Origin of the sequence: Glycomyces sp. L485 (assembly GCF_022548875.1) — a bacterium.
Classification (GTDB): Bacteria; Actinomycetota; Actinomycetes; order Mycobacteriales; family Micromonosporaceae; genus Glycomyces.
Window position 1 is genome coordinate 1 of record NZ_JAKZEW010000037.1, and the last position, 42,074, is coordinate 42,074.

A 42,074-nucleotide genomic window follows, 5' to 3' on the forward strand; every position below is an offset into this window, starting at 1 on the left:
CCGGACAGGCACCAGCACCGGCCTCGCAGACCGCGACCGGGACCGAGACCGGGACCGGGACCGCGACCGGGTCCGGGAGCGAGCCCGAGCGCGACACCGGACCCGAGCGAGACTCCGCAAGGGACTCCGAACCGGGCTCCGGACCGGGCGGACGCTCCCGCCCCGAAGACGAGCACGCCCCCACACCAGCAACACCGCCAGCAGCAGCGGCCGCACCGGCGGCACCGGCTGCGGTGATGCATCTGGTTCACCCGGTGACGAATAAACCGCTGATCCCGGTGCGCTCGAACGTGATCGAAGATCCCATCCCGTTCTTAACCTGCCCGCCGCGGGACGCCGCGGCGGGGAAGGCGCCTCATACAGCCACCAGCTCGAAACCGGAAACGGCTTCGAGCAATTCCCCGTGCTCAGAGCCAGAACAGCAAACCCGAGCGGCCCGAGACTCCGTGCTCGACCGTCCCGAAACTCCGCACCTGGCCGTCCCGAACCGACACCCCCGCACAACCCCCAAAGCAGGCGCGATAGCTACGAACCGACACCACCACAGCCCCGCCGCAGCCGCCGAACCGGCCCCTAGAGTCCCGCTCCCGCTCCTGCTCCCCACGACCGGCCTCCGTGGCCGACGACCCGCCCCCGACCTCCACTCAGCTCTTTCGTCGCTGATCGATTGAAGCCCAAGCGAGAGGCACCGTGGAGCCGAAGACACCGCCTACCCGACTCCTGCCTCGTCATCGCCGCCGCTCTTGGCGCAGAGCAACCATCCGCCTGACACCGCTGCCGCCAACGCCCCCGCGGCCATTGCCGGGCTCCCCAGGTGTATGCACCCTCGGATCTCGTCTCTGAGACGCACTCTGACGAACAACCAGCGGGACTACCAGCCTTCTCTCCCTCACAGGAGAACCACTAGGCGATCCAGACATCCCAGCTGAGGCGGGCGAGGAGGCCGGTGACGACGAGGACCAGGACGATGCGGACGAACTTCGAGCCTTTGGCCATCGCGGTGTGGGCGCCGAACCAGGCGCCGGCGGTGGTGGCGAGGCCCATGGCGACGCCTACCTGCCACCACACGTGGCCCTGGATCGCGAAGACGACGAGGGCGCCGAGGTTGGTGGCGGCGTTGACGACCTTGGTGTGGGCCGAGGCCGTGACGTAGTCGAAGCCGAGGAGGGTGGTGAAGGCCACGGCCAGGAAGATTCCGGTTCCCGGGCCGATGATCCCGTCGTAGAAGGCGATGGCGACGCCGCAGGCGAGCATGACGGCGGCGGCTCGCCAGGCGGTGCGCAGTCTCGGCTGTGGTTCGAGGCCGAACTTCGGGCGGGAGACGACGAGGATGAGCACCGCCATGAGGACGGCGATGATGATGGGCCGCAGCGCCTCCGATGAGACGGCGGCGGCCGCGGCGGCGCCTGCGCCGGAGGCGCCCAGCGCGATCGCCATGGTCGGCCACAGCAGCCGGTGGTCGAGCTTGATCTTGCGGGCGTATGCGATCGAGGAAGTCGTGGTGCCGAACACGGAGGCGAGCTTGTTCGTGCCCAGAAGGGTCGCGACGGGCGCGTTCGGGAAGGCGACGAGGAGCGCGGGGAGAGCGACGAGGCCGCCGCCGCCGACGACCGCGTCGATCCAGCCGGCGAACAGCGCGGCGGTCACCAGCAGGGCGATCAGGGAGGCGTCTAGCTCAACGGGCACCGCAACAGCCTACTTGCCGCACGGCTAGTAGACACGCAGGTGTGATCATCAAGATGACATACAACGGTGTGTGAGTAGACGAGTTCTTGGTGTGCTACGCGTCAGCCGCGACACCGTCGAGTCCACCTCGATCGAATCGTCAGCGCGAGCACATGGAAATTTACTGCCGACTACACGGCTTCGCCCTTATCGATTGGGCAGAAGATCCACGCGTGAGTGGAGCCATATCGCCCTTCGGGCGCGACGGGTTCGGCCCGTGGCCGAATGACCCGGACGAAGCGGCGATGAGGCTCGGTTCGAATTCGGGGGCCGTTGCATCGGTGCAATAGCTTCGATTGCGGGATTGTGACATCGAAGAGAAAGTAGGAGCGATCCGTGGGTATGACAATGGCTTTCACCAAGGTGACGCCTGAGGAGCTCGCCTGGGCCGAGCGTCAGGACGACGACGCGATCGAGGAGTTCCTCTGGGCGAAGGAAGAGGTCGAGGAGGTCAGCGGCTATCTCGACAAGGCTGGGCGTGACCTACAGGAACTGTTCGACCTCGCCGGTCTCCGCGTGGACCTGCGCGAGGACGGTGAAATCATGGGTGATGGCATCTTTTCGTGGTCCAAGAAGCAGGTGGCGACAACCGCCGAGGCGCTTCGTTCGATGCCGTTCGAGCGCCTGGAGCCGCATCTCGACGCCGCCGACGAGTATGTGAAGAACTATTACGGCACGCTGGTGGCGTTCTTCGAGGACGCCGCGGCGTCCGAGGCGGCGGCGATCATGACGTACGGCTGACTCGGTCGCGTCACTGGTTCACGGCCTGCCCGGCCACGTCGAATCGGGCAATCAGCCGACGGGGCGGCGTGTACCGAGGGCTTGGCGGTACTGCGGGTGTCATCACGATAACGACACCGACACGCCGATCAGGTGAGGAACACGTGTCGGTGTGTAATCGTCTGGTATCAACAGGTCATGGATATGACGAAGCCCATGACTCACTTGGTGAAACGCGGCTACGAGTATACGTTCAGACCCGACGCTCAGCAGCGCCGGAACCTTGAGGAGACCCTCGAAGCGGTTCGGGCCGTTCACAACTGGTCGCTGTCGGTGTTCCAGAGCGAATGGCGGCGTCAGGAGGCGAAGATTTCGTACGCCGAGATCTCCTCGAAGCTGACCAAGTGGAAGAACCAGCCGGCGAACCGGTGGGTCAAGGCGTATTCGTCGGTGCCGTTGCAGCAGATCGCCCGGCAGCTCCACACCGAGTACCACGCGTTCATCAACGGGCGCCGCTCCGAGCCGATACCCAAGGAACACGGTGAGCAGCAGGTCCTGGTGTATTCGCGGGCCGGCTACTACCTCAAAGGCAGGGACGTGAAGCTCGCGAAGCACGCCGCGCCGCTGGCCATCGACTGGGGTCTGGAGCGACCCAGCCGCGACGACATCACCTCGATCACGGTGATCCGGGAGGACGAAGCCACCTGGAAGCTGCGGATCGTCGCCGAGGAGTTCGTGGAGGTGCCCCGCCAGAAGCCGCCGGAATGCGGCGAATGCGGCCGGACGCTGGAGGAGTGAGGCGCCCGGCCGGAGAAGCCTTTCGAACCCCGGCCGGGCGCGAGCCGACTCAGCGCGGCGTCGACAGGGGAGTCTGCGGCGCTGGGCCGTGTCGAGGAGCCGCGGCGGACCCTGGCGGCTTGTAGGGTCCGCCGCATGCTCTCGGCGTCTTTGTTACTTGCGGAGCTCGGCGACCGCGGCGGTGAGCCGCTTGCCGAAGCCCTCGTCGGCCTTCGCGAAGTTCGCGACGGCCCGCTCGGCGATGTCGTCGCGGCTGACCTTGGCGATGAAGCCCGACAGGTTCGCGATCAGGCGGTCCTTCTCGTCCTCGCTCATGAGCCGGTACAGGTTCCCCGCCTGGACGAAGTCGTCGTCCTCGGAGTGCTTCGGGGTCTCCCACTCTCCGGTCTCGCCGTTGACGCTCACCGGCGCCCACAGCGGCCGCCCGCTCTGGTCGGGGCCGCCGAACGAGTTCGGCTCGTAGTTCTTCTGGCCCTTGTGCCGGCCGTCGTAGTAGAAGCCGTCGCGGTTGCCGTTGCGCGCCTCGGTGGCGTGCGGGCGGTTCACCGGCAGGTGGTCGGCGTTGATGCCGACGCGGTAGCGGTGCGCGTCGCCGTAGGCGAACAGGCGGCCCTGGAGCATCTTGTCCGGGCTCGGCCCGATGCCCGGCACGAAGTGCGCGGGGGAGAAGATCGACTGCTCGACCTCGGCGAAGATGTTCTCGGGGTTGCGGTTGAGCTCCAGCTTGCCGATCTCGATCGGCGGGTAGTCCTCGTGCGGCCACACCTTGGTGAGGTCGAACGGGTTGAACCGGTAGGTCGCGGCTTCGGCGGCGGGCATGATCTGCACCTGCACCGTCCACGACGGGTACTCGCCGCGCTCGATGGCCTCGCGCAGGTCACGCTGGTGCGAGTCGGGGTCTGCGCCCGCGAGCTCGTCGGCCTCGTCCTGCTTGAGCGTCTTGATGCCCTGGTCGGTCTTGAAGTGGTACTTGACCCAGAACTGCTCGCCGGCCTCGTTGACCCACTGGTAGGTGTGGGAGCCGTAGCCGTTCATGTGCCGGTAGGACGCCGGGATGCCCCGGTCGCCGAACAGCCACGTCACCTGGTGCGTCGACTCCGGGCTCAGGCCCCAGAAGTCCCAGACGTTGTCGGCCTCCTGGCTGCCGGTGTACGGGTCGCGCTTCTGGGTGTGGATGAAGTCGGGGAACTTGATCGCGTCGCGGATGAAGAACACCGGCGTGTTGTTCCCGACCAGGTCGTAGTTGCCCTGTTCGGTGTAGAACTTCAGTGCGAACCCGCGTGGGTCGCGCACGGCGTCGGCCGCGCCGAGGTTTCCGGCGACGGTCGAGAAGCGCAGGAAGGTCTCGGTCTCCTTGCCCACCTGGGAAAGGAAGGCGGCCTTGGTGTACTTCGTGACGTCGGCGGTCACGGTGAACTTGCCGTACGCGCCGGCGCCGCGGGCGTGGACGACGCGCTCGGGGATGCGCTCGCGGTTGAAGTGCGCGAGCTTCTCCAGCAGCACCTGGTCCTGGATGAGCAGCGGCCCGCCAACACCGGCGGCCTCGCTCTGGTTGTTGTCAGCCACCGGCGCGCCCGACTCGGTGGTCAGCGGGCCTGCGGTGTTGTCGAACTGATCGCTCATGGAGCGCCCTCTCTCGCTGTGTTGCACCAGTGCCCGGCGGTCCGGAATGTGAAACGGGCCGGGGCTCCTGTCTTCGACTCGATCCTAGCTTAGACTTTGTCTAATGAAAGATCCAGTCCTAGGTAAGTGGTGCCGCGATGTTTCTGCTGCTAGAGTGGGATTCGACTCCGAAAGGCCCTGAGAGACGACCATGAGTGACCTCATTACCCGTCTGCGTCGGCACCAGTGGCGCATGACCCCGCAGCGTCGAGTGATCGCCGAGACACTCGACGGCGCTCATGTGCACTACACCGCCGACGAGATCCTCGAACGCGCCTGCGAGCGCATGCCCGAGATCTCCCGCGCCACCGTCTACAACACCCTCAACGAGATGGTCGCCCTCGGCGAGATCCTCGAACTCAACTTCGACGGACGCTCCAAGCGCTACGACCCCAACGCCGAGCACGACCACCACCACCTCATCTGCGACGGCTGCGGCGCCATGAAGGACGTCCACACCGTCGGCGACCCGCTCGACTGGCTCCCCGGCGACGAGCGCCACGGATTCGCCGTCACCGAGGCCTCCATCACCTTCCGCGGCCTCTGCCCGGAGTGCCAGCAGGCGGCGTGATCAAGCGCTGTCGCGCTCTAGTGTCACCTTTATGACGAAACGGTCAAAGACCGTAGATTCCCTTGACCGTCTCCGGACGGCTCCGCTACCGTCGGCAAGCTGCCTCGATCCAGAGATCAGCCGCGCACCCCCCTGCCGCGCAGCTTGTTTCAGCCTGCCTGCCTGAACGAAGGAGCCCCACGTGGACGGACTGCTCGAACAGATATTCACCGCCAACGACTACTTCTGGTGGTTCATCATCTTCCTGTTGGCGGGCACCAGCCTGCTCTACATCGTCCTCACCAGAGGCGTCCAGTTCCGACTCCTTCCGCAGATGTTCCGCGGCCTCAGAGAGCAGCCCGGCACCCTCCCCGACGGCCAGAAGAACATCTCAGCCTTCCAAGCCTTCGCCGTCTCCGCGGCCGCCCGCGTCGGCACCGGCAACATCGTCGGCGTCTCCGCCGCCATCGCAGTAGGCGGCCCCGGCGCCGTCTTCTGGATGTGGCTCATGGCCGTCGTCGTCGCCGCCACCGCCTTCGCCGAATCCACCCTCGCCCAGGTCTACAAGGAACGCACCCCCACCGGCTTCCGCGGCGGCCCCGCCTACTACATGAAACACGGCCTCGGCCTGCCCTGGGCCGGCGGCGTCTTCGCCCTCATCCTCATCCTCACCTACCCCGTCACGTTCAACATGGTGCAGGCCAACACCTTCACCGGCGCCGCCACCACCTCACTCGACAGCATGGGCGCCACCACCGGCGACCACACCGAGATCGTCATCGGCCTGATCCTCGCCGCCGTAACCGGCGCCGTCGTCTTCGGCGGCCTCAAGCGCATCGCCCACATCACCCAGCTCCTCGTGCCCGCCATGGCCGTCGTCTACCTCGTCATCGGCATCGTCGTCGTCGCCATCAACGTCGACCAGATCCCCGAGGCGCTCACCGACATCTTCACCTCCGCGTTCGGCTTCGAACAGTTCGCCGGGGCCACCCTCGGCACCGTCATCGTCCAAGGCGTGCGACGCGGCATGTTCTCCAACGAGGGCGGCATGGGCTCGGCCCCGAACGCCGGCGCCACCGCCTCCGTCTCCCACCCCGTCAAACAGGGCCTGACACAGGCGTTCGGCGTCTACTTCGACACGATCTTCCTGTGCACCATCTCGGCGTTCATCGTCCTCACCACCGGCCCGGTCTTCGGCGACCACGGCGACAACCTCGTCGCACTCGGCGTCGAGGCCGCCCTCGGCGGATGGGCCCTCCACGTCATGACCGCGATCCTCATGCTGTTCACCTTCACCTCAGTGCTCGGCAACTACTACTACGGCGAGGCGAACATCAAGTTCTTCTCCGACAACCGCATCAGCCTCAACGCACTCCGCGTCCTGGTCGTCGCCCTCACCTTCATCGGCTCCGTCGCCTCGTTCGGCACCGTGTGGAGCCTCGCCGACGTCACCATGGGCCTCATGGCCACCGTCAACCTCCTCGCCGTCCTCGCCCTCACCGGCGTCGTCGTCAAGGTCCTCCGCGACTACGACGCCCAGCGGCGAGACGGCCTCGACCCCGTCTTCAGCCGCGACCGCGTCCGCGGCCTCAAGGGCGTCCAAGTGTGGGAGACCACCGAGCACGACGCCGAAAAGGTGTAGAGCCCCAAACGGATCGAGCGGCCCCGGTCAGCACACCGTGGTCGCTCGACTGCGTCACGGGTCACCCGAAATGTGGCACAGCCATACGAAGACCCAAGACACCCGGCGGCCGCGCGACGCAGGTCGCTAGGCTCCCCCGCATGAGGCTGACGAAGGAACCCTGGAAATCCCCCATCTGGAACAGACGTCCGACGTTCCTGCACTCCAACCGGCCCCTCGCCCGGTACGTCGGACGCCCCGCCGCCGAGTTCCTCAAGATCGAACCGGCCGGCGGCATCGTCCTCCTCGCCTGCGCCGCCATCGCCCTCCTCTGGGCCAACTCCCCCTGGTCGTCCTCCTACGAGACCGTCTGGGGCATGGAGATCGCGTTCGACTTCGGCGGCTTCGAACTCCACCACAGCCTGAAAGACTGGATCAACGACGGCCTGATGGCGATCTTCTTCTTCGTCGTCGGCATGGAGATCAAGAGCGAGATCGTCACCGGACACCTCCGCCAGGTCCGCAACGCCGTCGCCCCGGTCGCCGGCGCCCTCGGCGGCATGGTCGTGCCCGCCCTCATCTACATCGCCTTCAACGCCGGCGGCGAAGCCGCCCACGGCTGGGGCATCCCCATGGCCACCGACATCGCCTTCGCAGTCGGCATCGTCGCGCTCTTCGGCAACCGCATCCCCTCCCAGGCGCGGATCTTCCTGCTCACCCTCGCCATCGTCGACGACCTCGGCGCCATCGCAGTCATCGCCGTCTTCTACACCGACTCCCTCTCCATGCCCTGGCTCATCGCCGCCGGGCTTCTCCTCGCAACCGCCGTCGTCCTGCGCCTGCTCAACGTCTGGTCCGGCCCCGTCTACCTCGTCATCGGCATCCTCGCCTGGGTCGCCATGCTCGAATCGGGCGTCCACGCCACCATCGCCGGCGTCGCCATGGGCCTGATCATCTCCTCCCGGCCCCTGCTCGACCCGACCGTCGCCCACAACACCGCCCAAGAGCTCGCCCAGGACGGCCTGACCGTCGCGGAGACCGAGCGGATCACGAAGCTCGTCAGGGAGTCCGTGCCGCCCACCGAACGGCTCCAGCACCAGTTCCACCCGTTCTCCTCGTTCGTGGTCCTGCCGCTGTTCGCGCTGGCGAACGCCGGGGTCGCGCTGAGCGGCGAGACGCTGGGCGCCGCGCTGGCGTCGGCGGCCACGCTCGGCATCGCGGCCGGGCTCGTGGTCGGCAAGTTCGCCGGGGTGCTGCTGGCGACCTGGATCGTCGTCAAGGCCGGCCTGGGCCGGCTGCCGGAAGGTACGTCGTGGCTGCTCATGGGCGGTCTAGCGGCGGTGGCGGGCGTCGGGTTCACCGTGGCGCTGTTCATCACCGAGCTGGCGTTCCGCAGCGGGGACGCGGCGATGCTGACCGACGAGGCCAAGATCGGCGTGCTCGGCGGCTCCCTCATCGCCGCGTGCCTGGGCGGTCTGCTGCTGCGGCTGGCCGTGCCCAAGCGCGGTGAGGCTCTGGAGGACGCGAACGAGGGGCGTTAGTCTTGGCTGACCGGTTTTCACGAGCGACTCGACCCTAGAGTGAGGACATCGCATTGGCTCCGCAGAATCTCATGTCCCAGCCCCCGGCCACCTTGCTTCCAGAGGACACCGAGGCCAGGAAGTACCTCGATGAGCACTCCCCTGAGGACACGGTCAGGAACTATCCGTGGTTCTGCGCGGCCTGGGCGCGGCTGGCCAGGAACGCCATCGAGGCCGGCGACGACGTGAGCGCGTACGCCTTCGCCCGGACCGGCTATCACCGGGGCCTCGACCAGCTGCGGCGCAGCGGCTGGAGGGGCCACGGCCCGATCCCGTGGGAGCACAAGCCGAATCGGGGCTTCCTGAAGTCGCTCTACCAGCTCTCCCGGGCGGCCGCGGCCATCGGGGAGGCCGACGAGGCCGCCCGCTGCGCGCAGTTCCTGCGCGACTCCGACCCGGCCGCCGCCGACGCCCTGACTTAGACGCGAACGCGGGGCGGCCCGCACGGCTTCGCCGTGCGGGCCGCCCCGCGTTCGTTCTCAAGTTCTGCGGTTCGTTCCCAGGGGCAAGGGCACCGATCATGGCAGGTCTGACCGCCGAGGATCGTGGACAGCGGCTGCCTACACGCGGAGACGGAAAAAGCCGGTGGAACCGCCCCCTGTGGTCCCACCGGCTCGCTCATGTCCCGCCTCAGGCGAGGGTGATGCTGCCGTTCTCCACGGTGATGTCGACTTCGGACAGGCCGGTCTCGGCCGGACCCTGGAGGAGCTCGCCCCCCATGTCGAACTGGGAGGCGTGGTTCGGGCAGATGATGACGCCGTCGGCGTCCGGGGCGTTGAGGATGGAGCCCTGGTGCGGGCAGGCCGCCGAGAATGCCAGGAACTCGTCGGCCGTCGGCTGGACCACGATGGTGTCGTCCACGACGATGCCGCCGCCGACCGGCACCGCCGAGGTCTCGGTCAGGGCCGCCCCGCCGCCCTCCGCGGCCCCGCTGTCGGTGCCGCCGGTCGGTTCGTCGCCGGAGCCGCCGGCACTGGAGTCGGAGGGTTCGGCCGTGCCGCAGGCGGCCAGCGCCCCCGCGGCTCCGAGTGCGGCCACGCCGCACATGATCCCGCGCCGCGAGGCGAGGACCCGCTGCGCGATGGCGCGGCCGTTGTCGGTGTCGGTCATTCTTGCTCCTCAATCTGCTGTCACTCAGAGTTGCGGTGTAACTGCCGCTATGTGAGGTATGGGGGAGGCCATCCCCTTTAGGCGGCCATGGCGGTAACACTACGCGCCGACAACGAGCTTGTCATGTGCAGAACTCGTATTTCAAAGAATTTTGTTGAAGACTTGATAAAACTCCCAGGGATCGAGCAATCAGCATCCGTTGGACCTCGTTGGTCCCCTCGCCGATCTCGAGGATCTTGCAGTCCCTCCAGGCGCGGGCGACGGCGGTCTCGTTCATGAAGCCGTAGCCGCCGAAGATCTGGGTCGCCTCGCGGGCGTTCTCGACCGCGGCCTGGGAAGCGTAGAGCTTCGCGATCGCCGCGTCGGTGCCGAAGGCCTCGCCGGCGTCGGCCCGCTCGGCCGCGTCCTGGTACGCCAGCCGGGCCGTGTGGGCCCGCAGCCGCATGTCGGCGAGCATGAACGCGATCGACTGGTTCGCCGCTATCGGCTTCCCGAACGCCTCGCGCTCCTTGGCGTGGGCGAGGGACTCGTCCAGGCAGCCCTGGGCCATGCCGGTCGCCAGCGCTGCGAGGGCCACCCGGCCGGAGTCGAGGAGCTCCAGGAACTGCGTGAAGCCCCTGCCCCTGACGCCGATGAGGTTCTCGGCGGGGACGCGGCAGCCGTCGAAGTACACCGGCCGCGTGTCCGAGGCCCGCCAGCCGACCTTGGAGTACTCGGGGCCGATCTCGAGCCCGGGGGCCCCGGGCTCGACGGCGATGCAGGAGACCTCGTCGGGTCCGGTGGCGGCGGTGGCGACGATGAGGTCGGTCATGGCGGTGCCGGCGTTGGTGATGAAGCACTTCGCGCCGTCGATCACCCAGTGGTCGCCTTCGAGTCGGGCGCGGGTGTCGGTGCGTCCGGCGTCGGTGCCGCCGCTCGGTTCGGTGAGCGCGAAGGCGCACAGGCCCTCGCCGGCGGCCATGCGGGGCAGCCACCGCTCCTTCTGCTCCTCGGTGCCGTACTTGGCGAGGCCTTCGGAGCCGAGGGTCACCGACGCCTCGACGGTGACGGCCACGGAGGAGTCGACGCGGGCGATCTCCTCCAGGGCGAGGCAGAGCATGAGCAGCCCGGCTTCGGCTCCGCCGTACGCCTCGGGCAGCGTCACGCCGAAGACGCCGAGCTTTCCCAGGTCGCGGACGAGGTCTGCGGGGAAGGCGCCCCGCTCGTAGTAGTCGCCTATGACGGGCCTGATCTCCGTCTCGGCGAACTCCCTCACCGCGGCGGCGAATTCGGCCTGCTCGTGTGTGAGTCTCATAGCTCCTCCTACACCGGTGTTATCGGATGTCTGCGGTCGGCGAACCGGCGGTCCTTGTGGGACAGTCGGCGGTAGCGTGCGATGAGGTCGGACCTGAGGTCGGCGGCCTCGAGGACGTCGTCGACGACGAGTTCTCCGGCGAGGCGCCGCAGGTCGACGTCGGCCTCGTACTCTTCGCGCCGGTCGGCGATGAACCGCTCGCGTTCGGCCTCGTCTTCGATCAGTGCGATCTTGTTGGCGTACACGGCGTTGACGGCGGCTTCGGCGCCCATGACGGCGATCTTCGCGGTGGGGAGGGCGAGGACGGCGTCGGAGCCGAACGCGGGTCCGGCCATGGCGTAGAGGCCGGCGCCGTAGGCCTTGCGGACGACGACGCAGACCTTCGGGACGGTGGCCTCGGCGACGGCGGCGATCATCTTGGCGCCGTGTCGGATGATGCCGCCCTTCTCGAATTCGGCGCCGACCATGAACCCGGGGACGTCGGCGAGGAACAAGAGCGGCACGTTGAACGCGTCGCAGGTGTTGACGAACCGGGCGGCCTTGTCGGCGGAGTCGGAGAACAGGACGCCGCCGCGCACGCTCGGGTTGGAGGCGACGACGCCGACGGGGCGGCCGTCGAGTCGGGCGAGGGTGCAGATGAGCTCTCCGGCCCATCTGGCCTGCACTTCCAGTACTGAATCGCGGTCGACCAGGCCGTCGATGAAGTCGTGCATGTCGAACGGCGTGGATTCGCCCGGCGGGACGAGGGCGGCGAGGTCGATGTCCTTCGGGGGTCTGGCGGCGCGGGCCGGGGGCGGCTGCGTCCAGTTCGACGGGAGGTAGGACAGCCACCGGCGGATGGAGGCGATCGCCTCGTCTTCGTTGCGGCACAGGAAGTGCCCAACGCCGGATTCCTCGCAGTGGATGCGGGCCCCGCCCATGGCCTCCAATGTGGTCTGCTCGCCGGTGACCATCTCGACCATGCGTGGGCTGCCGAGGTACATGGAGGCGTTCCCGTCGACCATCGCGACGACGTCGCAGAACGCCGGGATGTAGGCGCCGCCTGCGGCCGAGGGCCCGAACAGCGCGCAAGCCTGGGGGACCTGACCGGAGGCCCTGACCTGCTCGTGGAAGATCCTGCCGGCGCCCCTGCGGCCGGGGAACAGCTGCACCTGGTCGGTGATGCGCGCCCCGGCGGAGTCGACGAGGTAGACGATGGGGTGCCGCTCGAGCTGGGCGGCCTCGATGGTCCGGATGATCTTCTCGACGGTCCTGGCGCCCCATGAGCCGGCTTTGACCGTGGAGTCGTTCGCGATGATGCGCACCGGCCTGCCTTGGACGGTGGCCGTTCCGCACACCACCCCGTCGGCGGGGAGCGCCGGGTCGGGGTTGGCCCACAGGGCGTCCTCGGTGAACGAGTCGAGGTCGGCGAGCCGACGGATGCGTTCGCGCGCGTGGTACTTGCCCGCCGCGGCGGCAGCCTTGTGGTACTTCTCGGCGCCTCCGCGCGTGATGCTCTCGCGTTCGGCACGGTAGTCCACGATGCGCGCCCCTCTCCAAGACCCGGACCTTAACGATCGTTAAGGTGATTTCATTGTGTCGCGAGAACCACCCGCTGTCAACGACTTCGGGACACGCATACCCTCGAAGGACCGTCCCCCGCGCGGCGAAGCCTGCGAGCCGCGATCGGCACCGCCTTCCGGAGACCCATGAGCACCGACACCAGCGAGACCGCCGCTCCGCCGGCGACGCGCGCCCCTCGGCCCGCCAAGCAGTTCCTTCCCGAGATCGAAGGGCTGCGCGGCCTCGCCATCGTCGTCATCGCCGTCTACCACGTCTGGTTCAACCGCGTCTCGGGCGGCGTCGACGTGTTCTTGCTGCTCTCGGGATTCTTCATCACCGCCAGCCTCGTCCGCGCCGTCGAATCCGGCAAGGGCATCGGCCCCGTCCGCTACGCCGCCCGCATCGTCCGCCGCATCTTCCCGCCCGCCCTGGTCGTCGCCGCCGCAACGGTCGCGATGACCGCGATCTGGCTGCCACGCGCCACCTGGAACCAGCAGCTCGGCGACATCCTCGCCTCCGCGCTCTACGTCGGCAACTGGCGCCTGGCCGAGAACGCCGTCGACTACCTCTCCTCGAACAACGGCGCCAGCATCGTCCAGCACTACTGGTCGCTCGGCATCCAAGCCCAGTTCTACCTGCTGTGGCCGCTGCTCATCGCCGCCTGCGCCTGGATCGGGGCCAGGACCGGTCGGAGCGTGCGGGCCGCGCTCGCGCCGGCCCTGATCGCCGTCTTCGCCTCCTCGTTCGCCTTCGCGATGTGGGAGACCGCCGACGACCAGGCCTACGCCTACTTCGACACCCGCGCACGCCTGTGGCAGTTCGCCCTCGGCGGCCTCCTCGTCCTGGCCCTCCCGTACCTCAGGCTCGGGCGCCGCGCCGGCGCGATCCTCAGCTGGAGCGCCGTCGCCGCGCTCCTCGCCTGCGGGATGCTCCTCGACAGCACCTACTTCCCCGGCCCCGCCGGGCTCTGGCCCGTCGCCGCCGCGGCCGCCGTCATCGCCGTCGCCACCGCGCAGCCCGGCGCCGGAGCCGGAGGCCTGCTGAACTCCCGCCCGCTCCAAGGCCTCGGCAGACTGTCGTACACCCTCTACCTGTGGCACTGGCCGGTCCTGGTCTGCTACCTGACCGCCACCGGCCGCGACACCGCCACCCTCGCCGGCGGCCTCGGCGTCATCGCCGCCGCCACCGCGCTCGCCGTCGCCACGCGCTGGCTCGTGGAACTGCGCCTGCCCGCGACCGGCTGGGGCCAGAAGACCGCCCGCGGCGCGGCCGTGCTCGGCGCGGCGAGCCTCGCGCTCGTCCTCGCCGCCACCGGCGCCCTCGCCGGCTACATCGCCTACGAACGCGACCGGCTCGACCCCGCAGGCGCCGACGCGAGCCTGTACCCGGGCGCCGCCGCTCTCGCCGAGGGCCCCGCGGTGGAGGCGGCCGACTTCATCCCCTCCACGCTGGACGCCGCCGACGACCGCGACCCGGGGCTCTCAGACGAGTGCAACCAGTCCATGGAGGGCTACGAGCTCGTCCGCTGCGACTTCGGCGCCGACGAGGGCACCGCCGCGGCGACGGTCGTGATGTACGGCGGCTCGAAGATCTGGCAGTGGCTGCCGGCCGTCGAGGCCGCCGCCGAGCGCCAGGGCTGGCACGTGGTCACGTTCATCAAGAACGCCTGCATCATCGCCACCGAGCAGCCGAACATGGACCAGGGACGCTACCGCTCCTGCGCCGAGTGGAACGACGACGCCGTCGACGCGATCGTCGAGATCGAGCCGGACCTGGTCTTCACGTACGGCTCGCGCGTCGGCTACGACGCGGTCGAATCGTTCCCGGCGTACACCGAGCGATACGCGCAGCTGCGCGAGAGCGGCGCGGCGATCGTCGCCGTCCGCGACACCCCCAGCCCCCGCTTCGACATCCCCACCTGCGTCGACCTCGACGGCCCGGCCTCATGCGCGGTCGACCGCGACTCCTACTACCCGGACCCGGACGCCTTCGACCGGCTCGACGTCCCCGACGGTGTCCACAAGGCCGACCTCATCGACTACATCTGCACCGCGGTCGACTGCCCGCCGGTGGTCGGCAACGTCCTCGTCTACCGCGACGACGCCCACCTGACGAACACGTACGCGGCGACCCTCGCCCCCTATTTGGAGGTAGAGCTCCTCGCCGCGCTGAACGGCTAGGCGACGACGGCGTCGAGGGCGATCTCGACCATCTCCGAGAACGACTCCTGGCGCTGGTCGGCGGGCAGCTCCGTGCCCTTGAGGATATGGTCGGAGATCGTGCACACCGCCAGGGCCCTGGCCTTGAACTTCGCGGCGAGCGTGTAGATCGCCGCGGCCTCCATCTCGATCGCCAGGATCCCGTAATCGGCCAGGAGCGCCTCGACCTCGGGCGCGTCGGTGTAGAACGTGTCCGAGCTGTAGAGCTGCCCCACCCTGAGGTCGATGCCCCGCGCCTCGGCGGCGTCGACCGCGGCGCGCAGCAGACCGAAGTCGGCGACCGGAGCGTAGTCGACCACGCCGGAGAAGCGGATCCGGTTCATGCTCGAGTTCGTCGACGCCCCGATCGCGGCCACGACGTCGCGCAGCTCGATGTCGGCGTGGACGGCCCCGGCCGAGCCCACCCGCACGAGGGTCTCGACGCCGTACACGTCGAGCAGCTCGTGGACGTAGATCGACGCCGACGGCTGGCCCATGCCGGTGCCCTGGACCGAGACGCGCCGGCCCTTGTATGTGCCGGTGAAGCCGAACATGCTCCTGACCTCGGAGTAGCACACCGCGTCGGTCAGGAAGTTCTCGGCGATCCACTTCGCGCGGAGCGGGTCGCCGGGCAAAAGGACGCTGTCGGCGATGTCGCCGGGCTTGGCGGAGATGTGCGCTGTCATGGCGCCAGCATGCCATAAACATCCCATGAATTCCCCGAGAGTACGTGTGAGTCAGATCCCGCGATACCCGCTTGCCGCTCCGCCGCATCGATCCGGTAGCCTTTTCGGCGGTGGCGTGTCCGAGCGGCCGAAGGAGCTCGCCTCGAAAGCGAGTAAACGTTCACGCGTTTCGTGGGTTCAAATCCCACCGCCACCGCCAGCCAGCAAGAACGGCGGGCCTTCCGAATCGGGAGGCCCGCCGTTCTCGTCTCGAGTCTCAATCGTGGGTCTCCCACCGCCAGCCCGGCAGAGGCCCCTTCATCTTTCCCGTCGTCGCGGCCCGTCGCCGCCGCATACGGGCACAGCCCGTCTAGGCTGTTCTGGTCATGCGGTGTCGACAAAGGGGGGACTGGAGTGAGGCGAACCTCCACGGTTGCAAGGATCTTCAGCGGGATCCTCATCGCCTGCTCACTGCTCTTGGCGGCCATGCTGCTCGCCCACCGGTTCATCCCCAACCGCTGGTACAACCTCGGCAGCCTCATCGAGACGTTCCTGCCGTGGTTCGGCCTGCTCATCCCGCCGCTGGTCATCCTGGCCGCGATCCGCCGCAAACCGCTCGCAATCGTCATCGCGCTGCTCCCGGCGCTCGTCTGGCTCAAGCTCTTCGGAGGTATCTTCTCCGACAAGTCCGACGGACCCGGCACCTTCCGCGTCCTGGCCCACAACGTCAACGCCGACAACAGCGAAACCGCCGCGACCGCCGAGTCGCTTCTGGCAGCCGAGTCCGACGTCATCGCTCTCGTGGAGGTCACCGACGAGCAGCTCGCAGCCTACGACGAGCTCCTGTCGGATCGCTACGAGCATTCGGCCGCCTACGGCACCGTCGCCATCTGGTCGACCCACCCCATCACCGAATCCGAGGAGATCGACCTCCAGCTCGGCTGGACCCGTGCCCTCCGCGCCCAGATCGACGTCGACGGCGAACCGGTGGCCTTCTACGTCGCCCACCTGCTGTCGGTCCGCGTCAGCTCCGAAGGCTTCACCTCCGACCAGCGCAACCAGACCGCGAATCTCCTCGGGGAGGCCATCGCCGACGAGGAAATCGACCGCGTCGTCCTCCTCGGCGACCTCAACGGGACCGTCCAGGACCGTTCCCTCGCGCCCATCACCTACCAGCTCCGATCGGCCCAGGCCACGGCCGGTGAGGGCTTCGGCTTCACCTGGCCGGCCGACCACCCGCTCGCCCGCATCGACCAGATCCTCTACCGCGGCCTCGACGCCACCGACTCCGAAGTCCTCGACGCCACCGCCTCGGACCATCTACCCGTGCAGGCCGACTTCGACCTCTGAGCCGTGCAACCACCGGGTCGGACGGACGCGTCTTGAAGACGTGAAGCAAGAAGACTCCACTCTGCTCCTGCCCGCCGTCGGCGACACGATGCTCCTCCCGCGCGTCGAAGACGCCGGCGAGACCGTGCGCGATGCGCTGATCGAGCTCGACGGTGTCGGCATGACCTACCCCGGCCCGCCCCCGGTCGATGCCCTCAAGCCCGTCCGACTGCGCGTCGACGCCGGCGAATACGTCGCCATCGTCGGCCCCTCCGGCTCGGGCAAGTCGACCATGCTCAACCTGCTGGGCCTGCTCGACACCCCCACCGCCGGCACCTACTACCTCGACGGCCTGGACACCTCCACCATGAAGGAGTCCAAGCGCACCAAGCTCCGCGCCGACAAGATCGGGTTCATCTTCCAGTCGTTCCACCTCATGGCCCACCGCACCGCCACCGAGAACGTCGCCATCTCCCTGGTCTACCAGGGCGTCCCGCGGCGCGAGCGCAAGCAGATCGCCCACGAGAAGCTCGAGTCCGTCGGCCTCGGCCACCGTCTCGACGCCCTGCCCACGACCCTGTCCGGCGGCGAGCGCCAGCGCGTCGCGATCGCCCGCGCCCTGGCTGCCGAGCCGAGCCTGCTGCTGTGCGATGAGCCCACCGGCAACCTGGACTCGAAGACCACCGAGACCGTCCTGTCCACCCTCGACGGTCTGCATGCCGAGGGCCTGACGATCCTCATGATCACCCACGACCACGAAGTGGCCGAGCGGGCCCAGCGGGCGGTGACGATCCGCGACGGCGAGCTGTCCGAAGGAAACAACGTCGCCGAGCACCTCGACAAGGCCTGATCCGCTCGCACGGCGCCGGGGCTTCGACACTGACGCGGCGATGACCCGCGCCACGCGGTTCGATTGCGGTGCACCAATTCGGGTGATTATAAGTAGGCTTATGGCGATTGTCTGCCTTGCGGCGCAACAGTCGTCGACGTGTCCACGGCGCGCCCTCCGGTTCGATCCGGTTCGGGTCGCCGCCCGTGCGCGCCACGCCCTCAGAGACGGAGAGCCTCGTCCCAATGAATTCCGCGCAATCGCCGACGCCCCGGACCTGGAACGGGCCGAGAGCGGCGTTCGACGACGACACGCTGCAGCTGCCCGTGGCCGCCCGGGGTCCGTACTCTCAGCGGACCGAGCCCGGGGTCAGGCCCGCCCCGGGAGCGCCGCCGGACCGCTGGGAGGGCACCGGCTTCCGCCCCGACATCCAGGGCATGCGCGCGATCGCCGTGATGCTCGTGCTGCTGTCCCATGCGGGCTTCGCGTTCGCAGCCGGCGGATACGTCGGGGTCGACGCGTTCTTCGTCCTCTCCGGGTTCCTGATCACCTCGCTGCTGATCAAGGAGGTCTTCGACACCGGCACGATCTCCATCGCCGGCTTCTACGCCCGACGCGCCCGCCGAATCCTCCCGGCCTCGACCGCCGTCACCCTCGTCACCGTCGTCGCGGTGGTCGCCTGGTTCCCCGTCACCCGGCTCGAAGAGGCCTTGCGCGACGCGTTCGCCGTGGTCGTCTACATGGTCAACTACCTCTTCGTCATCTCCAGCACCGAGTACCTCAACGCCGACGCGATGCCGTCGCCGTTCCAGCAGTACTGGTCCCTCGCGGTCGAGGAGCAGTTCTACATGGTCTGGCCGCTCCTGCTGCTGTGCCTGCTGCTGGTGGTCCGGCGCGTCCCCCGCAAGGCCCTGACCGCCGGTGTCGTCTTCTGCGTCGCGATCATCGTCGTCTCGCTGGCCGCCTCGGTCCTGGTCACGCAGGCGTCGCAGCCGACCGCCTACTACGCCACCCACACTCGGGCCTGGGAACTGGCCGCCGGGGCGCTGCTCGCGCTGACTCTCCAGACCTGGAAGCGGACTCCGCGCGCGGTCGGCGTCGCGCTCGGCTTCGCCGGCCTCGCCGCCGTAGCCGGTTCGGCGTTCCTGTTCGACGAGGGCACCGCCTTTCCCGGATACGCCGCGGTCGTGCCGGTCACCGGCACCATGATGCTCATCGTCGCCGGAACCGCGCAGGGAACGAACCCGGTCTCGTCGCTGCTGTCCACCGCGCCGTTCCAATACGTCGGCAAGATCTCATTCAGCCTCTACCTGTGGCACTGGCCGATCCTGGTGCTCGGCCCGCTCGCCATCGGCGTCGATTCCAGCCTGGCGCTCAATATCGCGCTGCTGGTCGGCGCGTTCGCGGTGGCGCAGTTCTCCTATGAGTACATCGAGACCCCGGTCCGCAACGCGCGCTTCTTGAAGGTCAGCGATTTCCGCGGCCTCGCCACCGGCGTCGCATGCTCCATCGTCGGGCTGGCCCTGATCCTCGGCATCGGCTTCGCCAGAGTCCCCGACCGCCCCGACCCTGTCGACCTGTCGGCCGTCGAGGCGGCCGAGGGCTTCGACGAGGTTCAGCAGCGCCTGCGCGAGGCCGCGGTCCTGTCGACGATGCCCAGCGCTCTCCTGCCCGCGCTCACCGGCGCGGTCCACGATGTGCCGAGCCTCTACGGCAACGGCTGCCACCTCGAATACGAGCAGGTCGGGATCCCCGACGACTGCGTCTTCGGGGATCCCGACGCCGAGACGACGGTGGTGCTCTTCGGCGACTCCCATGCCGCCCACTGGTTCCCGACGTTCGAGGCGATCGGCCAGGAGCAGGGGTGGCGGCTGCTCTCCCGCACCAAGAGCGACTGCACCCCTGTCTTCACGTCGGTGATGAGCGACCAGCTCGGCCGCGAGTACACCGAATGCGAGCAGTGGCGCCAAGCGGTCCTCGACGAGATTGATCGGGAGTCGCCCGATCTGGTCGTCCTGGCCACCACCGACGACGTCACGCTCACCGAAGGGCGCGTTCGCGAGTGGAAGAAGGGCTGGACGGACCTGATCGACCGGGCCGGCGAATCGGCCGGGGAGGTGGTGGCGCTGACCGACACGCCCCGATCTGACGGCGCCCCTGTCTCGGACTGCGTCGCGATCCACCAGGACGAGGTGCAGGTGTGCGCCCTGGACCAGGAAGAGGCAGTCGAGAACACCGACCTTCGAGAGGCGGGGATCGAGGTGCAGAAGGCCGAGGGCGTCACAGTGATCGACACCGTCCAGTGGCTGTGCGTCGACGGGGTCTGCCCGCCGATCGTTGGGGACATGCTGGTGCTCAGGGACACCAACCACATCACCACGCCGTACGCCAAGTGGCTTTCGAACGTCATGCTCGACGAACTGCCCGCCCTGTAGGCGCACTCCGGGCGCGGGACCGGACGAAGGCGGCGGGGCCGGTTCTTTCGAACCGGCCCCGCCGCCTTCGCCGTCGTCTCAGTCGTTGCCGGGTCCGCCCGGGAAGTCCGGGCCGTCTCCCGGGCCGGGCGTCTCGTCGCCGTCGCCCTCGTCGCCCCCGTCCTCCTCGTAACCGGAGCCGTTGGAGACGAGGATGTAGATCGGGCTGCCCTTCGGGGCCGAGCCGGTCACCGACGTGGAGAACGCCTCGCCCCGCTTGCATTCGGAGTCGAACCTGCCCGGGGAGACCGAGACGTCGAAGCCCGCCGAGGCCACTCTGGACTTGGCCGAGTCGACGCTCTCGCAGCCGATCCCGGGAATCGAGACGAGGTTCTTGCCGTTGACCATCTTGTCCGACGGCGCCGGCCAGTCCTTCTCGTCGAGGCCCTTGACCGCGGCCCTGAGGATGTCCACGCCGGTGCCGCGGACCTCATCGTGGAAGTCGGCCGCGAGGTCCTTGTGGGAGGAGCTGTCGGGGTCGCCGACGAACGTGGCGGTGGTGGCGTTCGGCGTGGAGGCCATGAACCAGTAGGCGCGGTCCGAGTCGGCGGTCCCGGTCTTGCCCATGATGGGCCGGTCGAAGCCGCGCGCCTCGCCGGCAGTGCCGCCGACGCACCGGCTCTTGGAGTCTGAGTCGTTGACCGGGCAGCGGGCCGCGCTGATCGCCGCGCGCGCCACGTCCTTGTCGACGACCTGCTCGCAGTCGGTCTCGGAGGCCTCGACCCACTCCTCGCCGTCGGCTCCGGTCACCGACAGCACCGGCAGCGGCTCGCAGTGCATGCCCTCGGCGGCGACGGCCGCGTAGGCCTCGGCCATGTCGATCGGGGTGGTGGAGTCGCCCATGCCGAGGGTGAACACGCCGTAGTTCGAGTCGAGGGACTCGTCGGCCTCTTTCTCGTCCTTGCCTTCGCGCGCCTGCTGCACGCCGGACTCTCCGTAGAAGGTGACGCCGAGACGCTCGGCCATCTCGACGGCCTTGGAGGTCCCGACCATCTCTTGAAGCTGGACGAAACCGGTGTTGGAGGACTTGCCGAACATCCCCCAGAAGTCGAGCGGCGGACCGGCCGAGTAGTTCTCCGTGGTGGGGCACCAGTTCCAGAACTCGTTGTTGTACTGGTCGACCTGCCGGTTGCATCTGACCTCCTCGTCGGCCGCCGCACCGACGGCGTACTGCGAGGTGTACTGCTTCGGCGAGGGCACCTTCATGCTCAACGGCCATCCCTCCTCGAGGGCCGCGAGCATGGTGAACATCTTGAACGTCGAGCCGGCCGGGAAGCCCGCCGACTCGTTGTTGCCGCTCAAGAGCGGGATCGTCGTGTTCGGATAGTTCGACGGGATGTCCTTGCCGTCGGATCTGGGCCCGTTGTCGATCTGGTCGAGACTGTAGACGCGATTGACGGCCATCGAGCGCACATGCCCGGTGCCGGGCGTGACCGTGACCGAGCCGAGCGCCCTGACGTCGTCGTCGTCGATCTCGTCGTGGATGGAGTCCATCGCAGACTCCTGCAGCTTCGGATCAAGGCTCGTGACGATCCTGTAACCGCCGCGTTTGAGCAGGCTGATGCGGTCGCGTTCGGTCTCGCCGAAGACCTCCTGGTCGCCCCACCAGCTCTTGAAGAAGTCGCAGAAGAAACCCCAGTCCGCGGTGGCGACGTCGACGCATTCGCTCCGGACTTCGCGCGGATTGAGGTCGAGCGGCTGCTCTTTCGCTTCGGCCGCTTCGGTTTCGGAGATGTATTCGAGCGTGGCCATGCGGTCGAGGACCCAGTTGCGGCGGTCGATGATCTGGGTGTCGTCGCCTTCGCCGTCGAGCAGTCCGTCGGCATAGGAAGGGAACTTCGGCAGCGAGGCGAGCGTCGCGGCCTCGTGGAGTTCGAGTTCGCCGGGGGGCTTGTTGAAGTAGGAGTAGGCCCCGGCTTGGACGCCGTAGGCCTGGTTGCCGAGATAGATCACGTTGAGGTAGCCCTGGAGGATCTCCTCTTTGGACATCGTCTCCTCGATGGCCATGGCGTACCTGGCTTCACGGAGCTTGCGCTCGTACGTGTCCTCGGACGCTTCGATGACTTCGTCGATGGTTGAAGCTGAGTAGATGAGGGTATTGCGTACGAACTGCATAGTGAGGGTCGAGGCGCCTTGCTGGCCGCCCCCCTGGTTCGCCACGGCGGCACGCACGATCCCGGCCCAGTCGACACCGGGGTGCTCGTAGAACTTGGAGTCCTCCGCGGCGAGGAGGGCGTTGATCATGACGGGGCTGACGTCGTCGAGGGAGACCTCGCGGCGGTTCTCCTCGTAGAAGGAGGTGATGAGGGTTTCACCGTCGGACGCGTAGACGTAGCTGGTCTGCGGCAGGGTCGGCTTGGTGAGCTCGGTGGGCAGCGACTCGAAGGACTCGATGCTGTTGCCGGCCACGATGCCCCCGGTCGCGAAGAGGGGGAAGGCCGCCGCCGCGGCGAGGACTCCCGCGAGCACTCCGCAGATGAGCAGGGCCAGGGCGTCCCCCAGGGGACTCCGATAGCGTTTCAACGTCTCCACCGCCTCAGATTAGAACGAGCGTTGCGATAGCAAGGGGCGCTTTGTTCAAGGGTGCCCGGCTTTGATACGCCGCGCTGAATGAGACGAGATGCCCTCGTCTCTCAATCGTTATTATCGCGAGGCGTCGTCGCAATCCTATCCACAGGGGTGAAGCCATCCCACAAAGTCCGATTTTCATCTCGGAGAGTAGTCAAACACTTACAAGAGGTGTAGGGTCCGTTCTTGACGGCGACGTTGAGTGATCGCAAGATTACTTGTACGGAGTCGTCGGGGGGTATGAAGGGAAAATCTCAGGGGGAGGTCATGCAGATGGGACTGCTGATCGACTGGACGACCAAGGCGCTCTGCCAAGAGGGCGATCCAGACGCGCTGTTCGTGCAGGGGGCCGAGCAGAACAATGCGAAGAAGGTCTGCCGAGGCTGTCCAGTCCGGCTCGAATGTCTCGCGGACGCACTCGACAATCGCATCGAGTTCGGGGTGTGGGGTGGCATGACCGAACGCGAACGACGCGCGCTATTGCGCAAACACGCAGACGTCCGATCCTGGAGGTCGGTATTCGAAGTGGCGCTGGACGAGGAGCAGCGCAGCGCCCGCAAGGCCAGCAGACGCCGCATTCCGGTGAACCTCAACTACTGATCGACCGGCCGCAGCAGGCGGCGAACGACCGACCGCGCCCGAGACGGGAAACCGTCCGGGCGCGTTGTCAATTCCGAACCATCACTCCACATGCGATCGTGCCGGCCGCTCGGCCGCCGCGGCGCCGAACCCGCGCAACCCTCCCAGATCCACCACCTCCGGACCCAGCGTCGACAACCACACCTGCGGAATGTCCGGGCACGCCGCCTCGTAGCGCGCCGCCACCCGCTGCTCGGTCGACCACCGCCGCGCCAGATCCGCGTGCGTCCGCAGCGCCGCCGCCACCGGGCTCTCCGGCTCGTCCTCTTCGAGGATCGCCGCCGCGCCGAGCGCCCGCTCGGCCGACAGCGACGCCCTCACCGGCGTGAGCCGGTTGAGGATGATCCCGTCCAGCGGCATCCGCTCCTCGGTCAGCCGCCGCGAGAAGTACACAGCCTCACCCACCGCCGCAGGCTCCGGCGTCGCCACCACCAGGAACGACGTCTGATCGTCCTGCAGGGCCCGGAAGGTCGCCTCCGCCCGCTTGCGGAATCCGCCGAACGTGTCCTCCAGGCTCGCGGTGAACTCTGCGACGTCGGTCAGCAGGTGGCCGCCGAGGATCTTGTTGAACACGCGGGTGAACACCGCCGCGCTGGCGCCCATCAGCGACAGCATCGACCGCCGCGACCCGGGCGTGGAGGCGGACAGGAGCCGGATGACGCGGCCGTCGAGAAGCCGGGCGAGGCGGGCGGGGGCGTCGAGGAAGTCCAGAGCCGAGCGTGACGGCGGCGTGTCGAGCACGATGAGGTCCCACTCGCCCGTCTCGCGCAGCTGGCCGAGCTTCTCCATCGCCATGTACTCCTGCGTGCCCGAGAACGTCGAGGACACCGCCTGGTAGAACGGGTTCGCGAAGATCTCGGCGGCCCGGTCGGGAGTGGTGTGCAAGGCGACGACGTCGTCGAACGTGCGTTTCATGTCGAGCATCATCGCGTCGAGCGAGCCCGACTCGAGGCCCCGCACGGGCCGCGGGGTGTTGTCGAGGGCCTCCATGCCGAGCGACTGCGCGAGCCTGTGGGCCGGGTCGATGGTGAGCACCACGGTGCGGCGGCCGTGGACCTCGGCGGCGCGCAGCGCGAGCGCCGCGGCCGTGGTGGTCTTGCCGACGCCGCCGGAACCGCAGCAGGCGATGACGTGCTTGTCCTTGTCGCGCAGCAGGGCGTCCAGGTCGAGTTCAGTCGCCACCGGGGCCTCCTTCGACGTCGTCGGCCGCTCTCGGGGCCGGCCGGGCAGGCTCACCGAGCTCCCTGAGCGTCTCGGCCAGCTGGTAGAGGCCCGACAGGTCGACCCCTTCGGGCAGCAGCGCCAGTTCGGCCACGGGGCGGCCGAGCCGCTCCAGTCGGTCCCGGTAGGCGTCGACCGCTTCGATCTCGATCCGGCTCGACGCGTACTCGTCCAGCAGCGCCGCAACGGTCCGCTCGTCGGCCGGCAGGCCGGTCTTGGCGAGGCCCTCGCGCAGCTGCTCCTCGGTGACGTCCACCGGCTTGGCGCCCACCACCTCGTTGAGGACTATGCGGCCGACCGGAAGGTCGGCGGCGGCGAGCTCGCGATGGGCGTCGAGCGTCTCCTGCACCGGCATCGCCGCCGGAGTCGTCACCAGGTGGACCGCGGTGAGCGAGGAGTGCAGCATCCGCGCGACCGACCTGGAGTGCTTGCCGATCGGGCCGGTCTTCGCCAGGCGCCCCGATTCGACGGTGACGTTGAGGAACTTGACGATCCGGCCGGTCGGCGGCGCGTCCAAGACCACCGCGTCGTAGGCCATCCGGCCCGCCTCGGTCCTGGAGACGGCCTCCTTGAGCTTCCCGGTCAGGAGGATGTCGCGCAGCCCCGGCGCGATGGTCGTGGCGAAGTCGATCGCCCCGAACTTGCGCAGCGCCCGCCCGGCCGTGCCGAGCTTGTAGAACATCGTCAGATAGTCCAGCAGCGCCTCGTCGGCGTCGACGGCCTGCCCGAACACCTCGCCTCCGTCGAGACCAGCGGCCAGGTGCCGCTCGGCGTACGGCAGCGGAGGAGCGTCGAACAGCGGTGCGATGCCTTGGCGCCCTTCGACCTCCACCAGCAGGACCCGCCTGCCGGGGCCGGCGAGCGCCAGCGCGAGCGCGGCGGCCACCGTGGTCTTGCCGGTACCGCCCTTCCCGGTGACGATGTGCAGTCGCGGCAGGGGAGGAGCGGTGGCACTCATGAACCGGAGTGTAGTCACCCCCGGGCCATGTCGCACACCAGCCACTGCGGGTCGGAGTCCTCGGCGACGAGCGTGAAAGTCCAGGTGGTGGCCTCGCTGCGGCCGGTGGCGAGTTCGGCGGTGACGGTGGCGCCGCCGACGGAACGGCCCGTCTCGGTGACGTTCGACCAGTCCAGTCCCGTCCCGTCGTTCGCCTCGGCGAGCCTGTCGGCGGCCCCGGCGAGGTCCCGGTCGGCCTTCTCCTCGCACAGCCAGCCTCGCGCCGCGTCAGGGTCATGGTCGTCGAGCAGCGCGCCGAGGAACGCCTCGACGGAGCGTTCGGGCGTGTCGGAGACCTCGGCGACGTTGGCGAACAGGCTCGTCGCCGCGAGGGCGATCGCGCCGACGAACGCGGTCGCCGCGCCGTACGTCAGATAGGTCCACATCCGGCCCGGCCGCTGCGGCCCGTCTGCGGTGTACGGGCCGGCGGCGCTCTCGGCGCTCGGCTTGGCGGTGACGCTGTCGGGACGCTTCGCGGTGGTGTCTGGCGACACGGGTACTCCCTGTGCTGTGCAGTTCACTGTTGGGGAGGCGACGCACTCTGAGCGTAGCGGTGCGGGCCGGGCTAAGCAAGACGCCGTACTGTGGGCGCATGGAGAAATGGGAGTACTTCACCGCACCGCTGCTGATCCACAACACCAAGCAGATCCTCGACACGTTCGGGGAGGACGGGTGGGAGCTCGTCACGGTGCTGCCGGGGCAGAACTCGGAGCAGCTCGTCGCATATTTCAAGCGCAAGAAGACGCAGTAGACGGCAGGCCGCGTAGCGGCCCTCAAGCGCGAGAAGGAGCAGTAGATGGCGGATGTTCTAGCGGCGCTGGAGCGCCTCGGACTGTCTTTGCCCGCCGTGGTGCCGCCGGTGGCGGCGTACCAGCCGGCGGTCAGGGCCGGCGATGTCGTGTACGTCTCGGGGCAGCTGCCGTTCGTCGACGGCGAGCTGGTCGAGACCGGGAAGGTCGGCGCCGAGGTCGACGTCGAGCGGGCCGGTGAGCTGGCGCGGATCTGCGCGCTGAACGCCATCGCCGCTCTCGGCTCGGTCGCGGACCTGGACGAGGTCGTCCGGATCGTGAAGGTCGGCGGGTTCGTCGCCTCGGCGCCGGGCTTCACCGGCCAGCCGAAGGTCGTCAACGGCGCCTCGGACCTGTTCGGCGAGGTGTTCGGCGAGGCGGGCCTCCACGCCCGCAGCGCTGTCGGCGTCGCCGAGCTGCCACTGGGGGCTCCGGTGGAGGTCGACCTGGTCGCGCAGCTCGCCCCCACCGCGAAAGTGGTCCCGGCCTAACCGAACGAGGGGATCACGCGGGTGGCGACCTCGCCGAGGGCGATGGTCGTCCCGCGTGGTCCCGGGGCTGTGGCGCAGATCCTGACGACGTCGCCGTTCTCGAGCCGCCAAGGCGGCGAGGCGGCCTCGCCGGAACCGAAGAGCATGCCGGGGCGCAGGACCGAGCCGTTGGCGGTGAGCTGCGCGAGCTGCTGCGCCGGGGTCCAGTAGGCTTCGCCGAAGCGCGCTCCGGCGACGGAGACGCCGTTGACCTCGATGGACAGACGCAGGTCGAAGCCGTACCGGTCGGACTCCTTGAGGTAGGAGGCGACGTCGGCGTCCTGCGCGGGCGCGGCGGTGCGGGCGGCGCTGAGCGCGTCGATCGGGGTGACCCAGGCACTCATCGAGGTGGCGAACGACTTGGACGTGAACGGGCCGAGCGCGTCGTTTTCGAACTCGGCGAAGTCGCGGGCGGTCCAGTCGTTGAGCAGGACGGCGCCGAAGACGTGGTCCTCGAACGCGTCCGGGGTCACCGGCCGGCCGAACTGGGATTCGCCGCCGACGATGAACCCGACCTCCGCCTCGATGTCGAGAGCCCGAGTGGGCCCGAAGACGACCTCGCCGAGGTCGCCGCGGCGGTGCCCGGCGGGGCGCACCAGATCCATCCCCGAGGGCATGACCGTGGAGGCGCGGCCGCCCGACCCGCGCGGATGCCAGCGCCCGCCGCGGGGAACGCGCGCGGTGAAGTCGACGAAGTCGGTCACCAGCAGTGGCGCGTGCATTTCGACCTCCGCCACCGGCGTGAGCCACAGGCTCGCCGCGCTTTCAAGGCTCGGCTCGGTGAGTGCCTCCTGGACCTGCCTGCGCACCTGCGTCCAGGCTTCGCGGCCGAGCGTGAGCAGCCGGTTGAGCGCCGGGTCGCGCAGCGCGGTGCAGGCGGCGCACGTCTGGCAGTCGCCGGAGAGCACGGCCTTGTGCAAGTCGAGGACCTGGTCGGCGATGCGGACCCCGATGCGCGGCACGGGCTCCTCGGCGGTCGAGAAGACCCCGTAGGGGAGATTGTGGATGTTGTACGGGCTCGCGTCGGCCCCGGGCACCCAGCAGTTCACGTCGTTCCTCCGTCGTCAGACAACCTTGTGGAGGCTTAACGACGGCGGGCCCGCGAAGTCACTCGGCGCGACGGTGCCGACGCAGAACTGTGAACCATCCCACCCAGCACGCGACGGCGGCGACGGCGAAGAACGCCCGCACGCCGACGCCGATCTCGGTACCGAGCAGCGCGGGGAGGGCGAATGCGATGGCGAGGCCGAGCAGGGCCGACCGGCCCAGGGCACCGCGGAAGAACCCGGGCCCGTAGATCTTGTTCCGCCAGGCGGGGTCGCCCGGGGAGGCGTCGACGAAGGCGGGAGCCGTGCGCCTGGCCTCGGGAGGAAGCCTTCCGGTGTCCGGCTCGGCGCTCTCGGGCCCGAGTTCGGTGGCGGCGCGGCGGGAGCGCTTGGCGAGGTCGCCCATGTCGAGGCTTTCGGCGACCGCGGCGAGCGCCAGGTGGGTCCGCGGTTGTTCGGGGGCGAGGTTCACGGCGTTCCACGCCGCGTCCAGAGCGGGTTGGGCCGCGCCGGCTCGGCGGCTGATGAGCGCGTAGTGGATGTGGAGGAGCCAGCTGCGACGGTCGAGGTCGAGCAGGCTCGCGGCGGCCTGGAGGGCCTCGTCGCGGCGCTCGGCGTCGGCCAGGGCGTAACCGCGGACGACCATGGCGCGGCGGTGCTGCGGGTCCTGGGAGAGGGCCGCGCCGGCGTAGACCAGGGCCTGGTCGGGGTCCAACTGGGCGAGCGCGATGACGCCGGCCATGGTGTTGGCGTTGGGGCTGAACGGGTCGATGCGCAGTGCCGCTTCGACTTCGGCGCGGGCGTCCGGGAGGCGATCGAGGTCGTACATGAGCTCGGCGCGCTTGAGATGCTCGGCGACCGTGCGCCGGGTGGGGTCTGAGTCCATGAACCTACTCCCGAATGGGAATCAACGCTTGTACAGCAACGCTACCGCGGTCGCGGCAAGCCCCTCGCCGCGTCCGGTGAAGCCGAGGCCGTCGGTGGTGGTCGCCGACAGTCGGACGGGAGCGTCGATCGCATTCGACAGGGCGGCTTCGGCCTCGGCGCGGCGCGGCGCGATCTTGGGACGGGAGCCGATGATCTGGACGGAGACGTTGCCGACCGACCAGCCCGTCGCGCGGACGCGGCGGGCGGTCTCCGCCAAGAGCGCGACACCCGAGGCGCCGGCCCATTCGGGGCGGGAGGTACCGAAATTCCCGCCCAGGTCGCCGAGCCCGGCAGCCGAAAGCAGCGCGTCGCACACGGCGTGTGCGGCGGCGTCGCCGTCGGAGTGCCCGGCCAGGCCGGGGCTGCCCGGCCATTCGAGGCAGGCGAGACGGCACGGCTGATCGGGATCGAAGCGATGCACGTCGCTGCCGTGCCCGACGACCACGGACGGAAATTCGAAATTCACTCTTGTCGAATCGCTGTTCGAGCCGGAGGCTACTTGACCGGAGCCTCCGAGAGCAGGACCTTGTCGAGGACGTTCTCTGCTTCGTCCTTGACGCAGTCCTCGGCCAGCGCGATCTCTCCTACGAGGATCTCGCGGGCCTTCGAGAGCATCCGCTTCTCGCCGGCCGACAGGCCGCGCTCCCTGTCTCGACGCCACAGGTCGCGGACGACCTCGGCTATCTTGAGGGGGGAACCGGAGGCGAGCTTCTCGACATTGGCCTTGTAACGCCGCGACCAGTTGGTCGGCTCCTCGGTGTGAGGGGCGCGCAGCACGTCGAACACCTCACTGAGGCCCTCGGCGCCGACGACTTCTCGGACGCCGACCAGTTCGACGTTCTTTGCCGGAACCTTGACCGTGAGGTCACCCTGCTCGACGCGCAGCACCAGGTATTCCTGTTCAATACCACCGATGACGCGAGTCTCAACAGCTTCAACGAGTGCGGCCCCGTGGTGGGGGTAGACAACGGTCTCGCCGACACTAAAACCCATAGGATCGAAACCCCTTTCGCTGTGTCTAGCCTAACACGTCATCGGGGTTCAACCCGACAGCGGATCGCCATGAATTCCCTGGTCAATTGGTATGTGACTGATTACTCTACGGCACCTTGGGCTCTGGGCGCGCATTAGCGGGAGACAAATGAGGCGTGCGTCGCTCGCCCGGACCGGGCGCCATTCGCCGGCACGGCGGTATGCGAACCGCCCCGTCCGCGACCGGAGGTGAGACCCACTCCTCGGCTCGTGGCAGGCCTGCTCCTCGCCGGGCGACCGGTCGTCTACGCTGTCCGTCAGCATGCCTGTAGGACTCAGGGAGGACCACCAGTGGCCAGGGGAATCAGCACGGCGACCTTCGCCCGCCGCGCCGCAGCGCTCGCGCTCGCGGCCGCCGCGGCTACCGGGCTGTCGGCCTGCAGCGCGGGTCAGGTGACCCAGACTGACACCAAGCAGACGGCGATCGCCGGAATCAACGTCGACCAGGGAGATCTGGCCCTGCGCGACCTCCAGGTCGAGTTCGGGTCCCCCGAGGGCTACGCGGCCGGCGACGACGCCCCGCTGCGCGTGTGGATCTCCAACGAGGGCACCGGGGCCGTGAGCCTCATCGGCGTCCGGACCGACGTCGCCGGAGACGTCGACCTCACCACCGCCGACGCCGAGACGCCCTCCGATGAGGAGACCGAGGCTCCCTCCGAAGACGAGGCGACCAGCGAGGCTCCCGCCGAGGACCAGGCGACCACCGACGGAGAAGGCGAGGACGCCACCGAGGAGCCCGTCGGCGGCGCAGGCGCCGAAGCGACCGACGAGCCCGCGGACGAGCCGACCGAAGCACTCGACGACGAGGGCACCCTGGGCGCCCCGAACGAGTTCGCCGTCGGGCCGGTCGAGATCGCACCCGCCGGGTACGTCCGGCTCGACATCGCCTCCGACACCGGCGAGTACCTGCTCCTCCAAGACCTGACCGAGCCGCTGCGCCCGGGCCAGAGCATCGAGGTGACCTTCCTGTTCGACAACGGCGAGGAGATCACCGTCGACCTCCCGGTCGGACAGGAGCTCGAACGGAGCGTCGACCCCGACTACGAAGAGCACCCCGGCGTCGGGCACTAGACCCAGACCCGCACCGAGCATCCGAGGCCCCGCCTCCGCACCGCGCGGAGACGGGGCCTCTTTGCTACCGCGCCAGCGGCCACCGCCGCTCGACCGTCTCGTCCCGGCCCTTGCCGCGGAAGTACGCCTCCAGCGACGCGGCGTCCTCAGCGTGCCACCGCACCTGCGCCTCGTGCAGCTCCCGCGGCTCCATCGCCCCGACCTCGGGGTAGCGCGCGCCGATGACCCGCGCCAGCGCCACCGTGGCCGACGCGTCACCCGCCGCCGAATGCGCACCGTCCAACACCACCCCGTAGTGCTCCGCGGTGGCCCCGAGCGTCCGCTTGCCCCTGCGGAAGCGGTCCACGCGCTTGTCGAGCACAGCCGGGTCGAGCACCGTCATCCGGCCCCAGTCGGGCGCGGCGATCGAGTACCGGTCGAGCTCGCACGCCAGCATCGTCAGATCGAACCCCGCCCGGAACGCCACCACCGGGGTACCCGACTCGACCGCCGCAGCCAGGCCCGCCGCGATCGCACCGAGCGCCTTCGCCGGCGCCTCGCCCTCGGCCCGCACCTTCTCGTCGGTGATGCCGTGGACACGCGAGGCGCCCGGCGGGATCGGCACCCCAGGGTCGATCAGCCACGTCTCGCCCCGCCACGCGAGCGGCGGCTCTCCCGGGCCGACCGGATCGACCGAGACGAGCGCGGCCTGCACGATCCTGTCGACCTGGCACACCACGCCCGTGGTCTCGGTGTCGAACCCCAAAAGCGGGCCATCATACCATTTCTCGCTCATGACGACACCTTAACGGCTGCCCATGACAAACCTCCGATATGCTCAGCCCGCGCGATCGCGCGGCCCCCTATATACCCTTTTGTCTTCCCCTGGAGGAACATTGGATTTTCTCGATCCCATAACCGGCGCAATTCAGGAATGGGCCGACGGACTCAACGCCGACTATGGCGAACCGGTCGGCGAGGTCGGTTCATTCGTCTGGGGTCCTTGGCTCCTCATCCCGCTGCTGCTGGCCGTCGGCGTCTACCTCACGGCCATGCTCGGCGGCATCCAGCTCCGACGGCTCGGCTACGGCATGTGGCTCGCGCTGTTCAAACGCCATGAGAACAGCGAGTCCAAAGGCGACATCAGCCACTACCAGGCGCTGTCGGTCGCGCTCGCCGCGACGGTCGGCGTCGGCAACATCGGCGGCGTCGGCGCCGCGATCGCACTGGGCGGACCCGGCGCGCTGTTCTGGATGTGGGTGACCGGCCTGGTCGGCATGGCCACCAAGTACTCCGAGGCCCTCCTGGGCGTCAAGTACCGGAAAGTGAACGCCAAGGGCCAGCAGTCCGGCGGCCCACAGCAGTACCTCTCCGAAGGCATCAAGGGCCCGCTGGGCAAGATCCTCGCCCTCGCGTTCGCGATCTTCGGCGTCATCGCCAGCTTCGGCATCGGCAACGCCGTCCAGTCCGGCAACGTCGCCTCCGCGATCCAGCAGCAGCTGCCCGAGGACACCTTCTGGACCCCCTCGTGGACAGGCGTGGTCATCCTCGTCTCAGTCGGCCTGGTCATCCTCGGCGGCATCAAGTGGCTCGGACGAGTCGCCTCGGCACTGGTCCCGATCATGATCGTGTTCTACCTCGCCGGGGCGCTGGCGGTCCTCGTCGCCAACGCCGACGTGCTCGGCACCGCCTTCGGGATGATCTTCGAACAGGCCTTCACCGGAGGCTCGGCCGTCGGCGGCTTCACCGGCGCGGCGATCCTCACCGTGATCCGCTACGGCGTGGCACGCGGCATCTTCTCCAACGAGTCGGGCCTGGGCACCGGCGGCATCGCCGCCGCGGCCGCAAGGACCGACCAGCCGGTGCGCCAGGCGATGGTGTCGATGACCCAGACGTTCATCGACACGCTCATCGTCGTCACCATGACCGGTCTGGTCATCGTGGTCACCGGGGTGCTCGGCACGGTCGACTCGGAAGGGAACCTGATCGAGTCGGCGGCGCTCACCCGTCTCGCGTTCGAGACGGGCCTGGGCGGCGCCGGCACCACCGGCGGCACGATCGGCGGGCTCATCGTCGCAGTCGGCATCGCGACGTTCGCGTTCTCGACGCTCATCGGCTGGTCCTACTACGGCGAGAAGTGCCTGGAGCGGTTCAGCGGCCAGCGGCTGATCCTGCCCTACCGCATCGTCTTCGTCGTCGTCGCCTACCTCGGCGCGGTCACCAGCCTCGACATGCTGTGGAACCTCTCGGACATCGCCAACGGACTGATGGCGCTGCCGAACCTCATCGGCCTGCTCATCCTCTCGCCGGTGGTCTACCGAGAGACCAAGCGGTTCTTCGCGAACCCGGACTGGCGGCTGCTGCCCGGAGACGCGGTTCCCGAGCCCGCCGGTGCGGACAAGGCGGACTGACGCGGTGTCGCAGTCCGCGCTTAGCATGTAGTGCATGTCTGAGTCCCGGCCTGGCGCGGTGAAACTGGAGGCGGTGCTCGAACGCGTCACATACGCGAACGAGGAGACCGGCTACACCATCGCCCGCGCTTCGAGCGCCAGGTCGGGATCAGAGCTGCTGACGGTCGTCGGCCCGCTGCTCGGCGCCCAGGTCGGGGAGAGCCTCGACCTGACCGGGCGGTGGACCAGCCACCCCAAGTACGGCCGCCAGTTCGAAGTCTGGTCGTACCGGACGGTCTTGCCCGCCACGGTCCAGGGGATAGAACGCTATCTGGGTTCAGGCCTGATCAAAGGGATCGGGCCGAAGACCGCCGAGAAGATCGTCGCGCATTTCGGCGTGGAGACGCTGAACGTCATCGACGACGACCCCGCACGGCTCGTCGAGGTGCCAGGGCTCGGACCCAAGCGCACCAAGTCGATCGCGGCCGCCTGGGAGGAGCAGCGGGCGATCAAGGAGGTCATGGTCTTCCTCCAGTCCGTGGACGTCTCCACCTCCCTGGCCGTGCGAATCTACAAGAAGTACGGGGACGCCTCGATCGGGGTGGTGAAGCACGAGCCGTACCGGCTCGCGAACGAGGTGTGGGGGATCGGGTTCAAGACCGCCGACGGCCTCGCCCGCGCCGTCGGCATCGCCCATGACGCGCCCGAGCGGATCAAGGCCGCTCTGCAGTACACGCTCTCGGAGGCCGGCGACGCCGGGCACTGCTTCCTTCCCGAGCCGAACCTCGTCGCCGACACCGTCGAACTGCTCGGCCTGGGCACCGCGCCCGTCGCCGAGGCCCTCGACGAGCTGTCAGCCGAAGCCGAGTACGTCATCGCCGACAAGGTGCCGGCCGGCGACTCCACCGTCCCCGCCCGCTACCTCGCGCCGTTCTACCACGCCGAGCGCGGCCTCGCCTCCGGTCTGCTCGCGCTGCTCGGCACCGGCGAGGACCGTCTGTCGGCCTTCCAAAGCGTGGAATGGGACAAGGCGTTCGCATGGCTGCGGCGCCGCCGCGACGCCGAACTCGCCCCCGAGCAGGCCGAGGCGGTGCGGCTCGCGCTCACCGAGAAGGTCGCGGTCCTCACCGGCGGGCCCGGCTGCGGCAAGAGCTTCACCGTCTCCTCCATCGTGGACCTCGCTCGAGCCAAGGGCGCGAAGGTCATGCTCGCCGCCCCCACCGGGCGGGCCGCGAAGCGCCTGGCCGAACTCACCGGCCACGAGGCCACCACCCTGCACCGCATGCTGGAACTGCGGCCCGGAGGCGAGGCCGCGTACGACCGCGACAAGCCCCTCGACGTCGACCTCCTCGTCGTCGACGAGACCTCCATGCTGGACACGATCCTCGCGAACAAGCTCGCCAAAGCCGTCCCGCCCGGCGCGCACCTGCTCCTGGTCGGCGACGTCGACCAGCTCCCGAGCGTCGGCGCCGGCGAGGTCCTGCGCGACATCCTCGCCGCCGAGGCGATCCCGCGCGTCCGGCTGACGCGGATCTTCCGCCAGGCCGCCGAATCCGGCGTCGTCGCCAACGCCCACCGCGTCAACACCGGCGAGTTCCCCGCGCTCGAAGGCTACGACGACTTCTTCTACTTCGCCTGCGACGACAACGAACTGGTCGCCGACAACGTCGTCGACATCGTCGCCCGCCGCATCCCGGCCCGCTTCGGGCTGCACCCGGTGCGCGACGTCCAAGTGCTCACTCCGATGCACCGCGGCGGGCCCGGCGCCGGGAACCTCAACCTGAAGCTCCAGGAGGCGCTCACCCCGGCCCGGGAGGGGATGCCGGAGCGCCGCTACGGCGGGCGAGTCTACCGGGTCGGCGACAAGGTCATCCAGATCCGCAACAACTACCAGAAAGGCGTGAACGGCGTCTTCAACGGCACCGTCGGCGTCGTCGAGGCGATCGACTCCGAGGCGCAGACGCTCACCGTCCGAACCGACGAAGACGAGGACGTCGACTATGAGTTCTCCGAGCTCGACGAGCTCGTGCACGCGTACGCGATCACCGTGCACCGCTCGCAGGGCAGCGAATACCCGGCGGTGGTCGTCCCGGTGACCACCAGTGCATGGACCATGCTGCGGCGCAACCTCGTCTACACCGCGATCACCCGCGCCAAGCGCCTCGTCGTGCTCGTCGGCTCGAAAAAGGCGCTGGCGATGGCGGTGCGCACCGCCGGGACCGGGAAGCGGCACACCGGTCTCACCCACCGCCTGGCGGCGTAAGTCCTCTTCGGCCTCGGCCGGCTTCGGCCTCTCGGCGGCCGGATAGACCACCCAGTGCTCGGACTGCTCGTCCTTCTTGTACGCCCGCTGCGTGACCACGACCATGAGCGCGACCAGGCCGCCGCCGACGACGAACAGAGCCAGGACGGCGATGTTGATGAGGGTCGCGTTCACAAAGTCCTACCGGTAGTTCGTGAACTGGAGAGCGACGTCGAGGTCCTTGCCCTTGAGCAGGCGGATGACCTCCTGCAGGTCGTCGCGCTTCTTCCCGGTGACGCGGAGCTTGTCGCCCTGGATCTGGGGCTTGACGCCCTTGGGGCCCTCGTCGCGGATGATCTTCCCGATCTTCTTCGCCTGATCGGTGGCGATCCCCTGCTGGAAGGCGACGTCGATCTTCGACTCCTTGCCCGACTGGCGCGGCTCGGAGGCCTCCATCGCCTTCAACGAGATGCCGCGCTTGATGAGCTTCTCCTTGAGCACTTCGAGGGCGGCCTTCACACGGTCCTCGGTCTCGGCCGACAGCACCGCCGCCTCCTCGCCGCTGCGCTCGACGCTCGCGCCGGTCCCGCGGAAGTCGAACCGGGTGGACAGCTCGCGCTGCGCCTGATTGACGGCGTTGTCGAGCTCTGCCAGGTCGATCTCGGAGACGATGTCGAACGAGGCGTCAGCCATGGAAACCAGTCCTTCCGGTCGGTAGGGGCCAGGCCGTCAAGCCTAGTCGGGCCCGCCGCGCCCGCCCGACCCCCGCCCACCCGCCCGGGCGGAGTGAACGCGGTCTCAACAAGGGAATACCCGCTTGCGCGGACCCGCGGCCAAGGCGCTATCCTTGCTCTCGCTACACAGCAAGGCAGGTTGCCCGAGCGGCCAAAGGGAGCTGACTGTAAATCAGCCGGCATTGCCTACGTAGGTTCGAATCCTACACCTGCCACCAGTGAGTAGAACGGCCTGTGACCTGGGAAGACCAGGTCACAGGCCGTTTCGCTACTCTACGAGCGCAGCCTCGGTCGGCAGCCACGCCACGACCTCCCAGCCGCCCTCCGGCCTCGGCTCGGCCCGCAGCCACCCGCCGACGGCCTCGACGCGCTCGCCGAGCCCGAGCAGGCGCCAGCGCCGCCAGCCCGGCCTCCTCGATGTCCGCGAACGACCGCAAGGCATGAGACGGGAGCGAAGCCCCCTCCGGTTCGTCGTGAGGGCAGGGCGACGGGCGCGCGCCCGTATCGGTGACCTGCGCCGCCTGCGCCAGCACCACGACCCCGGTGACGTGATGGGCCACGAAGTCGTGCATCTCCCGGGCCAGCTCCATGCGCTCGGCCCGCCGCACCTCCTCCTGCGTCTCGCGCCGCAGCCTGTCGAGACCGCGCAGGTAGGCACCGAAACCGATCGCCGTCGACAGGGCCATGAGGATCATGATGATCCCCGCCACCAGAGAGCCCGAACCGGTGAAGAACCGGAACCGGCCCGCGAAGTCCTGCCCGCGAAGGCGATCCAACCGGAAATGGCCCCGAATCCAACCTGGGGGCGTCGCGAGTCGCTGATCCTAGTCGCCGCCGTGAACGGTCATCGGTCCCCGAGCCGGTCGCGCCGCATCGCCGGCTCCTGCGACATCCGGAAACCCAACCGGCGGTACAGCGGTTCGCCCTGACCCGAGGCGAGCAGCTCGATAGGTAGGACGCCGCGGTCGTCGAACCAGGCGAGCAGCGACTCCATGCAGGCCATGCTGTAGCCGCGGCGACGCCACGCGGGATCGGTGGACACGTTGAAGACCCAGCCGAACAGACCGGTCAGGTTGCGCGGCGAAGGGAGCCGCTCGACTATCAGACCGGTCGCGCTGGCGGCCAGGACACCGGGCTCGCCGGGGGCGTCGACGACCGCCACGGCCATCGTCGGATCGGCGTCGCCCAAGCGTCGCTTCAGCACCGCTGCGGTCGCCTCCCTCCAGCCGTTGTCGGTGCAGTCGACCCATTCTGAGAGCATGATCTCGCGCAGGCGGACGATCTCGTCGACGTCATCGGCGGTGGCGAATCTCGCGGCTTCCATGCCGCGAGAGTACTGTGGGCACCCGGCAGTGGCCGAGTCGTTTTCCGTTGCGGAGTCTGGTGGTCTGGGATTCCATTGAGGCCCATAATATGCGATTATGTGCACATGTCTGACCGTCCGCGCGATTTGAGCCCGGAAGCGCTCCGCTTCATCCCGCAGCGCCCGGTGCGGTGGATGTCGCCCCGGACACTCGCCGAAACCGCCGCCAGGTTCGGGCTCGCCAGGCTCCTCGGCGGATACCTCGACAAGCGCGAGCTCTTCGGCAGTCGGCCGCAGGACGTCTTCTCGCACGACGCGGGCGAGGAGCTGTGGATCGACTACGTCGCCGACATCGGCGACGGCTTCAACGCCACCTACTCGATCGCGTACCTCTTGGCGCAGCAGGAACTCGAGGTCGGCGACGAGCACCTGCCGCGCGGGTCGGTGCTGGTCATGGGTGGCGACGAGGTGTACCCGGCGGCGAACTGGCGCGAATACGAGCACCGGATGAAGGGACCCTACGAGGCCGCGAACCCCTCGGCGCCGGTGGCGCTGTATGCGATCCCGGGCAACCACGACTGGTTCGACGGTCTCACGGCCTTCGGGCGCCAGTTCGTCGAGGGCCGCAGCGTGGGCGGCTACAAGACCGCGCAGGCCCGGTCGTACTTCGCGCTCAGCCTGCCGCACAACTGGTGGCTGTTCGCCGTCGATGCCCAGTTCGACGCGCACCTCGACCAGCCGCAGCTCGAGTACTTCAAGAGGGTGGCGCAGAACCTCGCGGCCGGCGACCAGGTGATCCTGTGCGTTCCACAGCCGTCGTGGGTGTGGACAGAGGACAATCCGCGTTCCTTCGACCGGATCGACCACTTCATCCGCGACATCATCGCCGACCGGGAGGCCGAGGTGCCGCTCATCCTGACCGGGGACCGGCACCACTACGCGCACTACGCCGAAGTCGGCGGGACTCGGCAGCTGGTGACCGCGGGCGGCGGCGGGGCGTACCTGTCGCCGACGCACAACCTGCCCCCGACGCTCACCGCCCCGCGCAAGTCGGTGAGTGAACCGGATGCGGCGCAGCGGGAATACCAGCTCACGCAGACGTATCCTGCCCGGGCGCGCTCCCTGCGGTACGCCTTCGGAATCTTCGGGCGGCTGCCGTGGCTCAACAAGGGCTTCACGCTGCTCATGAGCGTCATCATGCTCATCGCCACCGTATCCGTTCTGGAGGGTTCGGGGACGTTCGCGGCCGCCGCGGCGGTGCTGATGGCCGCCGGGGTCGGTTTCGCGCACCCCGGCCAGGGTGCGCGCGGATTCCGGCACTACCTGCTCGGGCTCGGGCACGGCGCTGCCCAGGTCGGCCTGGCATGGTCGGGCGCGCAGGTGTTCGAGGTGCTGCCGTGGGTCGACTTCTGGGTGTTCGTCGCCTACCTGCCGGTGGCGGGTCTCGTCTCGACGTGGCTCGTCGGCCTGTACCTCGTGGTCGCGAACCGGCTCGGCGTCAACGCGAATGAGCTGTTCGCGGGACTGTCCATCATCGATCAGAAGTGCTTCCTGCGGATCAAGGTCGCGCGCGAGGGCGTCACCGTCTACCCGATCGGGCTCGACCGGAGCGGCCGCGACTGGGCCGCCGACCCCGACGGAGCGCCGGGCGACTCGTGGATCAAACCGGTCTCGCCGCTGCGCCCGCGCCTGATCGAACCGGGCTTCAAGGTCCCCGCCTCCGGGACACTGAACGAGGCTCCGCCACGACAGGGCCCCGTGCGGCGGCTCGTCGCGCAGGCCGAGGAGTGGTTCGGCCGGGAAGACTGACTGCGTTTCCCAAATGCGTTCCGAGGTCGAGAACGCCCGCGGCAGGCCCAACGAGAAGCCGACGACCGACGGAGTTTCCAAGTGGTGCGCCAGCACGATGATCTGGACGGAGACGCCTGAGCCCCAAGCGCAATGGCACGCTCCCCAGCCTTGCATGGGACAAGCGATTGCCTTAAGCTTCAAGTCATAATTGATGGCTGTCGATGTCGTCGAGCTGAGACGCGGCCTGACCGGGCCATCCCGGCATGTCCCAGCTCCACCATGCCCTGGGCGATCCGCGCCCCGGGGGGCGCCGTGCGCCGTGCAGCCTCACAACACAGTGGAGTGTATATGCAAGCGAATACCAGGGGCGCGTTCGCGTCCCGCCGCCGATTGACGGCGATCCTCGCCGCCTGCACCGGAGTGGTCCTGGCCGCCGTAGCGGCCCTGTTCACCTTGGGCACCGCGAACGCCGCCGTCGAGACCGGCACGTGGTTCCACATCGAATCGAGGCACTCGGGCCTGGTTCTCGACATCGAGGGCGGTTCCACCGAACCCGGCGCCGAACTCAAGCAGTGGGGTCAGAGCGGCGGCGAGCACCAGCAGTTCCGGTTCGTCGACGCGGGCAGCGGCTACTACCGCATCCAGGCCCGGCACTCCGGCCAGGTCCTCGACGTCTGGGAGTGGAACGCCGACAACGGCGCCACCATCGTCCAGTACGACGACCTCAACGGCACCAACCAGCAGTGGCGGGTCGAGGAGTCGGGCGGCTACTACACGTTCGTCAACCGCTTCTCGGGCAAAGCCCTCGACGTGTGGGGCCGGTCCACTGAAAGCGGCGCCCGTATCTCGCAGTACGACCCGACCGGCGGGGCGAACCAGCAGTGGCGCCTCATCACCGCCGACGGTGGCAGCGGCGGCGGTGGCGGCGGTGGAGTCGAGGCCGACCTCGTTGTCGCCTCCGACGGCTCCGGCACTCACACCTCGGTGCAGGCCGCGGTCAACTCCGCCTCCTCCGGTTTCACCATCCTGATCCGGTCGGGCACCTACAAGGGCAACGTCACCGTCCCGTCCAGCAAGACCGGGCTCACCTTCGTGGGCGAGACCGGCAACGCCGCGGACGTGGTCATCACCGACGACCGCTGCGCTTCGTGCAACAACGGTTCCGGTGGAACCTGGGGGACCACCGGCAGCGCCTCGGTGACCTTGAACGGCGGCGACTTCACCGCACAGGACCTGACCTTCGAGAACTCCTACAACGAAGCCGCGAACGGCAACAGCCAGGCCGTGGCGGTCAAGGTCAACGGTGACCGGATGGTCTTCGACAACGTCAGGTTCATCGGCAACCAGGACACCCTCTACGCGAACTCGCCGAGCGCCGGCTCGGTCTCGCGGCAGTACTATCGCGACTGCTACGTCGAGGGCGACGTGGACTTCATCTTCGGGCGGGGCACGGCAGTGTTCGACAACTGCACCATCAGGTCCCTCGACCGAGGTTCGTCGAACAACAACGGCTACATCACCGCCGCGAGCACGGAGCTCTCCAACCCGTACGGGTTCCTGATCTACCGGAGCGAGCTCGTCAGCGACGCGCCGAACGGGTCGGTCTACCTCGGCCGCCCGTGGCCCGCAGGAGGTTCCGAGACCGCGCGAGGCCAGGTCCTGTACCGGGAGTCGAACCTGGGCTCCCACATCCGCTCCGACCCGTGGACCGACATGTCGGGCCTGGACTGGCGCGAAGCGCGCCTGAGCGAGTACGAGAACAACGGGTCCGGCGCGGGAGTCAACGGCAATCGCCCGCAGATGAGCGACTCGGATGCGGCGAACTACGAGCCCGCCGATTACCTGCGCGGTAACGACGGGTGGAACCCGATGGGTTCCTGAGACCGAGGGAGGGCAGGTCTCGTGCATCCAGCGAGCCGAGACCTGCCTTTCCCGTTCAGAAGTCGAGAGTTTTGTAGCGGTGGGGCGCGGTATGTCGCGGAACCGGGGCTCAGGGGGTGCGCCTGGGGAGCCCGGCAATGGCAGAGGTTGCGTTGGCGGCAGCAGTGTGGGGTGGATGGTTGGGTGGGGCGGTGTCTTCGGCTCCCCGGTGCCTCTCTGTTGGGCTTCAATCGATCAGCGACGAAAGAGCTGAGTGGAGGTCAGGGATGCCCTGTCGGCCACGGAGGTCGGTTATGGGGACAGCCGGTAGGGGACTCGCGGGGGAGGGTTCGGCGACTGGGGCTAGGACTGTGGGTTCAGTGGGTTCAGTGGGTTGCGGGGGTGTGGAGGTTCGAGCCGCTCGGGTGTGGAGACTTGGGGCACTTTGGGTGTGGTGTTCTGGCCCTGGACACGGGGAATGGCTCGAAGCCGTTTCCGGTTTCGAGCTGGCGGCTGTATGAGGCGCCTTCCCCGCCGCGGCGTCCCGCGGCGGGCAGGTTAAGAACGGGATGGGATCTTCGATCAGGTTCGAGCGCACCGGGATCAGTGGTCTATTCGTCTTCGGGTGCACCAGACGCATCGCCGCAACCGGTGCCGCCGGTGCGGCCGCGTCTGCTGGCGGGGTTGCTGGTGTGGGGGCGTGCTCGTCTTCAGGGCGGGAGCATCCGCCCGGTCCGAAGCCCAGATTGAAGTCCTGTTCGGAGTCTCGCTCGGGGCCGGTTCCCGTTCGGGGCCCGTGTTCAGATCCCGTGCCGTGGTCGGGTCCGGTCTCGGTCTCGGTCTGCGAAGCCGGTGCCGG

Annotated in this window: 36 protein-coding genes and 2 tRNA genes; 20 read left to right on the top strand and 18 right to left on the bottom strand. The window is 68.7% G+C overall.

What is annotated here, in order from left to right; genetic code table 11:
• Nucleotides 1-903: 903 nt before the first annotated feature.
• Entirely contained in the window at nucleotides 904-1,686 is a 783-nt protein-coding gene (locus L0U85_RS16080) for a TSUP family transporter (protein WP_241378773.1), read from the bottom strand.
• A gap of 387 nt (nucleotides 1,687-2,073) precedes the next feature.
• Here L0U85_RS16080 and L0U85_RS16085 point away from each other — a divergent pair, with 387 nt between their 5' ends.
• Nucleotides 2,074-2,466, top strand: a complete 393-nt coding sequence (locus tag L0U85_RS16085) for a DUF1877 family protein (protein ID WP_277605911.1) — start codon at nucleotides 2,074-2,076, stop codon at nucleotides 2,464-2,466.
• 195 nt (nucleotides 2,467-2,661) lie between these two features.
• Nucleotides 2,662-3,243 (top strand): helix-turn-helix domain-containing protein, encoded by a 582-nt coding sequence (locus L0U85_RS16090; RefSeq protein WP_241378775.1) that lies wholly within the window; start codon nucleotides 2,662-2,664, stop codon nucleotides 3,241-3,243.
• 153 nt (nucleotides 3,244-3,396) lie between these two features.
• Here the strand turns inward: L0U85_RS16090 and L0U85_RS16095 are convergent, their stop codons facing one another.
• Nucleotides 3,397-4,866, bottom strand: a complete 1,470-nt coding sequence (locus L0U85_RS16095) for a catalase (protein WP_241378776.1) — start codon at nucleotides 4,864-4,866, stop codon at nucleotides 3,397-3,399.
• A gap of 190 nt (nucleotides 4,867-5,056) precedes the next feature.
• Here L0U85_RS16095 and L0U85_RS16100 point away from each other — a divergent pair, with 190 nt between their 5' ends.
• The 4 genes from L0U85_RS16100 to L0U85_RS16115 all read left to right on the top strand — a co-directional run bounded on the left by L0U85_RS16100 (nucleotide 5,057) and on the right by L0U85_RS16115 (nucleotide 9,078).
• Nucleotides 5,057-5,476, top strand: coding sequence for a Fur family transcriptional regulator (locus L0U85_RS16100; RefSeq protein WP_241378777.1), 420 nt, complete (start codon nucleotides 5,057-5,059; stop codon nucleotides 5,474-5,476).
• Nucleotides 5,477-5,657: 181 nt separating this feature from the next.
• Entirely contained in the window at nucleotides 5,658-7,097 is a 1,440-nt protein-coding gene (locus L0U85_RS16105) for an alanine/glycine:cation symporter family protein (protein WP_241378778.1), read from the top strand.
• A 140-nt stretch (nucleotides 7,098-7,237) separates the two neighbouring features.
• Complete coding sequence (gene nhaA, locus L0U85_RS16110) at nucleotides 7,238-8,617, top strand: Na+/H+ antiporter NhaA (protein ID WP_241378779.1); 1,380 nt, start codon at nucleotides 7,238-7,240, stop codon at nucleotides 8,615-8,617.
• Between the two features lie 71 nt (nucleotides 8,618-8,688).
• Nucleotides 8,689-9,078: a DUF3151 domain-containing protein gene (locus L0U85_RS16115; RefSeq protein WP_347177464.1), complete on the top strand. Its 390-nt coding sequence runs from the start codon at nucleotides 8,689-8,691 to the stop codon at nucleotides 9,076-9,078.
• A gap of 208 nt (nucleotides 9,079-9,286) precedes the next feature.
• Here L0U85_RS16115 and L0U85_RS16120 read toward each other — a convergent pair whose 3' ends face one another.
• The 3 genes from L0U85_RS16120 to L0U85_RS16130 all read right to left on the bottom strand — a co-directional run bounded on the left by L0U85_RS16120 (nucleotide 9,287) and on the right by L0U85_RS16130 (nucleotide 12,580).
• On the bottom strand, nucleotides 9,287-9,766 hold the full coding sequence (locus L0U85_RS16120; protein WP_241378781.1) for a Rieske (2Fe-2S) protein: 480 nt from the start codon (nucleotides 9,764-9,766) through the stop codon (nucleotides 9,287-9,289).
• Nucleotides 9,767-9,887: 121 nt separating this feature from the next.
• On the bottom strand, nucleotides 9,888-11,060 hold the full coding sequence (locus L0U85_RS16125) for an acyl-CoA dehydrogenase family protein (protein WP_241378782.1): 1,173 nt from the start codon (nucleotides 11,058-11,060) through the stop codon (nucleotides 9,888-9,890).
• Between the two features lie 8 nt (nucleotides 11,061-11,068).
• The gene (locus L0U85_RS16130) at nucleotides 11,069-12,580 is read right to left on the bottom strand and encodes an acyl-CoA carboxylase subunit beta (RefSeq protein ID WP_241378783.1); all 1,512 of its coding nucleotides are present in this window, start codon (nucleotides 12,578-12,580) and stop codon (nucleotides 11,069-11,071) included.
• Nucleotides 12,581-12,748: 168 nt separating this feature from the next.
• Between L0U85_RS16130 and L0U85_RS16135 the strand changes: the two genes are divergently transcribed.
• Nucleotides 12,749-14,782, top strand: a complete 2,034-nt coding sequence (locus L0U85_RS16135; RefSeq protein ID WP_241378784.1) for an acyltransferase family protein — start codon at nucleotides 12,749-12,751, stop codon at nucleotides 14,780-14,782.
• Here L0U85_RS16135 and deoD read toward each other — a convergent pair.
• Complete coding sequence (deoD, locus tag L0U85_RS16140; protein ID WP_241378785.1) at nucleotides 14,779-15,486, bottom strand: purine-nucleoside phosphorylase; 708 nt, start codon at nucleotides 15,484-15,486, stop codon at nucleotides 14,779-14,781. The two genes, L0U85_RS16135 and deoD, sit on opposite strands and share 4 nt — an antisense overlap.
• Before the next feature lie 109 nt (nucleotides 15,487-15,595).
• Here deoD and L0U85_RS16145 point away from each other — a divergent pair.
• The 4 genes from L0U85_RS16145 (at nucleotide 15,596) to L0U85_RS16160 (ending at nucleotide 20,058) form a co-directional block, all read left to right on the top strand.
• Nucleotides 15,596-15,685 (top strand) — tRNA-Ser (locus tag L0U85_RS16145).
• A gap of 194 nt (nucleotides 15,686-15,879) precedes the next feature.
• Nucleotides 15,880-16,815: an endonuclease/exonuclease/phosphatase family protein gene (locus tag L0U85_RS16150; protein WP_241378786.1), complete on the top strand. Its 936-nt coding sequence runs from the start codon at nucleotides 15,880-15,882 to the stop codon at nucleotides 16,813-16,815.
• Nucleotides 16,816-16,903: 88 nt separating this feature from the next.
• A complete protein-coding gene (locus L0U85_RS16155) occupies nucleotides 16,904-17,644 on the top strand; it encodes an ABC transporter ATP-binding protein (protein ID WP_347177465.1) in 741 nt (246 codons plus the stop codon).
• A 224-nt stretch (nucleotides 17,645-17,868) separates the two neighbouring features.
• Nucleotides 17,869-20,058: an acyltransferase family protein gene (locus L0U85_RS16160; protein WP_241378788.1), complete on the top strand. Its 2,190-nt coding sequence runs from the start codon at nucleotides 17,869-17,871 to the stop codon at nucleotides 20,056-20,058.
• A 78-nt stretch (nucleotides 20,059-20,136) separates the two neighbouring features.
• On the opposite strand, the gene L0U85_RS16165 is transcribed toward L0U85_RS16160, so the two are convergent.
• Nucleotides 20,137-22,629, bottom strand: a complete 2,493-nt coding sequence (locus L0U85_RS16165) for a transglycosylase domain-containing protein (RefSeq protein ID WP_241378789.1) — start codon at nucleotides 22,627-22,629, stop codon at nucleotides 20,137-20,139.
• A 309-nt stretch (nucleotides 22,630-22,938) separates the two neighbouring features.
• Here L0U85_RS16165 and L0U85_RS16170 point away from each other — a divergent pair, with 309 nt between their 5' ends.
• On the top strand, nucleotides 22,939-23,265 hold the full coding sequence (locus L0U85_RS16170; RefSeq protein ID WP_241378808.1) for a WhiB family transcriptional regulator: 327 nt from the start codon (nucleotides 22,939-22,941) through the stop codon (nucleotides 23,263-23,265).
• Nucleotides 23,266-23,346: 81 nt separating this feature from the next.
• Here L0U85_RS16170 and L0U85_RS16175 read toward each other — a convergent pair whose 3' ends face one another.
• The 3 genes from L0U85_RS16175 to L0U85_RS16185 are packed head-to-tail and all read right to left on the bottom strand — an operon-like array spanning nucleotide 23,347 to nucleotide 26,016.
• Nucleotides 23,347-24,486: an ArsA-related P-loop ATPase gene (locus L0U85_RS16175; RefSeq protein ID WP_241378790.1), complete on the bottom strand. Its 1,140-nt coding sequence runs from the start codon at nucleotides 24,484-24,486 to the stop codon at nucleotides 23,347-23,349.
• On the bottom strand, nucleotides 24,476-25,483 hold the full coding sequence (locus tag L0U85_RS16180) for an ArsA-related P-loop ATPase (RefSeq protein ID WP_241378791.1): 1,008 nt from the start codon (nucleotides 25,481-25,483) through the stop codon (nucleotides 24,476-24,478). Before L0U85_RS16180 ends, L0U85_RS16175 begins: the two co-directional genes overlap by 11 nt.
• A gap of 14 nt (nucleotides 25,484-25,497) precedes the next feature.
• A complete protein-coding gene (locus L0U85_RS16185) occupies nucleotides 25,498-26,016 on the bottom strand; it encodes a hypothetical protein (RefSeq protein ID WP_241378792.1) in 519 nt (172 codons plus the stop codon).
• Between the two features lie 98 nt (nucleotides 26,017-26,114).
• Between L0U85_RS16185 and L0U85_RS16190 the strand changes: the two genes are divergently transcribed.
• Nucleotides 26,115-26,273, top strand: coding sequence for a hypothetical protein (locus tag L0U85_RS16190; protein ID WP_241378793.1), 159 nt, complete (start codon nucleotides 26,115-26,117; stop codon nucleotides 26,271-26,273).
• A gap of 45 nt (nucleotides 26,274-26,318) precedes the next feature.
• Nucleotides 26,319-26,801 (top strand): RidA family protein, encoded by a 483-nt coding sequence (locus L0U85_RS16195; protein WP_241378794.1) that lies wholly within the window; start codon nucleotides 26,319-26,321, stop codon nucleotides 26,799-26,801.
• Here the strand turns inward: L0U85_RS16195 and L0U85_RS16200 are convergent.
• From L0U85_RS16200 to L0U85_RS16215, 4 genes are read right to left on the bottom strand one after another with little or no spacing between them, the layout of a single operon-like run.
• Complete coding sequence (locus L0U85_RS16200) at nucleotides 26,798-27,889, bottom strand: fumarylacetoacetate hydrolase family protein (protein WP_241378795.1); 1,092 nt, start codon at nucleotides 27,887-27,889, stop codon at nucleotides 26,798-26,800. The two genes, L0U85_RS16195 and L0U85_RS16200, sit on opposite strands and share 4 nt — an antisense overlap.
• A 58-nt stretch (nucleotides 27,890-27,947) precedes the next feature.
• Nucleotides 27,948-28,772, bottom strand: coding sequence for a hypothetical protein (locus L0U85_RS16205; RefSeq protein ID WP_241378796.1), 825 nt, complete (start codon nucleotides 28,770-28,772; stop codon nucleotides 27,948-27,950).
• Nucleotides 28,773-28,793: 21 nt separating this feature from the next.
• On the bottom strand, nucleotides 28,794-29,258 hold the full coding sequence (ispF, locus tag L0U85_RS16210) for a 2-C-methyl-D-erythritol 2,4-cyclodiphosphate synthase (RefSeq protein WP_241378797.1): 465 nt from the start codon (nucleotides 29,256-29,258) through the stop codon (nucleotides 28,794-28,796).
• Between the two features lie 50 nt (nucleotides 29,259-29,308).
• Entirely contained in the window at nucleotides 29,309-29,806 is a 498-nt protein-coding gene (locus tag L0U85_RS16215; protein ID WP_241378798.1) for a CarD family transcriptional regulator, read from the bottom strand.
• Between the two features lie 330 nt (nucleotides 29,807-30,136).
• On the opposite strand from L0U85_RS16215, the gene L0U85_RS16220 reads away from it, so the two are divergent.
• Nucleotides 30,137-30,916, top strand: a complete 780-nt coding sequence (locus tag L0U85_RS16220) for a hypothetical protein (protein WP_241378799.1) — start codon at nucleotides 30,137-30,139, stop codon at nucleotides 30,914-30,916.
• Between the two features lie 64 nt (nucleotides 30,917-30,980).
• On the opposite strand, the gene L0U85_RS16225 is transcribed toward L0U85_RS16220, so the two are convergent.
• The gene (locus L0U85_RS16225) at nucleotides 30,981-31,691 is read right to left on the bottom strand and encodes an exonuclease domain-containing protein (protein ID WP_241378800.1); all 711 of its coding nucleotides are present in this window, start codon (nucleotides 31,689-31,691) and stop codon (nucleotides 30,981-30,983) included.
• Between the two features lie 217 nt (nucleotides 31,692-31,908).
• Between L0U85_RS16225 and L0U85_RS16230 the strand changes: the two genes are divergently transcribed.
• Together L0U85_RS16230 and L0U85_RS16235 are read left to right on the top strand one after the other, a co-directional pair.
• Entirely contained in the window at nucleotides 31,909-33,306 is a 1,398-nt protein-coding gene (locus L0U85_RS16230) for an amino acid carrier protein (RefSeq protein ID WP_347177466.1), read from the top strand.
• Nucleotides 33,307-33,340: 34 nt separating this feature from the next.
• Nucleotides 33,341-35,548, top strand: a complete 2,208-nt coding sequence (locus tag L0U85_RS16235) for an ATP-dependent RecD-like DNA helicase (protein WP_241378802.1) — start codon at nucleotides 33,341-33,343, stop codon at nucleotides 35,546-35,548.
• Nucleotides 35,549-35,728: 180 nt separating this feature from the next.
• Here L0U85_RS16235 and L0U85_RS16240 read toward each other — a convergent pair whose 3' ends face one another.
• Entirely contained in the window at nucleotides 35,729-36,220 is a 492-nt protein-coding gene (locus L0U85_RS16240) for a YajQ family cyclic di-GMP-binding protein (protein WP_241378803.1), read from the bottom strand.
• A gap of 174 nt (nucleotides 36,221-36,394) precedes the next feature.
• Between L0U85_RS16240 and L0U85_RS16245 the strand changes: the two genes are divergently transcribed.
• Nucleotides 36,395-36,479: transfer RNA gene (locus L0U85_RS16245), tRNA-Tyr, on the top strand.
• Between the two features lie 50 nt (nucleotides 36,480-36,529).
• On the opposite strand, the gene L0U85_RS16250 is transcribed toward L0U85_RS16245, so the two are convergent.
• Complete coding sequence (locus tag L0U85_RS16250; RefSeq protein WP_241378804.1) at nucleotides 36,530-36,703, bottom strand: hypothetical protein; 174 nt, start codon at nucleotides 36,701-36,703, stop codon at nucleotides 36,530-36,532.
• Nucleotides 36,704-37,105: 402 nt separating this feature from the next.
• On the bottom strand, nucleotides 37,106-37,585 hold the full coding sequence (locus L0U85_RS16255; protein ID WP_241378805.1) for a GNAT family N-acetyltransferase: 480 nt from the start codon (nucleotides 37,583-37,585) through the stop codon (nucleotides 37,106-37,108).
• Nucleotides 37,586-37,690: 105 nt separating this feature from the next.
• Here L0U85_RS16255 and L0U85_RS16260 point away from each other — a divergent pair, with 105 nt between their 5' ends.
• The gene (locus tag L0U85_RS16260; RefSeq protein WP_241378806.1) at nucleotides 37,691-39,373 is read left to right on the top strand and encodes a metallophosphoesterase; all 1,683 of its coding nucleotides are present in this window, start codon (nucleotides 37,691-37,693) and stop codon (nucleotides 39,371-39,373) included.
• Between the two features lie 330 nt (nucleotides 39,374-39,703).
• Complete coding sequence (locus L0U85_RS16265; protein ID WP_241378807.1) at nucleotides 39,704-41,236, top strand: pectinesterase family protein; 1,533 nt, start codon at nucleotides 39,704-39,706, stop codon at nucleotides 41,234-41,236.
• Nucleotides 41,237-42,074 lie beyond the last annotated feature (838 nt).

Excerpts from the sequence above, each read along its gene's own strand:
- L0U85_RS16085 (WP_277605911.1), top strand. The coding sequence starts at position 2,074 with ATGGCTTTCACCAAGGTGACGCCTGAGGAGCTCGCCTGGGCCGAGCGT.
- L0U85_RS16090 (WP_241378775.1), top strand. The coding sequence starts at position 2,662 with ATGACTCACTTGGTGAAACGCGGCTACGAGTATACGTTCAGACCCGAC.
- L0U85_RS16095 (WP_241378776.1), bottom strand. The coding sequence starts at position 4,866 with ATGAGCGATCAGTTCGACAACACCGCAGGCCCGCTGACCACCGAGTCG.
- L0U85_RS16100 (WP_241378777.1), top strand. The coding sequence starts at position 5,057 with ATGAGTGACCTCATTACCCGTCTGCGTCGGCACCAGTGGCGCATGACC.
- nhaA (WP_241378779.1), top strand. The coding sequence starts at position 7,238 with ATGAGGCTGACGAAGGAACCCTGGAAATCCCCCATCTGGAACAGACGT.
- L0U85_RS16115 (WP_347177464.1), top strand. The coding sequence starts at position 8,689 with ATGTCCCAGCCCCCGGCCACCTTGCTTCCAGAGGACACCGAGGCCAGG.
- L0U85_RS16120 (WP_241378781.1), bottom strand. The coding sequence starts at position 9,766 with ATGACCGACACCGACAACGGCCGCGCCATCGCGCAGCGGGTCCTCGCC.
- L0U85_RS16125 (WP_241378782.1), bottom strand. The coding sequence starts at position 11,060 with ATGAGACTCACACACGAGCAGGCCGAATTCGCCGCCGCGGTGAGGGAG.
- L0U85_RS16135 (WP_241378784.1), top strand. The coding sequence starts at position 12,749 with ATGAGCACCGACACCAGCGAGACCGCCGCTCCGCCGGCGACGCGCGCC.
- deoD (WP_241378785.1), bottom strand. The coding sequence starts at position 15,486 with ATGACAGCGCACATCTCCGCCAAGCCCGGCGACATCGCCGACAGCGTC.
- L0U85_RS16155 (WP_347177465.1), top strand. The coding sequence starts at position 16,904 with ATGCTCCTCCCGCGCGTCGAAGACGCCGGCGAGACCGTGCGCGATGCG.
- L0U85_RS16160 (WP_241378788.1), top strand. The coding sequence starts at position 17,869 with ATGAATTCCGCGCAATCGCCGACGCCCCGGACCTGGAACGGGCCGAGA.
- L0U85_RS16170 (WP_241378808.1), top strand. The coding sequence starts at position 22,939 with ATGGGACTGCTGATCGACTGGACGACCAAGGCGCTCTGCCAAGAGGGC.
- L0U85_RS16180 (WP_241378791.1), bottom strand. The coding sequence starts at position 25,483 with ATGAGTGCCACCGCTCCTCCCCTGCCGCGACTGCACATCGTCACCGGG.
- L0U85_RS16190 (WP_241378793.1), top strand. The coding sequence starts at position 26,115 with ATGGAGAAATGGGAGTACTTCACCGCACCGCTGCTGATCCACAACACC.
- L0U85_RS16195 (WP_241378794.1), top strand. The coding sequence starts at position 26,319 with ATGGCGGATGTTCTAGCGGCGCTGGAGCGCCTCGGACTGTCTTTGCCC.
- L0U85_RS16205 (WP_241378796.1), bottom strand. The coding sequence starts at position 28,772 with ATGGACTCAGACCCCACCCGGCGCACGGTCGCCGAGCATCTCAAGCGC.
- L0U85_RS16215 (WP_241378798.1), bottom strand. The coding sequence starts at position 29,806 with ATGGGTTTTAGTGTCGGCGAGACCGTTGTCTACCCCCACCACGGGGCC.
- L0U85_RS16225 (WP_241378800.1), bottom strand. The coding sequence starts at position 31,691 with ATGAGCGAGAAATGGTATGATGGCCCGCTTTTGGGGTTCGACACCGAG.
- L0U85_RS16235 (WP_241378802.1), top strand. The coding sequence starts at position 33,341 with ATGTCTGAGTCCCGGCCTGGCGCGGTGAAACTGGAGGCGGTGCTCGAA.
- L0U85_RS16240 (WP_241378803.1), bottom strand. The coding sequence starts at position 36,220 with ATGGCTGACGCCTCGTTCGACATCGTCTCCGAGATCGACCTGGCAGAG.
- L0U85_RS16250 (WP_241378804.1), bottom strand. The coding sequence starts at position 36,703 with ATGCCTTGCGGTCGTTCGCGGACATCGAGGAGGCCGGGCTGGCGGCGC.
- L0U85_RS16255 (WP_241378805.1), bottom strand. The coding sequence starts at position 37,585 with ATGGAAGCCGCGAGATTCGCCACCGCCGATGACGTCGACGAGATCGTC.
- L0U85_RS16260 (WP_241378806.1), top strand. The coding sequence starts at position 37,691 with ATGTCTGACCGTCCGCGCGATTTGAGCCCGGAAGCGCTCCGCTTCATC.
- L0U85_RS16265 (WP_241378807.1), top strand. The coding sequence starts at position 39,704 with ATGCAAGCGAATACCAGGGGCGCGTTCGCGTCCCGCCGCCGATTGACG.